Source organism: Microvirga brassicacearum (assembly GCF_008757455.1).
Classification (GTDB): Bacteria; Pseudomonadota; Alphaproteobacteria; order Rhizobiales; family Beijerinckiaceae; genus Microvirga; species Microvirga brassicacearum.
Genome location: NZ_VCMV01000024.1, coordinates 1 through 40771, shown reverse-complemented (window position 1 = coordinate 40771; position 40771 = coordinate 1). Strand labels below are relative to the sequence as shown.

General features: G+C 63.8%; 38 protein-coding genes, 1 tRNA gene and 1 pseudogene. 10 read left to right on the top strand and 30 right to left on the bottom strand.

Annotation, left to right across the window (positions count from 1 at the left end; genetic code table 11):
* Positions 1 to 238: 238 nt before the first annotated feature.
* Genes FEZ63_RS15120 through FEZ63_RS15110 form a run of 3 tightly spaced genes read right to left on the bottom strand, consistent with a single transcriptional unit; the run spans position 239 to position 3948 of the window.
* Positions 239 to 1282, bottom strand: a complete 1044-nt coding sequence (locus tag FEZ63_RS15120) for a helix-turn-helix transcriptional regulator (protein WP_150945917.1) — start codon at positions 1280 to 1282, stop codon at positions 239 to 241.
* Between the two features lie 15 nt (positions 1283 to 1297).
* Entirely contained in the window at positions 1298 to 3439 is a 2142-nt protein-coding gene (locus FEZ63_RS15115; RefSeq protein WP_150945915.1) for a sensor histidine kinase, read from the bottom strand.
* A 2-nt stretch (positions 3440 to 3441) separates the two neighbouring features.
* The gene (locus FEZ63_RS15110) at positions 3442 to 3948 is read right to left on the bottom strand and encodes a putative pterin-binding protein (RefSeq protein ID WP_150945913.1); all 507 of its coding nucleotides are present in this window, start codon (positions 3946 to 3948) and stop codon (positions 3442 to 3444) included.
* Positions 3949 to 4268: 320 nt separating this feature from the next.
* On the opposite strand from FEZ63_RS15110, the gene FEZ63_RS15105 reads away from it, so the two are divergent.
* On the top strand, positions 4269 to 4697 hold the full coding sequence (locus FEZ63_RS15105) for a BA14K family protein (protein ID WP_150945911.1): 429 nt from the start codon (positions 4269 to 4271) through the stop codon (positions 4695 to 4697).
* 57 nt (positions 4698 to 4754) lie between these two features.
* Here FEZ63_RS15105 and FEZ63_RS15100 read toward each other — a convergent pair whose 3' ends face one another.
* Together FEZ63_RS15100 and pxpB are read right to left on the bottom strand one after the other, a co-directional pair.
* Positions 4755 to 5813: a 5-oxoprolinase subunit C family protein gene (locus tag FEZ63_RS15100; RefSeq protein WP_150945909.1), complete on the bottom strand. Its 1059-nt coding sequence runs from the start codon at positions 5811 to 5813 to the stop codon at positions 4755 to 4757.
* Positions 5806 to 6537 (bottom strand): 5-oxoprolinase subunit PxpB, encoded by a 732-nt coding sequence (gene pxpB, locus FEZ63_RS15095; protein ID WP_150945907.1) that lies wholly within the window; start codon positions 6535 to 6537, stop codon positions 5806 to 5808. The genes FEZ63_RS15100 and pxpB overlap by 8 nt, the downstream gene beginning before the upstream one ends.
* A gap of 232 nt (positions 6538 to 6769) precedes the next feature.
* Here pxpB and FEZ63_RS15090 point away from each other — a divergent pair, with 232 nt between their 5' ends.
* Complete coding sequence (locus FEZ63_RS15090) at positions 6770 to 7480, top strand: DUF4142 domain-containing protein (protein ID WP_150945905.1); 711 nt, start codon at positions 6770 to 6772, stop codon at positions 7478 to 7480.
* 44 nt (positions 7481 to 7524) lie between these two features.
* Here the strand turns inward: FEZ63_RS15090 and FEZ63_RS15085 are convergent, their stop codons facing one another.
* The 8 genes from FEZ63_RS15085 to FEZ63_RS15050 form a co-directional block, all read right to left on the bottom strand.
* Positions 7525 to 7917: a GFA family protein gene (locus FEZ63_RS15085; RefSeq protein ID WP_150945903.1), complete on the bottom strand. Its 393-nt coding sequence runs from the start codon at positions 7915 to 7917 to the stop codon at positions 7525 to 7527.
* Positions 7918 to 8228: 311 nt separating this feature from the next.
* A tRNA-Pro gene (locus FEZ63_RS15080) sits at positions 8229 to 8306 on the bottom strand.
* A 65-nt stretch (positions 8307 to 8371) separates the two neighbouring features.
* Entirely contained in the window at positions 8372 to 8851 is a 480-nt protein-coding gene (locus FEZ63_RS15075; protein WP_150945901.1) for a MerR family transcriptional regulator, read from the bottom strand.
* A gap of 21 nt (positions 8852 to 8872) precedes the next feature.
* The gene (locus tag FEZ63_RS15070) at positions 8873 to 9184 is read right to left on the bottom strand and encodes an integration host factor subunit alpha (RefSeq protein ID WP_150945899.1); all 312 of its coding nucleotides are present in this window, start codon (positions 9182 to 9184) and stop codon (positions 8873 to 8875) included.
* Positions 9185 to 9295: 111 nt separating this feature from the next.
* Positions 9296 to 10312 (bottom strand): beta-ketoacyl-ACP synthase III, encoded by a 1017-nt coding sequence (locus tag FEZ63_RS15065; protein ID WP_420846282.1) that lies wholly within the window; start codon positions 10310 to 10312, stop codon positions 9296 to 9298.
* Positions 10287 to 11321, bottom strand: a complete 1035-nt coding sequence (plsX, locus tag FEZ63_RS15060) for a phosphate acyltransferase PlsX (RefSeq protein WP_150945894.1) — start codon at positions 11319 to 11321, stop codon at positions 10287 to 10289. The genes FEZ63_RS15065 and plsX overlap by 26 nt, the downstream gene beginning before the upstream one ends.
* A gap of 138 nt (positions 11322 to 11459) precedes the next feature.
* Positions 11460 to 11975 carry a YceD family protein gene (locus tag FEZ63_RS15055; RefSeq protein WP_150945892.1) on the bottom strand — a complete coding sequence of 172 codons (516 nt, stop codon included), beginning with the start codon at positions 11973 to 11975 and terminating at the stop codon, positions 11460 to 11462.
* A gap of 27 nt (positions 11976 to 12002) precedes the next feature.
* A complete protein-coding gene (locus tag FEZ63_RS15050) occupies positions 12003 to 12536 on the bottom strand; it encodes a ubiquinol-cytochrome C chaperone family protein (protein ID WP_150945890.1) in 534 nt (177 codons plus the stop codon).
* Positions 12537 to 12638: 102 nt separating this feature from the next.
* Here FEZ63_RS15050 and FEZ63_RS15045 point away from each other — a divergent pair, with 102 nt between their 5' ends.
* The gene (locus tag FEZ63_RS15045; protein WP_150945888.1) at positions 12639 to 13094 is read left to right on the top strand and encodes an outer membrane protein assembly factor BamE; all 456 of its coding nucleotides are present in this window, start codon (positions 12639 to 12641) and stop codon (positions 13092 to 13094) included.
* 137 nt (positions 13095 to 13231) lie between these two features.
* Here the strand turns inward: FEZ63_RS15045 and FEZ63_RS15040 are convergent, their stop codons facing one another.
* The 11 genes from FEZ63_RS15040 to FEZ63_RS14990 all read right to left on the bottom strand — a co-directional run bounded on the left by FEZ63_RS15040 (position 13232) and on the right by FEZ63_RS14990 (position 24435).
* Positions 13232 to 15358, bottom strand: a complete 2127-nt coding sequence (locus FEZ63_RS15040; protein WP_150945886.1) for a sodium-translocating pyrophosphatase — start codon at positions 15356 to 15358, stop codon at positions 13232 to 13234.
* 143 nt (positions 15359 to 15501) lie between these two features.
* Entirely contained in the window at positions 15502 to 16731 is a 1230-nt protein-coding gene (locus FEZ63_RS15035) for an MFS transporter (protein ID WP_244622817.1), read from the bottom strand.
* Positions 16706 to 17686 carry a thiamine-phosphate kinase gene (gene thiL / locus FEZ63_RS15030; RefSeq protein ID WP_150945884.1) on the bottom strand — a complete coding sequence of 327 codons (981 nt, stop codon included), beginning with the start codon at positions 17684 to 17686 and terminating at the stop codon, positions 16706 to 16708. Before thiL ends, FEZ63_RS15035 begins: the two co-directional genes overlap by 26 nt.
* A 41-nt stretch (positions 17687 to 17727) precedes the next feature.
* Positions 17728 to 18210: a transcription antitermination factor NusB gene (nusB, locus tag FEZ63_RS15025; RefSeq protein ID WP_150945882.1), complete on the bottom strand. Its 483-nt coding sequence runs from the start codon at positions 18208 to 18210 to the stop codon at positions 17728 to 17730.
* 2 nt (positions 18211 to 18212) lie between these two features.
* On the bottom strand, positions 18213 to 18701 hold the full coding sequence (gene ribH / locus FEZ63_RS15020) for a 6,7-dimethyl-8-ribityllumazine synthase (RefSeq protein ID WP_150945879.1): 489 nt from the start codon (positions 18699 to 18701) through the stop codon (positions 18213 to 18215).
* Between the two features lie 143 nt (positions 18702 to 18844).
* The gene (locus tag FEZ63_RS15015; protein ID WP_150945877.1) at positions 18845 to 19477 is read right to left on the bottom strand and encodes a riboflavin synthase; all 633 of its coding nucleotides are present in this window, start codon (positions 19475 to 19477) and stop codon (positions 18845 to 18847) included.
* A complete protein-coding gene (gene ribD / locus FEZ63_RS15010; protein WP_150945875.1) occupies positions 19478 to 20608 on the bottom strand; it encodes a bifunctional diaminohydroxyphosphoribosylaminopyrimidine deaminase/5-amino-6-(5-phosphoribosylamino)uracil reductase RibD in 1131 nt (376 codons plus the stop codon).
* Positions 20605 to 21111, bottom strand: coding sequence for a transcriptional regulator NrdR (gene nrdR / locus FEZ63_RS15005; protein ID WP_150945873.1), 507 nt, complete (start codon positions 21109 to 21111; stop codon positions 20605 to 20607). The genes ribD and nrdR overlap by 4 nt, the downstream gene beginning before the upstream one ends.
* Before the next feature lie 15 nt (positions 21112 to 21126).
* A complete protein-coding gene (gene glyA, locus FEZ63_RS15000; RefSeq protein ID WP_150945871.1) occupies positions 21127 to 22428 on the bottom strand; it encodes a serine hydroxymethyltransferase in 1302 nt (433 codons plus the stop codon).
* 259 nt (positions 22429 to 22687) lie between these two features.
* The gene (locus tag FEZ63_RS14995) at positions 22688 to 22990 is read right to left on the bottom strand and encodes an ADYC domain-containing protein (protein ID WP_275552353.1); all 303 of its coding nucleotides are present in this window, start codon (positions 22988 to 22990) and stop codon (positions 22688 to 22690) included.
* Positions 22991 to 23184: 194 nt separating this feature from the next.
* The gene (locus FEZ63_RS14990; protein WP_150945867.1) at positions 23185 to 24435 is read right to left on the bottom strand and encodes a L,D-transpeptidase family protein; all 1251 of its coding nucleotides are present in this window, start codon (positions 24433 to 24435) and stop codon (positions 23185 to 23187) included.
* A 476-nt stretch (positions 24436 to 24911) separates the two neighbouring features.
* Here FEZ63_RS14990 and FEZ63_RS14985 point away from each other — a divergent pair, with 476 nt between their 5' ends.
* Positions 24912 to 25682 carry a class I SAM-dependent methyltransferase gene (locus tag FEZ63_RS14985; RefSeq protein ID WP_150945864.1) on the top strand — a complete coding sequence of 257 codons (771 nt, stop codon included), beginning with the start codon at positions 24912 to 24914 and terminating at the stop codon, positions 25680 to 25682.
* Between the two features lie 74 nt (positions 25683 to 25756).
* Here FEZ63_RS14985 and FEZ63_RS14980 read toward each other — a convergent pair whose 3' ends face one another.
* The 3 genes from FEZ63_RS14980 to FEZ63_RS14970 form a co-directional block, all read right to left on the bottom strand.
* On the bottom strand, positions 25757 to 26035 hold the full coding sequence (locus tag FEZ63_RS14980; protein ID WP_150945862.1) for a hypothetical protein: 279 nt from the start codon (positions 26033 to 26035) through the stop codon (positions 25757 to 25759).
* A 197-nt stretch (positions 26036 to 26232) separates the two neighbouring features.
* Positions 26233 to 26691 carry a DUF6163 family protein gene (locus FEZ63_RS14975; RefSeq protein WP_244622815.1) on the bottom strand — a complete coding sequence of 153 codons (459 nt, stop codon included), beginning with the start codon at positions 26689 to 26691 and terminating at the stop codon, positions 26233 to 26235.
* On the bottom strand, positions 26688 to 27731 hold the full coding sequence (locus FEZ63_RS14970) for an enoyl-CoA hydratase/isomerase family protein (protein WP_150945860.1): 1044 nt from the start codon (positions 27729 to 27731) through the stop codon (positions 26688 to 26690). The genes FEZ63_RS14975 and FEZ63_RS14970 overlap by 4 nt, the downstream gene beginning before the upstream one ends.
* 186 nt (positions 27732 to 27917) lie before the next feature.
* Here FEZ63_RS14970 and hemB point away from each other — a divergent pair, with 186 nt between their 5' ends.
* The 5 genes from hemB to FEZ63_RS14945 all read left to right on the top strand — a co-directional run bounded on the left by hemB (position 27918) and on the right by FEZ63_RS14945 (position 33033).
* Positions 27918 to 28961 carry a porphobilinogen synthase gene (gene hemB / locus FEZ63_RS14965; RefSeq protein WP_150945858.1) on the top strand — a complete coding sequence of 348 codons (1044 nt, stop codon included), beginning with the start codon at positions 27918 to 27920 and terminating at the stop codon, positions 28959 to 28961.
* A 17-nt stretch (positions 28962 to 28978) separates the two neighbouring features.
* On the top strand, positions 28979 to 30334 hold the full coding sequence (locus FEZ63_RS14960) for a branched-chain amino acid ABC transporter permease (protein ID WP_150945856.1): 1356 nt from the start codon (positions 28979 to 28981) through the stop codon (positions 30332 to 30334).
* Positions 30335 to 31612, top strand: coding sequence for a threonine ammonia-lyase (locus FEZ63_RS14955; protein WP_150945854.1), 1278 nt, complete (start codon positions 30335 to 30337; stop codon positions 31610 to 31612).
* A 17-nt stretch (positions 31613 to 31629) separates the two neighbouring features.
* Positions 31630 to 32103, top strand: coding sequence for an RDD family protein (locus FEZ63_RS14950; protein WP_162419754.1), 474 nt, complete (start codon positions 31630 to 31632; stop codon positions 32101 to 32103).
* A gap of 183 nt (positions 32104 to 32286) precedes the next feature.
* Entirely contained in the window at positions 32287 to 33033 is a 747-nt protein-coding gene (locus tag FEZ63_RS14945; RefSeq protein ID WP_150945850.1) for an arginyltransferase, read from the top strand.
* A 164-nt stretch (positions 33034 to 33197) separates the two neighbouring features.
* Here FEZ63_RS14945 and parC read toward each other — a convergent pair whose 3' ends face one another.
* Positions 33198 to 35441, bottom strand: a complete 2244-nt coding sequence (gene parC / locus FEZ63_RS14940; RefSeq protein WP_150945847.1) for a DNA topoisomerase IV subunit A — start codon at positions 35439 to 35441, stop codon at positions 33198 to 33200.
* Between the two features lie 257 nt (positions 35442 to 35698).
* Between parC and FEZ63_RS14935 the strand changes: the two genes are divergently transcribed.
* Positions 35699 to 39229: a hypothetical protein gene (locus tag FEZ63_RS14935; RefSeq protein ID WP_150945845.1), complete on the top strand. Its 3531-nt coding sequence runs from the start codon at positions 35699 to 35701 to the stop codon at positions 39227 to 39229.
* Positions 39230 to 39235: 6 nt separating this feature from the next.
* Here the strand turns inward: FEZ63_RS14935 and recO are convergent, their stop codons facing one another.
* Together recO and FEZ63_RS25365 are read right to left on the bottom strand one after the other, a co-directional pair.
* Positions 39236 to 39979, bottom strand: a complete 744-nt coding sequence (gene recO / locus FEZ63_RS14930; protein ID WP_150945842.1) for a DNA repair protein RecO — start codon at positions 39977 to 39979, stop codon at positions 39236 to 39238.
* Positions 39980 to 40573: 594 nt separating this feature from the next.
* Positions 40574 to 40771, bottom strand: a pseudogene (locus tag FEZ63_RS25365) (hypothetical protein); the annotation flags it as partial.

Here is a 40771-nt window from a genome sequence, read left to right as displayed (position 1 = left end):
CTCTGGAGACGCCTCGTGCTTCGAGACAGGCCTTCGGCCTTCCTCAGCATGAGGCTTAGGCTTCGGGTGCGGAACCGCGTTTGAACACAAGGCTGAGTTCCACTCCACCTCATCCTGAGGAGCCGCAAAGCGGCGTCTCGAAGGATCACCCAGTGACCACTGGAGACGCCTCGTCCTTCGAGCAGCGCTCCGCGCTTCCTCAGGACAAGGCTTCGCGACAGGCCTTGCGATCAGCCTCTCACGCTGCCGCCGATCGCAAGGGCACCGAGAGCAGCACTCGAATCAGGTCCGCCTGGCGGTTGGTGTCCGTCTTGCGAAACAGGTTCTTGAGGTGGAACACCACCGTAGTCTGGGCGATGTCGCTTTCCTCGGCGATCTGGTCGAGCCGCTTTCCGTCGATCAGCATCAACGCGACGCGGGTCTCGGACGGGGTGAGGTTGTAGAGGCGCACCAGCGTGTCGCCCGAAACCTTGGCGCGCTGCTCCGTATCGATGAGCAGGAGCACGACCGCTTCGGGCTTTTCATCGGCCGAAAAGCGTTGGCCGGGAATGAGGACGAGATAGGGCCGTCCGCCCGACTGGCGCGGAAACGACACGATCTCGTCGAGCAATTCTTCCTCGAAGGCTTTTTTCAACCCCTCATGCAGCTTGGCGTTCTGCTTCGGCGCCGTCCCCTTCAGGATGCCGGAGACCACGCTGATCCCGTCATCCTGTCCGAGGATCCGCTCGGCTTCCTTGTTCATGAGGCGGACGGTCCCGGCCTCGTCGACGACCGCGACGCCCACGAGAAATCGATCGAACGCGAAGGTCGCCTTGTAGAGCGCTTCCACGGTGCGTCCGCGCGCGGAACTCAGGACCTCTTGCCAGGCCTCTTCGGCGCGCTCCACGGCTCCCGTCTGCACGCGCGCGACCTGATTGAGGCGCGCCGCGATCGTCGCAAGCAGGATCTCGTAGTCGATCGGCTTCACGAGGTAGTCGTCGGCGCCGGCCTGCTTGCCGACCAGCACATCGTTCCGGTCGGCAAGCGCCGTCAGAAAGATGAACGGCACATCCCCGAGGTCGCTCTTTTCACGCATCGCCTTGAGGACATCATAGCCGCCGAGGCCCGGCATGGTGATGTCGCACAGCACGAGATCGGGCCGGTGCTCGGAGAGCATGGCGAGTGCTTCCTTGCCGTCTGCCGCCTGAAGCACGTTGTAATCGGCGGCAGCCAGCTCTTCGGCAATGTCGTTTCGAAGATCGTCCTCATCCTCGATGCACAAAATCGTCGGTTGGTCATTCATCTCTGGCAAGCCCCTTTATGCCGCCTGCTGCGCTTGATCGGCGTTGGAAACCGGAAGGTCGAAGGTGAAGATGGATCCGCCCGCCTCATAGCTTTCGACGTTAATCTCGCCGCCATGGAGGTGCATGATCTTCTGCGCGAAATTCAAACCGATGCCGGTGCCGGCGATGCCGGTCGCCGTGCGGGCCCGATAGAAGCGATCGAAAATTTTGCCGACCTCGTCCGAGGGGATGCCGAGGCCCCAATCGCGGATCGAACAATAGGCCCTCGAACCATCGATCCACACCTTCACCTCCACAAGCGGCGTTTCGCCCGAATATTTCACCGCGTTGGACAGCAGGTTCACGACCACCTGCTCGATCAGGATGCTGTCGCAATGCACATTGATCGGCAGGTCGGGCGCGTCGATGCGGATGTCCGCGTGGGAGCTGACTTCACGCTGTCTCTCGCAGATGTCCCGCACGAGTTCATTGAGATCGCAAGAGGCGGGATTGAGTTCGATCCGGCCGGCATCGAGTTTTGCCGCGTTCAGCACGCTGTCCACGAGACGGGTGAGCCTGCTGGTGGCGCTTCGGATCTTCTGGACGCGCACCACGAGTTCATCATGACTGGCGTCCTGACCGCGTCGCAGGATGCGCTGGGCGCTGGAATCGAGAATGGCCAGCGGCGTGCGGAACTGGTGCGACACCATGGAGACGAAGCTGCGATAGGCGCCCGTCGTCTCGCGTTCCCGATCGAGCGCCGATTGCAATGCTCGCGCCGCGTGTTTGTAGGCCGAGATATCGACTAGGCGCACAAAGATAATGCCGCCTTTGGCCTGCGTGACGGAGAGGCGCGCCCACACATCCCTCTTGACCAGCAGATCGAGTTCGATCTCGTCGTTCGGAACCTCATCCGATACGAGCCGTTCGTCGGCGCCTTCGCAGATGGCAAAGCACCGCAGGAACGCGCACAGGTTCATGTCCTCGGCACACCACACCGTGACGGGCTCGGCGGCGCGGATCCGCTCGTTGGCGAAGAGAAGCTCGCCCTGAGCGTCGAATGCCGCGAAACCATCCGGCGCCGCCTCGACGGCGGCGATCAATCGCTGCTCCGCCTGCTGCAAGGCTGCGGTCCGCTGCAGGACCTTCATTTCCAGATCGACGGTCTGGCGCTCAGCTTGTTTGCGCGCCTGCCATTGTTCGGTCACATCGCGCACGAAGGCGATGCCGAGCTGTCGTTCGGCCAGCGTCAGCGGAAAGCAGCTTACTTCGAGGCATTTCTCCTGACCGTCCGCGATCGCCTCGTATTCGCGGATCGAGCTCGTGCCCGCGACGGCCTGCGTCAGCGCCGACACGATCCCCGGATGGGCAAAAAGCGGATCAAGGGTCTGGAGGTTTTGGCCGACGGTGTTGTCCGGCCGCACACCGAGGAGCTCTTCCATGCCGGGGTTCCAGAGCAGGCAATTCAGGCGGTCATCAAAAATGACGATCCCCTGGTTGCTGATGTTGTTGATGACCAGGTCCGATAGTTCCTGCTCCTGTCGAAGCAGCCGCCTCGCCTGGTTGGCCTCCTGCATGCCCTTGAACAAACGCAGGAGAAGAAAGGAGGCGGTGATGACGATTCCGACGATGAATGCGAGGCTTTCGAACACTGCGCGCAAATACATCGAGCGCGTCCTGGCGCCGTGTTCCCGCGACATGAGCAGGACCTTGTTGGCGATGTCCCGGAGTTCGTAGGCGAGTTCGCGGGTTTGGGCGCGCAATTGCAGGGCAGCTTGCGGATCGAGCGGCAGTTCCAGCAGCGGTTCCGCCAACGTGATCTGGAGGTAATGCTGCTTGAGACTGCCCATCATGCCGATGCGCTCGATCAACTCGGCATGCGGTCCCTCGAGGAGGACTGCCAGCCGGCTGATCAGGATCGCAAAACGGAAATTCGGCTCCTGCTCCGGAGTCGTGAAGGTGTCGTTCGCGGCCGTCCGTGCCAAGCTCTCCGAGACCAGAGTCGCCTCGAACTGGGCCTGCGTGATCTGCCACAGATTGGTCTGGTTATCCTCGCTCTTGAGATCCGCCTCCACATAGAGCAGGCGCGCTACCGTGAACACGAGGCAAGCCACCAGCCCGGCGATCGCGACGAGCATGATGAAAACAGCCTTGTAGTTCTGCGGTTTGAATCTCATGGCTATTCGATGTGTAGCCGATTGAGCTGCCAGACCCAGCGGGAATCGTAGCGCATGTCGGTCAGTTCTTGATGGTCGTCCCGGGGATAGACGATCCAGAGCGGGCCCTTGTCCCGGAGCTTGAGCAACTGGCCGTCCGCCTTGAGCGCCACCAGCGGGCCGAAGCGGAGATCGTCGCGCGGGATAACGACCTCATAATCATTGAGCGCGCTCGCCCGGATCGCGGTTCCACCGGCGCCGACACGATCGAGTATGGCTTTAAGGGGGACGCCCTCGAAAAGCTGGGGCTTGTCTGCGACCGCGGAACCGGTCGTGAAACTCTGCTGGCCCAGGCTCAGCAGCATCTCGCGGTCGAATTGCGCCTGACCGGCCGCGTTCGTCACCGCCACCTTGCCGGAGATCGTCAGAAGGACCGGACCGGCAGGCGCAGGCAACGTTTCGGCGGCGCCGGCGAGCGTAGCCCATGCGACCATCAGGGAAGCCAAAATGAACTGCGCCATACGTTGCATGACCATGCTCCGAAAGTGAGATTATAATAGAACAATAATTCCGAAGAAATTTCCACCCACAATCTTCCCCTGCCGTAGCGATAAAGAACTCCGATCACGTTCCACGCAGGAAGTTAAGAGTTATATCGTTTCATTGTTCCATTCCCTGCGCCGTTGCGCGGTCCGCGGTCCCGCCGATTTGCTTCCCCGTCCGCGTGCGCCGTGGCACCCGTGCAGTTCAGGAGCAAACGAGACCGATTGTGGTTCTCGCCCGCCCCGCTATATTTGGAAGCTAGGCTACACGGTTGTGTGTCAGCCGTATCGCCATCATGGAGTGAAAAATGCGCAAGTTCATTGCGGCTGTGCTGGGCGTGGCCACGCTCGTGCCAGCGATGCCGGCCGCTGCTGAGGTTCTGCCCAGGCGGGCGCTGCCTGACGTGCAGCAGGCCTATCCGTCGGAGAGCTACTCCCAGTATTATCGCCGCGGCTATTATGGCCGCCCCTATTACGGCCGGCCCTATTATTATGGCAGGCCTTATTACCGCGACAACGGCGCGGCCGTGGCAGCTGGCGTCGCTGGCGTTGCCGCCGGCGCGCTGATCGCCGGCGCGATTGCCAATCAGGCAGCCCAGCCCGCCGCTCCGCCGCCTCCCGGCACCGTGAGCCCGTCGGTCGCGGCGTACTGTGCCAAGAAATACCGGTCTTACGATCCGGTGTCCGGCACGTTCCTGTCCAATAACGGCATGCGTTACGTCTGCACCTATCCGTAGGATCGCCTGAAATCGACCTGCCGTTCCTAAACCCCGCGATTCGCGTCGCGGGGTTTTTCAGGTCGGCGCCTCGGTGGAGGAGCCCTCGTCGCTTGAGGGCGCTTGCGCCGACACCACGCCGCCGATCAGGTTCAGGCTCATCAGCGTCTCTGTCGAAAGCTCGGCCAGGCCCACTGGCTCGATCATGGCGATTGTTCTCTCCAGCACCTCGTTCCACGCGACGGCCGAACGCGCCGCCTCCTCCTCGGATACCGCCTCGAACCGGATAGGTTCGCCGATGCGCGCCTGGCCGATTCTGGCAAGATCGGCGCTGACCACGGTGGCGATCTTGGGATATCCACCCGTACTCTGCCGGTCGGCCAGAAGCACGATAGGCGTGCCGCTGCCGGGCACCTGAATGCTACCGTTCACGATGCCGTCCGAGATGATGTTGAAGCCGTTGCGATGCTCGATCGGCGGCCCGTCGAGTTGGCAGCCCATGCGGTCCGTCTTGGACGTGACGGTGTAGACCGACGAGAGAAACGTTTCGATTCCAGCAGGCGTGAATGCCTCATCCTGCGGACCCAGGAGCACGCGGACCGGACCGGTGAACACCGGCCGGTTCTGCTCCCGCAATGTGAGCGGCCGCCCGGCAATCCCCGGCCGTCTGAGAGGCAGCGCATCGCCGGCTTTCAGCGCGCGGCCGTCCAACCCGCCAAGGTGCGAGCGCAGATGCGTCGAACGGCTGCCCAGCACCGGCTCGATGGTAAAGCCGCCGGCGACGGCGAGATAAGCCCGCATGCTTTTGCGCGCGAAGCCGATCGACACGACGCTTCCCCGCGGCAAATCATGCGCCCGATACGATTCCGCCCTGGCGCCGTCGATGGTGAGCGGCATGTCGGCACCCGCCACTGCCAACCGGCAATGCTCGGCCTCGACACGGTAGCTGCCGCCCGACAGGGTGAGTTCCACCACAGCTTCGTCGAGCGCATTGCCCACAAGCGCATTGGCGATCCGCATCGACAGGGGATCGATAGGACCGGCGGCCGAAATGCCGTAGCGCTGCAATCCGAAGCGCCCGAGATCCTGCACTGTCGATTGCATTCCCGGTTCGACGACCGTCAGATGATCAAGCATCCACCATCTCCGCCGTCGCGACAGGATCGCCCCCGTCCGCCGCCGCGCTCAGCGTGGTGAATTCCTGCGCCGAAATCGGCGCGAAGACGACCCGGTCGCCGGCGGCGAGAAGGAAGGGTTCGCGCCGCAGCGGATCGTAGGTCTTCACCGGCGTGCGTCCGAGCAAATGCCAGCCGCTCGGAATCTCGATGGGTGGCCAGACAGCCGCCTGCTCGCCACCGATGGAAATGCTGCTCGCGGGCGTGCGCATGCGCGGCTCGAGACGGCGGCTGGTGTGGATCCGTTCCGGCAGCCCGCCGAGATAGGCAAATCCCGGCGCAAAGCCGATCATGTAGACGCGATACTCCGCCCCCGCGTGAAGGCGCACCACCTCGTCCGCTGAGAGGCCGTGGACGCTCGCCACATATTCGAGATCCTCTCCTGCCTCGCCGCCATAGAGCACCGGGATCGTCCAGCGTCGGTAGCGGCTCGCAGCCGCAGCATCGGGCGGCCAGCAGGACAGCACGCGCTGTCGCAGCGCCTCTTTCGAAATCAACAAGGGGTCGAACATGATCAGGAGCGAACGATAGGTCGGCACCATCTCGACCACGCCGGGAATGGCCTGTGCCGACAGGGCATTGTCGAGAGCCACCACCTTTGCGTTAGTCGCCTCGTTCACCGAATCGCCCAGCTCGACCGTGAGCCCCCGATCGCCGGCGGAGAGGAATTTCGGTTCGTACGACATGCGGTCCAAATCAGAGCAGGCCTAGGGTGCAGGCGAGCACTAGCACAGGCGGCGGCGAGAAAGACAGGGCCCGGTGGTACTGAGGCGCGATGAGATCAGGGGCTGCCGATTCCGGTGTATCGCGGAAATGTAATGACAGGAGAGCGACGAGGCCCTGGAACCGCCGGATGTGCCGGGTGGTTCTCAGGGCGAAGGCGCGGCGTTGCACGCATTCCAGCGCAGGAGAAATGTCATGTCACGCTGTCTCCTCATGGTCGGCTTCATCGCGGGCATTGTCGCCATTCCGGCTTTCGCCCAGCAGCAACAGGCGCCGATCCCCATTCCCGCCGGACCGCAATCGACGCAATCCGGCCAGCCGCTCGGTTCGAATACGCAGGAGCGCGAACAGAGGGTTCGGCAAGGGGGCGCGCCACAGGATTCGCGAACGCCGATGCGGCAGGGACAGAGCGCCCCAGCCCAGACAGGTCAGCAGCAATCCCAGGCCGATGCGCAATACGTCCAGCAGACCCTGGCGGCCGGCACGGTTTCCCTGCAGCAATCGAACTTTGCCTTGAGCAAGGCACAAAATCCCCGCGTGAAGGCATTCGCCGGGTTCGAGGTAGCCGAGCAAGATACTCTTGCGGACGTCATGCATTCATTCGCGGATCCGGCGAGCACGGCATCGACCGGCGCCGTGCAGGCGGCATCGACCGCGCCCGAGCTAGCGGCGGCCGACGCGGCCGCGATGGAGAAAATGTCGAAGGCTGAGGCCGGCCCAGCGTTCGACCGCGACTATGTGGCGGCTCAGCTCAAAGTGCATGAGGACTTGCTGAACATCCAGGAGCGCTATCTTCAGAACGCGGATGGAAACCGCGAGATCGCCAACCTGGCGAAGCTCGCGCGCGGCCAGATCAAGGAACACCTGGCGGTTTTGCGGGAAATGCAGAAAGACCTCGGCCAATAGCCGGCGACGGCCGTCCAACGGTGCCGTTGCGCCGCTCGCGCGACCTACTCCTCAAAGCGACTCGTGGCGTCACGATCGCGCTCGTATCGTCTCGTGAGCGGAAACGGCGGCAACCACGACTCGCGACGGATGATCCAGCTTTCGTAGGTTGGCATCAGCTGGTCAGGGGCATCGAGGGATCCCACGTTCACTTCGATTTCATCTCCCGTGCGTGCGAAAACAGACGAACCGCAGCGGGGACAGAAAAACCGCCCGGCATAGTCGCGTGTCTCGCCATCGATCGTCACCGCATCCTGAGGGAACACCGCGGAAGCATGAAAAAGCGCCCCATGATGCTTGCGGCAGTCGAGACAGTGACAAAGGCCGACCCGATATGGAGGTCCCGACGCCACAATTCGGACGTCGCCGCACAGGCAACCGCCCGTGAATCGGTCCATGCTGCGTCTCCTCTAAAATCAAGCCGAGGAATTATAACGAACAGCACTGTCCATCTTCGTCAAATCCGTCCACGCCGCTAGAGCGAAGGCGGATGGAAGACCCGGCCACGATCTGATGCCCAGCCAGAGGCTGTCCCCCATCTCACGCCCGAAACGTCTTGGCCGGCACCTTTCAGCTTCATCTTAGCTCAGATGTGAACGAGGCCAACTACAGTCGGGCACATGGTGTAGCGCACCCTGCAATGGGGGTAGGAATGAGAACGGCGCCCGAGGGCGCCGCATCTGAAATTTGCTTTACTCAATGGCTTTAATGGTCGGAGCGAGAGGATTTGAACCTCCGACCCCTAGTCCCCCAGACTAGTGCGCTAACCGGGCTGCGCTACGCTCCGACTGAGCCGCCATATAAGCTGACACGGCCGGGGAAGCAATCTCTCGATCGCGGAAAATGGCGATCTTACGCGTTGGCGTCGGGCTCGGCGTCACTGCGAAGCATACTGAGCACCCGGTCGCATTCGAGGAGTTCACCCAACGCTGCATGCAAAGCCTGAAGATCGGCCCGCGGAAGCTCGGCGGGTTCGCGGGCGGCATCAGCCGAATCGCTCTCGAGTTCGTAATCGCCGGCGGCCTCCAGGAGCTCGGTGCGCAGGGCGCCCGTCGCTTGTTCGCCGCGCCCGACCGATTGCACGAAACGAACGCCCTCCTCCTTGAGGATGCGCTGGACACCCTTGATGGTGTAGCCCTCGCCATAGAGGAAATGGCGAATGCCCTTGAGCAGGTCCACATCGTCAGGGCGATAATAACGCCGTCCCCCTCCGCGCTTGAGAGGCTTGATATGGGCGAAGCGGGTTTCCCAGAAGCGCAGGACGTGCTGGGGCAGGTCGAGGTCTTCGGCGACCTCGCTGATGGTGCGGAATGCGTCGGGGCTTTTATCCATGGCACCATTCGCCATTGCGGTTTAGTCCTCGCCGCTGGCGACTTCGCCGTTGATGTGCGCCTTGAGAACATTGGACGGCTTGAACACCATCACGTGGCGCGGATTGATCGGCACCTCGATGCCGGTCTTCGGGTTGCGGCCGACGCGCTCGCCCTTGCTGCGAACGATGAAGGAGCCGAACGACGACAACTTCACGGTTTCGCCGCTGGCGAGCGAATCGCAAATTTCCCCCAATACACGCTCGACCAATTCGGCCGATTCGGTGCGCGAGAGGCCGACCTTTTGGTAGACCGCCTCACTCAGATCAGCTCGTGTTACAGTTTTGCCTGCCATCACGCTCCCCCAGCGTTCGGTTTCAAAATCAGTCCTCGAGACTTGCCCGAAGACGCTATGCAGATGAAAGGACCGGGTCAACCGCTCAGGTAGCGGGCCGCCCGGGAGGTATTACCAGCGGATCAGGGCGCTGCCCCAGGTGAAGCCGCCGCCGATGGCCTCGATCATCACCAGATCGCCGTCCTTGATGCGCCCATCCTTGCGGGCGACATCGAGTGCCAGCGGAATCGACGCCGCCGAGGTGTTGCCGTGCCGATCGACGGTGATCACGACCTTCTCGGGGGCGATGCCGAGCTTGTCGGCGCTCGCCGTGATGATCCGGCGGTTGGCCTGATGCGGCACGAACCAGGCGAGATCTTCGGCGGTCGTGCCGGTGGCGGTGAACGCATCGCGGATCACGTCGGTCACCATGCCGACGGCAAAGCGGAAGACTTCCTTGCCTTCCATTTTCAGCACGCCGGTGGTCTTGGTGGAGCCCGGACCGCCATCGACATAAAGCTTGTCGCGGTAGCGGCCATCGGAGCGCAGATGAGAGGTCAGCACGCCGCGATCGGCCGAGGTGCCCTCGCCTTCCACCGCTTCGAGCACGATGGCGCCGGCGCCGTCGCCGAACAGCACACAAGTCGTGCGATCGTTCCAGTCGAGCAACTTTGAGAATGTTTCCGCGCCGATGACCAGGGCCCGCTTGTGCGAGCCCGAGGCGAGAAACTTGTCGGCGGTCGCGACCCCGTAGACGAATCCCGTGCAAACAGCCTGCAGGTCGAACGCCGCCCCGTGCGTGATGCCCAGACCGGTCTGGATCTGCGTCGCGGTCGAAGGAAACGTGTAGTCGGGTGTCGACGTCGCGCAGATGATGAGGTCGATGTCCTCAGGCTTCAGGCCCGCATCGTCGAGGGCCGCCTGCGCGGCCTTGATGCCGAGCATGGACGTGGTCTCGCCGTCCTCGACGATGTGGCGCTCCTCGATGCCGGTGCGCTGTACAATCCATTCGTGGGAGGTATCGACGAACTTCGCCAGATCGTGGTTCGTCAACACGCGCTTCGGCAGGTAGGAGCCGATGCCGCGGACGATGGAACGGGTGCGTTTCAAGTTGGAGCCTTCCTCAGGCCTGTTGTGCGACCGGATCATGATCGAGCATGACGCGGATCGTCTTCATTAATTCGAAATGTGCCATATCATACGCAACATCGATGGCGCTCGCGAAACCGAGCGCGTCGGTGCCGCCGTGACTTTTCACCACAACACCTTCGAGACCGAGAAAGACGCCGCCATTGACCTTGCGCGGGTCCATCTTGTCTCGCAGCGCATCGAACGCCTGCTTGGCGAACAGATAGCCGATCTTGGCCATGATCGTGCGGCTCATGGCGGCGCGGAGATATTCGCCGATCTGCTTGGCGGTGCCCTCGGCGGTCTTCAACGCGATATTGCCGGAAAAGCCCTCGGTGACGACCACGTCGACCGTGCCCTTGCCGAGATCGTCGCCTTCGACGAAGCCGTGATAGGCCAGATTGGGAAGATTAGCCTCGCGCAGGATGCGCCCTGCTTCCTTGACGGCCTCGATCCCCTTGATCTCTTCGGTGCCCACATTGAGCAGGCCGACCGTCGGGCGCTCGAGATCGAACACGATCCGCGCCATCGCCGCACCCATGATCGCCATATCGACGAGGTGACCCGCATCGGCGCCGATGGTGGCGCCCACATCGAGCACGATGCTCTCGCCGCGCAAGGTCGGCCACATGGCGGCGATGGCCGGACGTTCGATATGCGCCATGGTCTTGAGGCAGACCTTGGCAGTCGCCATGAGCGCGCCGGTATTGCCGGCGGAGACGGCGGCATCTGCCTGCCCGTCCTTGACCGCCTGCACCGCGCGCCACATGGAGGACTTGCCGCGGCCCATGCGGATCGCCTGGCTCGGTTTCTCGTCCATGCTGATCGCAAGGTCGGTGTGGAGAACCTCCGTCACCTCCTTCAGCTTGGGATGCTGCGCCAGAAGCGGATTGATGAGCGCCTCGTTGCCGACCATCAGGAAGCGGATGCCAGGATGGCGCTCGAGAGCCAAAACCGCGCCCGGAACCACGACGGACGGACCGTGGTCCCCTCCCATCGCGTCGAGGGAAATGCGAACTGGTTTTGGCATGAAAGGACGTTTCTTTCTCGTTTTCGGGGGATAGCGCGCGGAAAATAGCGGTTTGCGGGGGCACCGCAACTGAATTCTCCATCAGGCCGAAATCGACGCGCCGACAGCGGTTTAGGCGGGGTGAAGGCAGGCCGTCCGCTACTTCTTGCCCTTGATGGCATTCAGGGCTGCGAAGGGCGACAGCTCTTCGTCGGCCGGGTCCTTGAACTCGAAATCCACACCCGGCTTGCGGGGATAGGGGTCGAGCCCGAGGGCCAGGAATTCGGCCGCGACGGCGCCGAGATCGACCTTGCCGTTGATGATCTCATCAGGCGGCTCGTATTCGTGCATCTCGGTCGGCGGCTCCGGCGGCATACCGTCCGGCTCCGCGAAATCAACCTCCACGTCCTCGGTAACGGTCGAATCGAACGGCTCCAGGGTGGCGACGCAGATCTGCGTGATGCTGGCCTTCACCTGACCGACCACGTGAACGCCCTTCGCGGTGCTGGTGAGCGTGAAATCCGCCGAGAGCGCCTCGATCCCGGCCAATCCGAAATCCTTTGCCAGAGCCGTGCATTCCTCAGGAGTGGCATGGACATGTACGTGCTTGCCGGCCGGCGGCACATTGCCGACATCCACGAGCCGCGACAGGGGGCCAACGGTTTCAGGGGTCATTGCTGTGGTGCTCCCATGGGCTCGGCGTCAGGCGCCGAAAGTGTCGGGTTCAGGAAAAACGTGGCCCTCGCCCAGCAAAGCCGCAAGGCCTGCCGCCTTCAGACTGCGGTCGGCCGCGAGCGCGTAGCGCGCCAGAGGATGGGCCGGTGCATCGGAGCCGACCGCATTGCGGCCGAGCGCGGTCGCCAGTGCCGGCTCGTCCACGGCGTCGAGCGGACCGTCATAGGCATGGGCGCGACCATAAAAGGCGGCGGCGAGCTTTTTCATCCGCTTCGGCACCACTGTGTCGCCGATCCCCATCTCGCGGAGGGATGCATCGATATCCTGGAAGAACGCGTCCGTCAGATCCTTCGCCACATCATCGGCCGGCGGCGGAAGGTCCCGCAGCGCCCGCAGGACCAGGATCGTGTGGAGGGACACGGATTCGAAGCGGCCCTCGACCGTGTCGGGAATCCCCAGCGTGCCGTAGAGGCCCGGGTTGCGGGACGCATCGGCGATGCGCCGGTACAGCGCCGCGATGGTGGCGCGCCGCGGATCCTTTCGGAACAAACTGAAGATCACGTGGCTGGCCTTCCTGCCTTGTCAAAATCACAACCTCGGGGTACGCCATCCCGATCCGAAGGCGCAAGCTTATCCGCGCCGCAGACTTGGAAGAACCATACGATGCGTCGATATAAATCACTTTTCGTACGCTTGGCCGCAGCCACGTTTCTTGCCTCGAGTGTGGCGGGCTGCATGGGCGGCGAGACATTCCAGCGCGGCTATATCGTGGACGAGCGCGCCATCGGCGAGGTCAAGAAGGGCATGAGCGGCGAACAGGTGCTCACCACGCTCGGCACGCCCTCCACCGTGTCGACGGTCGGCAACAAGAGCTGGTATTATATCAGCCAGAAGTCGAGCAGGCGCTTCCAATTCATGCCGGAATCCGTTATCGATCAGAGGGTTACGGCGGTTTACTTCGACAACAATCTGAGAGTCGAGCGCGTCGCGCTCTATGGAATCCAGGACGGCAAGGTGTTCGACTTCATCAGCCGCACCACCCCCTCGGGCGGGCAGGAATCGAGCTTCATCGGCCAACTCTTCAGGGGCGCCAGCAGCTTCAATCCGTTCGGGGCGTAGTCCCTCCACGACGCCGTTCCTGGCCGGGCAGGTTCCCGGCCATTTTTTTGCCGCCAGCCAGACGCGGCGACTGCCCAAAACGACAAAAACCCCGCGGCGCGAACCGCGGGGTTTTGTTTTCGAGTTTTCGCTTGCCTCTATGAGTGGGCGAGGATCGCCAGGAGCAGCAGGGCGATGATGTTGGTGATCTTGATCGCCGGGTTCACAGCGGGGCCCGCCGTGTCCTTGTAGGGATCGCCGACGGTGTCGCCGGTTACGGAGGCCTTGTGAGCCTCTGATCCCTTCTGGTGGACGACGCCGGCCGAATCCGTGAAGCCGTCCTCGAAGGACTTCTTCGCGTTGTCCCAGGCGCCACCGCCCGAGGTCATCGAGATGGCGACGAAGAGGCCGGTGACGATCACGCCGAGAAGCATGGCGCCGAGAGCCGAGAAGGCCTGCGATTTGCCGGCGATCGACAGGACTACGAAGTAGGTGACGATCGGCGCCAGCACCGGCAGGAGCGACGGGATGATCATCTCCTTGATGGCGGCCTTGGTGAGCATATCGACCGCCCGGCCGTAATCAGGGCGCTCGGTGCCGGCCATGATGCCCGGCTTTTCGCGGAACTGCCGACGCACTTCCTCGACCACCGCGCCGGCTGCCCGTCCCACCGCCGTCATGGCGATACCGCCGAAGAGGAACGGGATCAGACCGCCGAAGAGCAGGCCGACCACCACGTAAGGATTGGTGAGCGAGAAGTCCGGCTGAACACCCTGGAAGTAAGGGAACTGAGCCGCGTTCTGGGTGAAGTGGGCGAGGTCGGAGGTGTAGGCGGCAAACAGCACCAGGGCGCCGAGGCCGGCCGAGCCGATCGCATAGCCCTTGGTGACGGCCTTGGTGGTGTTGCCGACCGCATCGAGAGCATCCGTCGATTTGCGGACTTCCTTCGGCAGGCCTGCCATCTCGGCGATGCCGCCGGCATTGTCGGTGACCGGACCGAAGGCATCGAGCGCCACGATCAGGCCGGCAATCGCCAGCATGGCCGTGACCGCGATGGCGATGCCGAAGAGGCCCGCCAGCGTGTAGGATGCGATGATGCCCGCGATGATGACGATGGCCGGGAGCGCCGTCGATTCAAGCGAGACCGCAAGGCCCTGGATCACGTTGGTGCCGTGGCCGGTCACCGACGCCTGGGCGATGGAGCGGACGGGGCGGAAGCCCACACCCGTATAGTACTCGGTGATCACGACGATGAAGGCCGTGACGGCAAGACCGATGACCGCGCACCAGAACAGGTTCATGCCCGTGAAGGCAGCCCCCGCGACAGGTCCGAGGCCGATCATCGCCCAGGTGACAAGCGCGATGGCGCCGACCGACAGCATGCCGGTGGCGATCAGGCCCTTGTAGAGCGCACCCATGATCGACCCGTTCTGGCCGAGCTTGACGAAGAAAGTGCCGATGATCGAGGTGACGATGCAGGCGGCGCCGATCCCGAGGGGATAGAGTAGCATGGTGTCGAGGATCGGCTGGCCGGCGAAGAAGATCGCTGCCAGGACCATCGTGGCCACCACGGTGACCGCATAGGTCTCGAACAGGTCGGCCGCCATGCCGGCGCAGTCGCCGACATTGTCGCCCACGTTATCGGCGATGGTTGCCGGGTTGCGCGGGTCGTCCTCCGGAATTCCGGCCTCGACCTTGCCGACCAGATCGCCGCCCACGTCAGCGCCCTTGGTGAAGATGCCGCCGCCGAGACGGGCGAAGATGGAGATCAGCGAAGCGCCGAAACCAAGAGCCACCAGGCTGTCGATGACCACGCGGCTCGAACCGGGCAGACCCTCGATCCGGGTCAGATAGCCGAAATAGAGCGCGACGCCGAGGAGTGCGAGACCGGCCACGAGCATGCCCGTCACCGCACCGGATTTGAACGCAACGTCGAGACCGCCGCTCAAGGATTGGGTGGCGGCCTGTGCGGTGCGCACATTGGCGCGCACCGAAACGTTCATCCCGATGAAGCCGGCGGCTCCGGACAGGATGGCGCCGATGGCGAAGCCGATGGCGACGCGAATGCCGAGCAGCCACGCGATGATGACGAACAGAACAACGCCGACGATCGCGATCGTCGTGTATTGCCGCCGGAGATAGGCCTTCGCACCTTCGGCGATCGCGGCTGCGATTTCCTGCATGCGCTGAGAGCCTGCGTCGCGCTTCATCACATCGTTGATGGCCCAGAGGCCATAGACGATGGACAAGAGCCCGCCCAGGATAATGAGGGTAAGTGCCATAATGCCGTCCTTGTTATGGGAAGGCAGAATCCAGACTTCGCAGCCCGATCAGGCCGCGAGTCGCCCTACCCCCAGCGAAGTGTAGGAACGCTGCCAAAAATTAAGGCAGGCCGCAACGCGACTTCCGCATGAATCACAGGAAGACTTTACGCTGGGACGACGATTTTCCCGCGATTCTGCCAGAACAGCAGCGCCAGGGCGATCATGATGGGCGGGAAGACCAGCCAGTTCACCAGATCCCAGCCGCTCGCATTGAGGAGAGTGCCGGAACCGAAGGACGCCGTTGCGGTCGCGCCGAAGACCAGAAAATCATTGGCAGCCTGCACTTTCGCGCGCTCCTCCGGCCTGTAGCAATCGGTGACGAGGGCGGTTGCGCCGATGAAGCCGAGATTCCAGCCAAGGCCCAGCAGCACCAGGACGGTCCAGAAATGCCAGACTGTGAGGCCGGACAACCCCACGACGGCCGCCAGCGCGATCAGGATCAGGCCAGTCGCCGTCACGCGCTCCTTTCCGAACCGGACGATCAGCCGGCCGGTGAAGAAGCTCGGGACGAACATCGCCAGGATATGCCACTGGATGCCGAGAGCGGCGGCGCCGACCGGCAGCCCGCAGCCGATCATCGCAAGCGGCGCGGCGGTCATCATGAAGCTCATGAGAGCGTAGGAAACGAGGCCCGCCACCACCGCAACGATGAAGCGTGGTTGCGAGACGATCTCGCGCAGAGGCCTCCCTCCGCCAACCGTCGATTTCGCCACGACCGGAGGGGCGCGCAGGAAAGCCACCACGACGATCGCCACCAGCGCCAGCGCCGCCTGCCCCAGAAAGGCGCCGGCAAACGGCACGTTGTCGATCAGGTCCTGTGTCCAGATGACGGTCTGGGGTCCGACAATGCCCGCGGCGATCCCGCCGCTCATCACCCAGGCGATGGCGCGCGGGCGAAAACCGTCCGAAGCGGTATCGGTTGCGGCAAAGCGGTAGCTCTGGACGAAGGACGAGTAAAAGCCAGCGATGAAGGTCCCGAGGCAGAAGATGAGAAAGCTCGTGGAGGCGATGCCGAACGCCGCCATGCACCCGGCCAGGACACCAATGCTCCCGCCCATCACATACCCGGTCCGCCGCCCTGCCCGCTTCATGAGCATGGCGGCCGGTATCGTGCCGAGCGCCAGCCCCAGATGGCTCAGGCTGACCGGTACGGTGGCGAATTGCTTGTTCTCGGCCAGCATCTGGCCGACCATCCCGCCGAGGGAGACCACAATGGCCGGGTTCGCGCCTCCGAGCGCCTGCGCGACGGCCAGCACCAGTGCATTGCGCTTGGCGAGCGTGTCGCCGGCATGCATTTGCGTCGATCCGTCAGAAATGCGCGTATGAACCGTCATGGAAGCGTCTCTCGGATTCACCCAGCCTGAAGGCCGGCAGATCGTCGCCTGAGACGACCTGTCCGATGACGGCGATGGGAATGCCGATGCTATCGGCCTCTTTTCGCAAGCTGTCGAGACGGCTTGGCGAAACCGTGCAAAGAATCTCGTAGTCGTCGCCGCCTGTCACGACCGTGTCGAGCAAGGCCGGCCGCAGGTCCACGGCCTTTCGCGCCGCGGCAGAGAGCGGAAGCTGCGCCAGTTCCACGACGGCAGAGGCGCCGCTCGCGCGCATCAGTTTGGCGAGATCGCCCGCGAGCCCATCCGAGACGTCCATCGCGGCCGTCGCATGGCTTCGCAACGCCTCAGCCAGACGATGGCGCGGCTGCGGGTGCAGGTAACGATCCGCAAGGTGGCGGCGCTCGACTGGCGTCAAATCATCGGCCCAATCGGGAGAAAGCCGCAGCGCCAGCCCGAGGGCCGAGTCGCCGATCGTCCCCGTGACGCAGATCGCATCGCCGATGCGGGCCGTGGTGCGGCGCACCATGCGCCCCGCCGGCACCTCGCCGAGGGCGGTCACCGAAAGCGTCAGCGGACCGTGCGTCTTCACCGTGTCGCCGCCGAGGAGCGGGCAGGAAAAATCGGCGGCTGCCTCAGCAAGTCCGCGCACGAAATCGGCGAGCCAATCCTCGGTCCAATCGTCAGGCAGCGCGAGGCTCAGGACAAATCCGGTCGGATCGGCGCCCTTGGCGGCAAGGTCCGAGACATTCACGCCGAGGGCCTTGCGCGCAATCGACGCCGGCCGGTCTCCGGGCAGGAAGTGAACCGATTCCACCAGCGCGTCGGTGGTCACCACCACATCATGAGCGGGTTTTGGAGACAGACACGCGGCGTCGTCCCGCAGGCCGAGACCGGCTTCGCCGGCGAGCGGCGCGAAGTAACGTGCGATCAGGTCATCCTCGGACGGACGCGTCATCCGCGGATCCTAGATGACGATGAAAAGAAACCGAAACGGTCTCACCGCTTCGCCTGCCCGGCCGACTTCTTCTCGAGCTCTCCGGCACGGACGTCCCGGGCGAGCGTGTCGAGAACCGCGTTCACAAGGCCGGGCTCATCCTGATCGTAGAAGCCATGCGTGACGTCCACATATTCGGAAATGACCACGCGGGCCGGCACATCCTTGCGGAACATCAGCTCGAAGCCGCCCGCGCGCAGGATCGCCCGCAACACCGCTTCGATCCGCGCCAGCGGCCAGCCCTCGGCAAGGGCCGCGTCGATCTTCACGTCGATCGCGCGCTGATCCTTCACCACGCCTTCGAGGATGTTGCGGAAGAAGGCGGTGTCGGATGGTTGGAACTTGATGCCTTCGACTTCGCGGCCGAGCCAATGCGCCTCGAATTCGGCAAGGGCGTCGGTGACGCCGGTTCCCGACACATCCATCTGATAGAGCGCCTGCACGGCGGCTAGGCGTGCCGCGGAACGTTCTGCCGGTTTCGCCATGATCAGAGCTCCCGGACGTTTCGTTGGATGCGGAGGACCGCAAGAGCCGCCTCAACGGCCCCGCCTCCCTTGTTCATATCGCTGACCCGCGCACGGGCCCAAGCCTGCTCGTCATTCTCGACCGTCAGGATGCCGTTGGCGAGCGGAATGCGCTTTGCCACCGAAAGATCCATGAGCGCGCGCGAACTTTCGCCCGCGACGATGTCGTAATGCCCTGTCTCGCCGCGAATGACGCAACCGAGAGCCACGACCGCGTCATAGGGTTTGCCAAGCCGTTCGGCGGCTTCGAGCACGATGGCGATGGTGGATGGAATTTCGAGGGCGCCGTCCACCGTCAGCACATCGACTTTTGCCTGGGCGGCATCGGCAGCCGCCCGCGCTCCGCGCAACAATTCATCGGCGATGTCATCGTAGAAACGCGCCTCGACGATCAGGATGCGCGCCCCCGGGACGGGCGGGCGCGCTGCGACTTTGGCGTGGGTGGCGACCATCAAGACTACCGGTTTGTTGCCAGGGCGGCATCCTGGGGAGAGCCGCAGGATCGCCCATGCACTTTGAAGACGCCCTTCGTTCGGGATGGACCAGAGGTCCTCCTCAGGAGAGGCCGTGCGGTGATAAGGATTATTCCGCCTCCCTACCCCGCGCCGCGTGCATCCGCAAGCCGCGCGGCATAGCGCGCCATCATATCGACCTCGAGATTCAGTTTGTCGCCGGCCTGTCGTTCGCCCCAGGTCGTTACCGCGAGGGTGTGGGGAATGATCAGGACGGAAAAGACATCGTCATCGACGGTGTTGACCGTCAGCGACGTTCCGTCGAGGCAGACCGAGCCCTTTTCGGCAATGAACTTCGCCAGTTGCGGCGGCACCTTGATGTCGAATCGCGCCGTTGCGCCCCACGGATCATCGCCGGCCGTGATTGCCTCGCGGGCGATGATCGTCGCAACGCCGTCGACGTGGCCCGTGACGATATGGCCGCCGAGTTCATCGCCGATCTTGAGCGAACGCTCCAGGTTGATGCGCGTCCCGACCTGCCAGTCGCGAACCGTGGTGCGATCGAGAGTTTCAGCCGCCGCATCGACCTCGAACCAGCAGCCATTTCCGTGCGGTTCGACCGCCACGACGGTCAGGCACGGCCCGCCACAGGCGATCGAGGCGCCCAGCGCGATCGTTGCCGGATCGAAGATCGACTCGATCCGCATGCGGCGGAGGGATTCTCCATCCGACACCGCGCTGACGCGGCCGACATCGGTCACGATGCCTGTGAACATCTAGGCTTTCTCCCAAAACATGAAGAGGTCCGAAGCAAGCTGCTCTTCGCCCATCGGACGCATTTCGTCCATTCTTTCCTGAAGCGTGGGGCCAAGCGCCGGAATATCGCCTTCGCCTCTCGCGGAGCGGCCGGTGACGAGAACGAGTTCGTCCACGAGATCCGCGCATGCCAGACTTTCAGCCAAGGCCGGCCCGCCTTCGCAGAAGACCCGGGTGAGGCCGCGTGCGCCGAGCAATTGCAGGGCGTCCGGCAGGATGACGCGGCCCGCCTCATCGGCATCGACGCGCAAAACCTCCACGCCGGCGCCAACCAGCGCCCGCTCCCTCTCGACAGGCGCCGCAACCGTCGCAATCAGCCAGGTGGGGATTTGGCGGGCGGTCGCAATGATCCGGGCGTTTGGCGGGGTCCGAAGCTGGCTGTCGATCACCACGCGAACGGGCGAACGATCCTCAAGACCGGGCAATCGCACGGTCAACGACGGATCGTCGGCGAGAACCGTGCCCACACCGACCACGACGGCGTCCGCATGCGCCCGCATCAGATGAACACGCGCGTTGGCGATCTCGCCGGTAATCATCAGGCGTGCCCCGTGCCGCCGGCCCGCAAAGCCTTCCGTGGTCCGCGCGAGCTTGACCGTCACCTCCGGCCGCCCTGCCTTCACGCGCATGATGTGGCCGCGATGAAGCCGCCGCGCCTCGGCCTCGAGCATGCCCGAACTGATGGTAACGCCGGCTGCCTCAAGACGCGCGAAGCCCTTCCCGTGCGCGAAAGGGCTCGGATCCTCGGCCCCGATGACGAGCCGTTTGACGCCCGCCGCAATGATCCGATCGGTGCAGGACGCGCCGTCATTGGTGCGGCTGCGCGCCGAACAGGGCTCCAGGGTCACATAGAGGGTCGCACCGCGCGCCCGTTCGCCCGCCGAATCGAGCGCCATCCGCTCCGCATGGGGCCTGCCTCCGGCCTGGGTAAACCCTTGCGCGAGGATCAGCGGGCTATCACCGCGCTCCTCCACCATCACGGCACCAACCGACGGGTTCGGCCAGGTGAGGCCGAGATGACGGGCCCCGAGGGTCAGGGCGAGACGCATGAAGCGCTCATCCCGCGCCGCCGTTGTCCGATCAGGGTTCATTCGGGGGAGCGGGCATTGCGCGGCCCGTCGTCGGACTCGTCATCGTCTGGATCCTCGCTGGCGAGGCGCACCAGAATCTCCTCGAAATCCTTGGCTTCCCGGAAGTTCTTGTAGACCGAGGCGAACCGCACATAGGCCACGTCGTCGAGACCTTTCAGGCCCTCCATGACGAGTTCGCCCACCGTGTCGCTGCGGACTTCTCCATCGCCCATGCTTTCGAGCTGGCGCACAATGCCGTTGATCATCCGCTCCACACGCTCGGGATCGACCGTGCGCTTCCTCAACGCAACGGCAACCGACTGCTCGAGCTTGTCGCGATCGAAGGGTACCCGTCGACCGGACCGCTTGAGCACGAACAATTCACGAAGCTGCACGCGCTCGAAGGTGGTGAACCGGCCGCCGCAATCGGGACAGATGCGGCGGCGGCGGATGGCGGAGGAATCATCCGTCGGCCGGGAATCCTTCACCTGGGTGTCGAGGCTCCCGCAATAGGGACAACGCATGAGCGGCTATCGACCTCAGGCGTAAATGGGAAAGCGACGGGTCAATTCGTGCGCCCTCTTCTTGACGGATTCTTCAACAGCACCATTGTCTTCCGCGCCGTTCTTGGCAAGTCCGTCGAGCGTCTCGACGATGAGATCGCCCACCGTCTTGAACTCCGCGACGCCGAAGCCGCGCGATGTGGCGGCAGGCGTTCCGAGGCGGATGCCCGAGGTCACCATCGGCTTCTCGGGGTCGAACGGCACGCCGTTCTTGTTGCAGGTGATGTGGGCGCGCCCGAGCGCGGCTTCCGCCGCCTTGCCGGTCAGCTTCTTCGGGCGCAGATCCACCAGCATCAGGTGGTTGTCGGTGCCGCCGGCGACGATCGCGTAGCCGTTCGACAGCATAGTGTCGGCCAAGGCCTTGGCGTTTTCGACCACGGCGCGGGCATAGACCTTGAAGTCGGGCCGCAAAGCCTCGTTGAAAGCCACCGCCTTGGCGGCGATGACATGCATCAGCGGTCCGCCCTGCAGGCCCGGGAAGATCGCCGAATTGACCTTCTTGGCGATGTCCTCGTCATTGGTCATGATCATACCGCCGCGAGGGCCGCGCAGAGTCTTGTGCGTGGTCGTGGTCACCACATGCGCATGCGGGAACGGCGACGGATGCGCGCCACCGGCCACAAGACCGGCGAAATGCGCGATATCGACCATGAAGAACGCGCCGATATCATCGGCGATCTCGCGGAAGCGGGCGAAATCCCAGAACCGCGAATATGCCGAGCCGCCGGCCACGATCACCTTCGGCTTGTGCTCGCGGGCTAGGCGGGCGACTTCGTCCATGTCGATCGTCTGGTCGTCCTCGCGCACCTTGTAGCTCACCACATTGAACCACTTGCCCGACATGTTGACGGGCGAGCCGTGGGTGAGATGGCCGCCGCAGGCGAGATCGAGACCCATGAAGGTATCGCCGGGCTTCATCAGCGCCATGAACACCGCCTGGTTGGCCTGGCTGCCGGAATTCGGCTGCACGTTGGCGTAACGGCAGTCGAACAGGCGGCAGGCGCGCTCGATGGCGAGCTCCTCGGCGATGTCGACGAACTGGCAGCCGCCGTAATAGCGCCGGCGCGGATAGCCCTCCGCGTATTTGTTCGTCATCACCGAGCCCTGCGCCTCCAGCACCGCCTTCGAGACGATGTTCTCGGACGCAATCAGCTCGATCTCGTCGCGCTGGCGGCCGAGCTCCAGCTCGATGGCGCGGGCGATTTCCGGATCGCTGTCGGCAAGGCTCGCCGAGAAAAAGCTGTTGGACATGTGGCTGGTGGCTTCGCTCGCACTCATGGGTAACCCTCGCCTGATGCGGGTCTCCCGCCTGGGAGAGATCCCCGTCGACCGCCCCTCTGGACGAGCCGACCCGATATGATGGGCAGGGCTTTAACATGGCCGGACGAGGCGCGCCAAGCGGCGTGTGGGATGGCTGGGTTTGGGTCGGAGCGCTGAGGATCGCATCCCCAGTCGGCGACCGATGCTTACCTGGAGCGATTCAGCAGCAACGCTCGCGTATCGGCCGCCATGACTCCCTCGTCGCAGACCTTGGTTCCTATGGCGTCGGCAAGATTCGGATAGGGCTCGCCAGTTCGCCGAGGGTGAGAAGTTCTGAAATACGCGCGCGGGCGACGCAGACAGCACCGTCGGGGCTCCAGGCGGCCTCGAAGGGCATTTCGTTTCCGGCAGGAAAATCACGGATGCCCAGCTTGTCGCGAAACGCTATCTGCGTCCCGTCCCGGGTGTGCGATTGGTCGTCACCGCCATAATCGGCGCGTATCATGCGGACGCAGGCTGCATGGATTTCGCGAAGAGAGGTTTCTCTCACCGCTTCCCACGGCCGATATTCCAAGAGAATGCACTTGCCCTTCAGTAAACATATAAACCTTAGTTTTGCTTATCTGAAGTGCGGAACCGCACGTTTGCAATCAATGGTTACTTTGCACAACTTAAGATAATGGCTACTTCGAAAAGCTGGAATCTTTTGGTCGTGCCAAAGAAAATGGTCCGCCTTGTGAGCGGGCCGTTCCGAGAGCCATCAGAGCGCGAAGCTCAGTTCTGCAAGAACATCTCTTCGTCCGGCGCCGTCGGCACGCGGCTTGCCACCGGGATTGCGTTGCCGAGGCCGTCCTTGTTGTAGATATCATCGCGGAACTGCACGAGGCCATCGGGCGTCGCCCAGGCCGTCACATAGGTCCAGTAGATGTTGACCGGCACGGCAAGGCGCGCGTCGGTGCGCGATCCGGCCTTGAACACGGTATCGATCTGCTCGCGGCTCCAGCCGGGGGTCTCTTTCAGGAGCCATTCGATGTAGTCGCGCACGTTCTGGACGCGAACGCAGCCGGAGGACACGAAGCGGAAATCATCGCCGAAGATGCCCTTGGACGGCGTGTCGTGCATATAAACGCCGTGCTGGTTCGGGATGTTGATGCGCACGAAGCCCATGGAGTTCAACTCGCCGCCCGGATCCTGCCGGAAGCGGTAGCGGGTCGCCTCATCGGAGAACCAGTTGACCTGGCTCGGGCTCAATTCGGTGGCGCCGTTGAAGATACGGATCTTGTTGTCGGTGAGATAGTTCGGCTCCTTCTGCATCTTGGGGATCAGGTCCTTGCGGATGATCGATGCAGGCACCGTCCAGTAGGGATTGAAGTTGATCTCGACGACCTTGGAGCTGAGCAGCGGCGATTGCCGGTCGCTCTTGCCGACGCCGGCGGCGTGGCGCGTATGAACCATTCCGGCCTCGACCGTTTCCACGAGGGCCGCTGGAATGTTCACCACCACATAGCGGTTGCCGAGATTGCCCGCATGGCTGCGCAGGCGGCCCATATTGATCTCGAGCTGGCGGATGCGCACGTCGACCGGCACATTCATCGCCGTCACAGTCGAACTGGTCATAGTGCCGGTGGAGCTCAGACCGTGGCGCGCCTGAAAGCGGCGCACGCCGGCCTCCACGTACGAATCATAGATCGGCGAATCGCCCGCCGAAGGATCGAGATCGCCGGTGGTGATGAGACGCTGGCGCAGGGCTACGACCGCCGGGCTCTTGACGCCGACCCGCAACCCGTCCGCACCGCGCAGGGCCTGCCAGCCGCCACGGGCGGAGATGCCGCGATATTGCTCGATCATCTGCTCGGTGGCGGCAAGCGTCTCGGCCGACAGCATCGGCGTCGTCGTGCGCTTGACGCGGGTCCGCGAGACCGCCTCGTAATTCTGCGACCATTCGGCCTGGTTCTGGGCCCAGACGGCGGTCGGGGTTGCGACGAGGGCGAGCGATCCTGTCAGGAGCGTACGGCGAGACAACATGAGCGCAGGCTCTTTCATGAGAAGGTGGAGGGAGCGACGGAGCGAACACAGTAACGCAAGTCTGACCCGTTCTGTTTGGAATGGACAGTGCCGGGAGACGATTAAGGAACGGTATCGAAAACGGCGAAGAACGGGGCCAATTTAAGGCAGTGGCGGCCCGCTCGGGCGCACAAGATGCCACCTGTCGCAACAATGCAACAGTGAATCCCGCCCCCTCCTGCCTTAGAGTCGGTGAGGTGCGAAGCTCTGCCCTGAGGCCGGACCTCTTCAGCGTCTCCAAGAGCAACGGATGATCCTTTGACGCCACTGCGCGGCCTTCAGGATGGGCCCCCGGGGCAGCGCGGGTAAGTCGTGGAACCCGCTTAACATTATAAGGTGGCAAGCGCGCATTTTGGCGGGTAAGGCTGATCACCGAACCACAACACGGCCCACCTTGAAGCCCAACCTTGGCGACGAGGCTATGGACGAAGAAAAACATGTCGCTGAACTACCCACTCGTGGTCGACCTTGCCACGCGTTATGCGCCCCCTCCGGGTCGGCTGCTCGATTTCGGCTGCGGCACGGCCGACGTCGCCGCTCTCGCCGGTGATCGCGGATACGATGCCTATGGCGTCGACACCTTCCTGGGGGTCGGTGCCAGCTCCGAAAACCTGGCGATCGCGACCGCGCGGATCGGCAGCCGGGCTGTGGCCATCACGCCGAACGAACCCATGCCGTTCGACAGCGGCTTCTTCGATGTGGTCGTCTCCAACCAGGTCTTCGAGCATGTGGCCGATCTTGGGAATGTCTGCCACGAGATCGCCCGTGTGACCCGGCCGGGCGGGATCCTGTTGGCATTGATGCCAACGTCGGAAGTCCTGTGGGAGGACCATCTGAAGATGCCGTGGGTGCATCGGGCTCCCGCCGGATCGGACCGGCAGCGTCGGTTGATGAAAGCGTTTCGACGGCTCGGCTTCGGCACCGCCCCAAACGTTGATGCCGATGAGTGGGTGAGCAATGCAGTATGCGACCTCCAGGAGCACGTCTTCCATCGCCCGGTGAGCGAATACGTCTCCGCCTTCAGCAAAAATTTCCGGCTGATCGCAGAAGACGAGCCGGCGTGGGCTCGCTACCGCATCAGGCGCCATCGGCTGCTGAAGCATGGCTCCTTCTTGTTCGAATCGTCCTTTCTTGACGGCCTCATTCGCCCAGCCGTCCGGCGAGCAGCGGGCGCAGTCCTGGTACTCGAGCGGACGGATGGCGTCTGAGACAGGTGGGCGGGCTAACGTACTGGCTCCCGCTGACGACCAGGTTCAACACATCCGAGCGGGGCTAGGCGGACCTAGTCGTTATCTTCTGAAGGTGCGGAATTCTCGCGCGGGTAGGAGCGTGCGCCGGCGTTGCGCGTGCTCTGAGGGGGAATGATGTGGGTCGGGCGTCCCCGTTTTTGCGGCACTGTAGCGGGCGCCCTCCCTTGAGCGGGTCGCGCTTCCGGCGGCGGCGCGGCGGCATTGCCGAGGCTGTTGAGCACGTTTCCCAAGGGGAAATACTGCGCCGAGGCGGGAGCGCTGGCGGAAATGGCCAACACGGCGGCGGCTGCGAGCAAAAAGGGTTTGGTCATGTCAATCTCCGACAGCGGAGCAATTCCGCCCGAACGACGAGTTACGTTATAATAATGTGTAAAAAATATGGCATCGTGCTGCAACGGGCCTCCGGATCGTCTCCCCGGGAAGCCCATCGCATTGTCGTTGGACGCCCGATGCCTAGAAGGGTTTTCACCCACTCGATCCGGTTCGAATGCAGATGCGTGAGCGTGTCTCACCCTCCCCGCGCTGCCAACCACGAGACCGCGAGATACACCGCAACCAGCGTCAGGAAGAACGCCATCGTCATGATGCCGCCCGACACGATCCCCGGGAAGAACGCCGCGAGGATCAGGTGGCTCAGCACGGCGAGGAGCCACATGATGCCGCCCCAGGTCGAGGCCATCCACAGGCCGACGGCGGCAATCAGGTCGATCAGCGCGAAGTAGATGATGGTGGATTGATAGCCCATCGATCGGCTCTCGAAATGGCCGATCGGGGTCCAGATTCCGAGAATGATGGCCCAGGCGCTCAAGCCCTTCATGATCCAGAGGATCGACAGGATGCGCATGAACCACGTCATCACGAAGGTCCAGCGCTTCGCGGCGACGGCCGGATTATCTTCCGCGCGGTCGGAGGGCGCGCGCATGGCCGCTTCCTGCGTCGCGCGATGATTGCCGGCTCGCGTCATCATTCGATCTCCAGTTCGGCGGGGCCGAGATCGGCGAAGTAGCCGGCAATCTCCGCGTTGTCGATGGCGGACAATGTGGCCGGCTGCCATTGCGGCTTACCGTCCTTGTCGATGAGGACGGCGCGGACGCCCTCGAAGAAGTCCCGGCCCTCGAAGACCCGCGACACGATGCGGAACTCGGTTCTCATGGCGTCGGCGAAGGTCAGGTCGCCGCCGCGGCGCATCTGCTCGAAAGCGAGGTTGAGGCTCGTGGGCGACTTGGTGCGGATCGCCTCATGCATCCGGCATGCCGGTTCGGATCCGTCGCGCTCCAGGCAATCGAGGATCGCACTCACGCTTGCAGCTGAGAAGCACCTGTCGATCAGCGCCCGCTCCCGCGAGAGCGGCGCAGCGCCCGGATCGACGGCGCGCGCGGCGAGCGTCTGTTCGACCGAATCCCCGGCGGCCAGCTGATCGAGCAGAAAGTCGAAATCGGCACCGTTCACCGCGTGGGTCGCAAGCCCCAGCGCCATCGCATCTGCGCGTTTGATGCGCTCGCCCGTGAGTGCGATGTAGAGGCCCGTGCACCCCGGCAATCGGGGCAGCGCGAAGGTCGCGCCCACATCCGGAAAGAACCCGATCCCGACCTCGGGCATCGCAAAGAGGTAACGCTCGCCCGCGACCCGGTAGCGGCCGTGGAGGGAGATCCCGACGCCGCCACCCATGACGATGCCGTCGATGAGCGAGATGTATGGTTTCGGATAATTCTTGATGAGGGCGTTGAGCTGGTATTCCTCGCGCCAGAAGGCGAGAGCCTCCTGCGGCTGCCCTGCGAGGCCGAGTTCCGTTAGGCGGCGGATGTCGCCCCCGGCGCAGAAGGCCTTCTCGCCCGCGCCCCGGACGACAATCCGCGTTACCGCCGGATCTGTCCGCCACGCATCGAGGGCCCGCCGCATCTCGCGCACCATCCCCAGCGTCAACGCATTGAGCGCGCGCGGACGGTTCAGCGTGATGACGCCCGCCTGTCCGCGCGTCTCGCAGAGGATCTCGAATTCGGCGTCCATCTGGCTCCCCCTTCGCATCTCCCTATCGGCTTAAGACGGGCGGGGAGCGCAGGTCAATGAACCTCCGAGAGGCTCCCTTGGAATAAAACCCGCGCCTGCGACCCCGGGGCCTTTTTTAGAGCAATTTAAATGTGCTAAGCGATGTGGCAGGCCGGTCGATCAAGCTGGCGTCGGATTTGAAGGCTCATGTCGAAACTGTCGCCGTTTCCCCGCCCGGCCGTTCAGGAAGCAACCTCCTCGGCCCTGTCGTTGACGCAGCGTCCGCGCCGCAACCGCAAGGCCGATTGGTCGCGACGACTGGTGCGCGAAAACATCCTGACGGTGGACGACCTGATCTGGCCCATCTTCCTTGCCGAGGGCGCCAGCGGCCGGCAGGCCGTGAGTTCCATGCCGGGCGTCGAGCGCCTGACCGTTGGTGAGGCCGTTCGCGAGGCCGAGCGCGCCGCAGCCCTGCGCATTCCCGCGATCGCGCTCTTTCCCAACACCGACCCGTCCTTGCGCGATGAGCGCGGGAGCGAGGCGCTGAACAGCCGCAATCTGGTTTGCCGCGCCGTGCGCGAGATCAAGCGCGCTGTGCCTCAGATCGGCATCATCACCGACGTGGCGCTCGATCCCTATACCAGCCATGGCCATGACGGCGTGATGGACGGCGAGCGCATCCTCAACGACGAATCCGTCAGCGTTCTCGTCGGCCAGGCTTTGCTCCAGGCCGAGGCGGGCGCCGATATCATCGCACCCTCCGACATGATGGACGGGCGCGTCGGCGCCATCCGGGTGGCGTTGGATGCGGCCGGCTTCCAGGACGTCCAGATCATGGCGTATGCGGCCAAGTACGCGTCGGCGTTCTATGGCCCGTTCCGCGATGCGGTCGGCACCAACGCGACGCTGGTCGGAGACAAGCGCACCTATCAGATGGACCCGGGCAATTCCGATGAGGCCTTGCGCGAAGTGGCGCTCGATCTCGATGAGGGCGCCGACATGGTGATGGTCAAACCCGGCCTGCCCTATCTCGACATCGTCCAGCGGGTGAAGGAGACCTTCGCGGTCCCGACCTTCGCCTATCAGGTCTCCGGCGAATACGCGATGATCGAAGCCGCCGCCGCCAATGGCTGGATCGACGGCGACAAGGTGATGATGGAAAGCCTGCTTGCTTTCAAGCGCGCTGGCGCGGACGGCATCCTGACCTATTTCGCCCCCCGTGTGGCCGAAAAGCTGAAGGCCCTCGGCTAAGACCGTCCAGAATTTCCGTGGCCCCGCCCACATCAGGAAATCTCTGGCGCCCAACGGCATTCCTGTTTGTCATGATGCTGCTGGCCGGGTGCGCTTCCTCGCTCGACGCGCAGCAGGCCCGTATCTGCCGATCCGTCCTCCCGGCCCTCAATCCAGAGGCGCGTATCGTTGTTCTGCGGATCGTCGCTGGCCCGGCGCCGCGCAGTCTGCGGGTCGACTACGAGGCAAGCTACCGCAACCGTCCGATCGTGGAGCGCTTCGCGATCTGCCGCTTCGCCGCCGAGGGCCTGTCGCCGAACAAGGCCGAACTGGTCGAGATCGGCACCGAGCAAGGCCCGCTTTCGGGCGCCAGCCTTTACCTCCTGAAGCGCTACTATCTCGAGAGTCCCGAGGGCGCCGCGGGCGATCCGGGTGGCCCACCGGTGGTGGATTCCATCGAGATTCCCGCCGACCTCGCCTATTTCCTGCAGCAATTTTTTGCCGGGCTGCCGCGAACCGCCATCTACGGGCTGCTGGCGGTGGCCTATTCGCTGGTCTTCGGGCTGACCGGCCGCATCAACCTCGCCTTCGGGGAGATCGCGGCTGTCGGCTCGGCGGCGACGATCGCGGCCGCATCGGTCCTGATTGCGCTTGGGTCAAGCGCGCCGCTGCCGGGACTGGCAGCCGGGCTCGTGGCCGCGATGTTCGCCGGCGCCGTCTACAACGCGGTCGGCGGCTATTTCGTCATCGGCAAAATCAGAACACCGAGCAACCAGCCAAGCCTCATCGCAACGGTGGGATTGTCGCTCCTTCTGATGGAGTATCTGCGCCTGGTGCAGAGTCCGGTAACCGTCTGGCTGCCGCCCGTCTGGTCCGCGCAATGGCACATCGCCAGATCCGGCAGCTTCCTCGTGAACCTGACGCTCATATCGCTCGCGACCTCCACCATCGGCCTCGTGGCGGCGGCGTTTCTGATCTGGCTGATGAAGGCGAGCGGATTTGGCCGGGCCTGGCGCGCCTTTGCGGATGACGCACGCGCCGCCGCGCTCTTCGGGGTCGATGGCCGCAAGCTGCTGATCCAGACCCTCGCGCTGGCGGGCGCCATGGCGGGGCTCTCGGGCATGCTCATCGTCGCCCAGTACGGCGGCCTCGGCTTTGCGGGCGGGTTCCAGTTCGGGCTGAAGGCGCTGATCGCGGCGATCATCGGCGGGATCGGCTCGGTGCCGGGAGCGCTGCTGGGCGGATTCGCCGTCGGCTTGTTCGAGACGGCATGGTCGGCCTATCTCCCTATCGAGGCGCGCGACATGGCGCTTTATGCGACACTGGTCGTGTTTCTGATCCTTCGTCCGGGCGGATTGCTCGGGTTGCGGGGTCCAACACCACGGGCCGTCTAGATGATTTTGGACGGATCGATAAAAGCGGAGGCCGCCTTGGCAGATTATGCCATCACCATCGACGACGTCAGACGCGCCGCGGAGATCATCAAGGGACAGGTGCTGCGCACGCCCCTCGTGCCTTCCCCGCGCCTTTCCCAGCTCACCGGGGCCAGCGTCTTCGTCAAGCATGAGAACATGCAGCCGACCGGTTCCTTCAAGGAGCGCGGCGCGGTCTCGAAACTCGAGAGCCTGACGGCCGAGGAGCGCAAGCGCGGCGTCATCGCCATGTCGGCGGGAAACCATGCGCAGGCCGTCGCCTACCATGCGCGGCGGCTCGGCATCCCTTCGACCATCGTCATGCCCGAAAACGTGCCGCTGGTGAAGGCCGAGAATACCCGGTCCTATGGGGCGCGGGTCATCCTGTTTGGGGAAACCCTCTACGAATCGGCCGACCGCGCCCGCCAGATCGCCGCCGACGAGCAGCTTGTCTTCGTCCATCCCTATGATGACCCGAAAGTCATGGCCGGCCAGGGCACCATCGCCATTGAAATGCTGGAGGACCAGCCGGACCTCGACCAGATCGTGGTTCCGATCGGCGGCGGCGGCCTGATTTCAGGGATCGCGGTCGCGGCAAAAGCGATCCGGCCCGGCATCGAGATCGTCGGCGTCGAGGCCGCGCTCTACCCCTCGTTCCAGAACGCCATCGCGCACGAGGACCGCCCCATCGGCGGCGCCACCCTTGCGGAGGGCATCGCGGTCAAAGCCGTCGGGCAGTTGCCGCTGCCGATCGTCCGGGACCTCGTGTCGGAGATCATCCTGGTCGAGGAACCGCTGATCGAACGGGCCGTGAACGCCTATGCGACCTTTCAGCGGACGATGGCGGAAGGTGCCGGTGCGGCCGGGCTTGCCGCGATGCTGGCGCAGCCGGAGCATTTCAAGGGCAAGCGGGTCGGGCTGGTGCTCTGCGGCGGCAATATCGACGCCCGCATTCTCGCCTCCGTCATGGTGCGCGAGCTCGAGCGTGACGACCGCATCGCCTCCTTCCGCATCACCACGAACGACCGGCCGGGCCTGTTGGGCCGCGTCGCGAGCCGCCTTGGTGGGCTGGGAGCGAATATTCTCGAGGTTTCCCACGGGCGATTGTTCCTCGACGTGCCGGCCAAGGGCGTTTCCATCGACATCACTATCGAAACTCGCGACAGAGAACATACATTGGAGGTGTTCCGGGCCCTTGCGGCCGACGGATTGGCCCCCCAACGGATCGACTCGCGCTGCTTGTCGGAAACCGCCTATTGAGAGTGATGGAGAAAACCATGGCCAACGGGCCTATCGTGCAAACTGTAAATGGAAACTATCAGGTCGATGCGCGTCTGACGCGCGGCGTCGTCAGCCGCCGGTTCTGGGCGTATCTCGTCGATCTGATCGTCATCATGATCTGGTCCGGCATCGCGTGCATCGGCATCTTCATGCTCGGCCTGCTGACCTTCGGCCTCGGCTGGTTGCTGTTCGCCCTCGTTCCGCTCACCGCCATCATCTACAACGCAGTGACCATCGGTGGATCGGCGCAGGCGACCGTCGGGATGCGGTTTGTCGGCTTGAAAGTCGTCGACGTGACCGCCGGCGGACGCGCGACCGGGCTGGCGGCGGCTGTTCACGCGCTGCTGTTTTACGTCGCCGTTTCCACCTTCATCCTGTGGGCATGCGACATCCTCCTCGGCATCTTCCGCGACGATGGACGTTTCGGCCACGATCTGCTCACCGGCTTGATGGTCATCCGCGCGGAATAGTATTCCCTCCTTCGGCTTCGTGCCGCACGATCACGATCATCTGGAGCATGATGTCGGCCCGAAAACCGTTTCACACTTTTCGGCATCATGCTCCGGGCCAGCTTTTGCTGGACCTGCCCGGCACCAATGGTATCCTTGGGCGTTGAGCTTGCGCTCAAGGGTTCTCTCCACGAAGGCAAAAGCGTGACGAGTCAGCCGCGCGACGCACCGCAATTCTATCTCACCTCGCCGTCCCCCTGCCCCTATCTGCCGGGCAAGGAGGAGCGAAAGGTGTTCACGCATATCATCGGGCGCCGCGGTCGAGAGTTGAACGAGATCCTCACGCAAGGCGGCTTCCGGCGGTCGCAGACCATCGCCTATCGACCCGCCTGCGATCTGTGCAATGCCTGCGTGTCCGTGCGGGTTCTGGTCGATGAATTCAGGCCCTCGGCCAACATGCGGCGCATCATCAAGGCCAACCGCGACCTCATCGGCGAAATTCTGCCGAACCGGCCCTCCTCCGAGCAATATTCGCTTTTCCGCCGCTATCTCGACACCCGCCATTCCGATGGCGGCATGGCGGATATGAGCGTGCTCGACTACGCCATGATGATCGAGGACAGCCACGTGGACACGCGGCTCATCGAATATCGCCGTCGCGGCATCGACAGCGGCATCACCGGCCGGGGCGAAGGCGACCTCATCGCCGTGTGCCTGACCGACGAGATGAGCGACGGCCTCTCGATGGTCTATTCGTTCTACGATCCGGCCCTGCAGGATCGCAGCCTCGGCACCTTCATCATCCTCGACCATATCCGCCGCGCGAAGGCGATGGGCCTGCCCTACCTCTATCTCGGCTATTGGGTCGATGGCTCGAAGAAGATGGCCTACAAGGCGCGCTTCACCCCGCAGGAACGCCTGCTGGCATCAGGCTGGGCGCGGGTGGATTAGCGCTCATCGACGGTTCGCCCTCCGCCGTCATGCCCGGGCTTGTCCCGGGTACCCACGCCTTGGTTGGGCCGTCGCAAAAGACGTGGGTGGCCGGGTCAAACCCCGGCCATGACGAGCAGCATGGAAGCCGATATTCACCTGGCGATCCCCTTGCCGCACGCGCCTCACTCAAACCTGTTGCTCTTCGGGAAGCCCTTCGGCGGCAGGCGTCCAGCTTCCGCCCGGTTGCCGATCCAGTCGCGCAGGTCGTCCTTACCGACCGTCCAGGTGCGGCCGGCCGTGTCCTTCCAGGTCAGGCCCTCGGCGAGCCGGAAGACCTTGGCGTCGGAGATGCCGCCCTCCTTGTAGCGCTGCAGCCGCACGCCCTTGCCGCGGGTCATTTCCGGCACCTGGATCAGCGGGAAGACGATGAGCTTGCGGTTCTGGCCCACCACCGCCACATGGTCGCCCTCGGCCTCGGCGCAGATGACGGCCTTCGCGCCAGGATCGACATTGAGGATCTGCTTGCCCTTGCGGGTATTGGCCGTCACGTCGTCGGTCGGGACGATGAAGCCACGGCCATCGGTGCCGGCCACCAGCAGTTTGGCGCCGGCCTTGTAGGGGAAGACCGCGATGAAATCGGCGCCTTCCTCCAGATCGACCATGAGCCGGATCGGGTCGCCGAAGCCGCGCCCGCCGGGGAGCTTCGACGCCTCCACGGTGTAGAATCGGCCGTTATTCGCCACCACCACGATCTTGGCGGTGGTTTCGGTGAAGAAGGAGGTCTTCAGGCTGTCGTCGCCCTTGAACTGCACGGTCGAGAGATCCGCCAGATGACCTTTGAGGGCGCGGATCCAGCCTTTTTCGGACACGATGACGGTGACCGGTTCGCGCTCCACCATGGCCTCGGCAAAATCGATGTCCGAGGTGTCGGGCATCTCCGCAAAGGTGGTGCGGCGTTTGCCGATGGCGGTGTCGGGACCGAAGGCCTTGCGGACCTCCTTGATTTCCCACGCGACCGTCTTCCATTGCAGCTTGTCGGAACCGAGCAGATCCTCGACCGACGCCTTCTCATCCTGCAGGCTCTTCTGCTCGCTTTTGAGCTCCATTTCCTCGAGCTTGCGCAAGGACCGCAGGCGCGTGTCGAGGATGGCATTGGCCTGCATGTCGGTGAGCTTGAAGAAGCGCATCAGCTCGGCCTTCGGCTCGTCCTCCTCGCGGATGATTTTGATCACCCGGTCGAGATCGAGGTAGACGATCAGCAAGCCGCCCAAAATCTCCAGCCGCTTGTCGATGGCGGCCAACCGAAATGTCGAGCGGCGCACCAGCACTTCGCGGCGATGGTCGAGCCATTCGCGCAGGCATTCGGCGAGGCTCAGCACCTTCGGCACCTTGCCGCCCGCGAGCACGTTCACGTTCATCGGGATCCGGCTCTCCAGCTCGGTGAGCCGGAACAGGGATTCCATCAGGATGATTGGGTCGACGGTGCGCGAGCGCGGCTCCAGAACCACGCGGATATCCTCCGCGGATTCATCCCGCACATCGGCAAGAAGCGGCAGCTTCTTGTCCTGCAGCAGTTCTGCGATCTTCTCGATCAGCCGCGATTTCGGCACCGAATAGGGGATTTCGGTGATGACGATGTTCCACGTCCCCCGCCCCGTATCCTCCTTTTCCCAGCGCGCCCGCACCCGAAACGAGCCGCGCCCGGTGCGGTAGGTCTCGGCAATGGAGGACGGCGTCTCGACGATGATGCCGCCGGTCGGCAGGTCCGGTCCGGGCACGAATTGGGCAAGATCGTCCGAGGTCGCGCCGGGCTCCTTGATCAGATGCAATGCCGCGTCGCAAAGCTCATAGGCGTTGTGCGGCGGGATCGACGTCGCCATGCCGACCGCGATGCCCTGCGAGCCATTGGCGAGCAGGTTCGGGAAGGCCGCCGGCAGGACCACCGGCTCCTCGTTGGTCTGGTCGTAGGTCTCGCGGAAATCGACCGCGTCCTCGTCGATGCCTTCAAGCAGCAGCCGCGCGACCTCGGTCAGCCGCGCCTCGGTGTAGCGCATGGCCGCCGCGTTATCGCCGTCGATATTGCCGAAATTGCCCTGCCCCTCGACCAGCGGATAGCGCTGGGCGAAATCCTGCGCCATGCGCACCAGCGCGTCATAGATCGATTGGTCGCCGTGCGGGTGATACTGGCCCATCACGTCGCCGACCACGCGGGCGCATTTCTTCGGCGCCGATTTCGGATCGAGCCGCAGCAGCCGCATGGCATGCAGGATGCGGCGATGGACCGGCTTCAGCCCGTCCCGCGCATCCGGCAACGCCCGGTGCATGATCGTCGACAGCGCATAGGCGAGATAACGCTCCTCGAGCGCATCCTTGAGATTGACGCTCTCGATCTCTCCGCCTGAAGGCGGGCTGACCACCTTACCCATGTGCCAAACCTTCTCATTTCACTGCGAGCGCCGAATCAGGCGGCGGGTGGAACATATCAGAAACATGCCCGCCGGTACGCCGGCCTCTACGCCCCGTCCCGGCAACCATCGGACCCCTAACAGGACAATTCGCCCGAATCCACTCCAGGGCGTCCATGTCGCGCTCTCAAGGAGTTGTCCTGCCAGCAACATTGCGTTAGGTAAAACGCAATAACGTTGCTCGTACTTTGACATCTTTTCCGGAGAGGTTTCGGTTCATGTCGCTCACGCTCACTCTCGAATCGGTCACCCGCCCTACCAGCGCCGATGTGATCAAGCGCATATCACTCACGACGGCGGGAGGTGAGGCTGACGGCCAATCCAATGATGCCTGCCTTAGCCTCGATGGTCGATTTGTAGTTTTCACCAGCACAGCCCCCAACCTCGGGAGCGGCGGCTTACGCCAAATTTTCCGCAAGGATCTGATCTCCGGTGAAGTCACGCTGGTGTCCGGCGATACGGCGCATGCGCCGGCGAATGCCCAGAGTTTTACCGCGGCCGTCAGCCAGGACGGTCGCTATGTCGTTTTCACGAGCGCGGCGACAAATCTTGTCGCAGGTGTAAGCGACGGCACCCAGCATGTCTTCCGCAAGGACATGATGACCGGAACGATCGAGCTGGTTTCCGCAACCGGCGACGCCGCGCCTGCGGCCGCCAACAAGGCGAGCAACGACCCGCAGATCAGCGCGGATGGGAACTACGTGCTGTTCTCCAGCGCGGCCACCAATCTCGTCCCGGGAGACGTGACGGGCTTCGCCGACATCTTCCGCAAGAACCTTGCGACGGGTGAGATCGTTCTCGTCTCCGCAGACCAAGCTCATACGCAGGCCAACGGGTCGAGCGCGGTCGCGCGAATGAGCGCGGATGGCCGCTTCGTCGTTTTCGAAAGCGCCGCCGACAATCTCGTGGCGGGCGACGTCAACGCTACAACCGACATCTTCCGCAAGGACGTACAGACGGGCGAAATCGTTCTCGTCTCTGCTGCCGCGGATGGAACCCACACACAACTCAATCAATCCAGCTCGAACGCGCAGATCAGCCTCGATGGTCGCTACGTCGTGTTCACGAGCCGGGACAGCAATCTGGTCGCCGGCGATACCAATGGCGTCGCGGACGTGTTCCGCAAGGATCTCGCAACGGGTGAGATCGTCCTCGTCTCCACGGCCGGGGACGCCGCGCACACGCAAGGCACTGGTGCCAGCGACTTCGCGCAGATCAGCGCGGACGGACGCTATGTGACATTTTCCAGCGCGGCCACCGATCTGGTCGAAGGCGACACCAACGGCGTCACCGACGTGTTCCACAAGGATTTGCTGACCGGTGATCTCATGCGCCTCACCAGCACCGCGCCCGCCCAGGGGCACGTGGAGGCGAACAGAGAAAGTTTTGCCGGAAGTCTCAGCGCCGATGGCCGGTTTGCCATATTCCACAGCGCTGCCTCCAATCTCGTCAGCGGAACGGCTGCCGGCGAAGACATTTTCCTGAACGATCTGACGACCGGCGAGATCACGCTGGTGTCGCGGGGCTTGCAGCCGGGCGGCGGACAAAGCCTCAACGCCGACATCAATGCGGATGGACGTTACGCCGTTTTTGAAAGCTTCTCATTCAATCTGGCTTCACCCGACGTAAACAACACCAAGGACATTTTCCGCAAGGACCTCGTCACCGGAGAAGTCATCCTCGTATCCACCGCCGGTAACGCGGCGCATACCCAGGCTGACAGGATGAGCACGTCGGCAAAAATCAGCGCCAACGGCCAATACGTGCTGTTTCAGAGCGCCGCTACCAATCTCGTGGCGGGCGACGCCCTTGGATTCAGCGATATCTTCCGCAAGGACCTGTCGACGGGGGATCTCGTTCTCGTCTCGGCCGCCGCCAACGGAACCGCACCGGGCAATGGCGACAGCTCCGGCGGCGAGATGACCTTCGACGGGAAATACGCGGTGTTTTCCAGCCGCGCCACCGACATCGTCGCGGGCGACGCGAATGGGGTCGCGGACGTTTTCTGGCGCGACCTGACGACCGGTCAGGTGAGACTCGTCTCGCAAGCCAGCGACGCGACGCAAGGCAACCTGGCCAGTATCAAGCCGCATGTGAGTGCCTTCGGCACCTACGTGGTATTCGAAAGCAGTTCGAGCACGCTCGTCTTGAACGACACCAACGCAACGACCGATATCTTTCGGAAGAACGTCCTGACCGGCGACATCGTGCGCGTATCCACCGCCGGCGACGCCGCGCATACCCAAGGCAATGCCGACAGCCACAATGCCAGGATCAGCGCCGACGGCCGTTACGTGGTCTTCGAAAGCAAGGCGTCCAATCTGGTGACGGGAGACACCAACAATGTCCCCGATATTTTCGTCAAAGATCTCGACACTGGAGAGATTATCCGTGTCTCGACCGCGGCCGATGCCGCTCACACGCAAGGAAACTGGGCCAGTTCGAACGCCAAATTCAGCAACGACGGACGCTATGTGATCTTCGAGAGCTTTGCCTCCAACTTCGTTGCAGGCGACACCAATGGCGGGACCGATATTTTCCGCAAGGATCTGGTGACCGGGGAAATCATCCGGCTCTCGGAAACGAACATCCCGGCGGAAGGCCTCGAGCAGGCGACCGGTGAGGCGAACCTCAATGCCTTCAGTTCCGACGGCCGGTATCTCGTCATCGACACGTCAGCGTCCAATCTCGTCGCGGGCGACACAAACCGGGGCGGCGATATTTTTCTGGCTGACGCCGAGCTGATGCAGAACGCGCAAGCGGTCGCGGAGCAGCGGTTCCTCAAGCTTTCCCTTGCGGTCGACGCCGCGTCGTCGGCCGTCACCGTCGCCTGGGGCGATGGGAGCATCAGCGCGGTCCAGCCGGTGGCAGGTCGGGCGAGCTTCAGCCACGTCTATGATTCCACCGGCCTCAAGGCGGCGACGGTCTCGGTCCACGATGGCGCCCTGACCTGGACTGTACCCTACGAGATCAATCTCACATCCGGCCAGATGACGCGGAACACGGCCCTTCCGGACACGATCAGCGGCGGCGCGGGCAATGACTCGCTCGTGGGCGATGCGGGCGCCAACATCCTGATCGGTAATGGCGGGAACGACAGCTACGTGGTCAACGACCTGCGGGACGTCGTGCGCGAGACGGTCGGCGGCGGCTTCGATACGGTCACGACCAGCGTGAGCTTCGCGCTCGCATCCGACGCGGAGATCGAGATCGTGATGGCGGCAGGTGCAGCCCCACTCAGCCTCACCGGCAATGCCTCCGCGAACACGCTGAACGGCAATGCGGCGGCGAACCGCATCGCCGGCGGCGACGGCACTGATACGCTCAGGGGCCTGAGCGGCAACGATGCCCTGCTGGGCGATTTCGGCAATGACCGGCTCTACGGTTCGTCCGGAAAAGACATCCTGACTGGCGGCAACGGCCGGGATATTTTTGTGTTCGACACGAGAGCCAACAAGACATCAAACCTCGACAAGATCACGGATTTCTCGGTCAGGGACGACACGATCTGGCTTGAGAATACCTATTTCAAGGTCGGCAAAGGCTCCGCTTCGAAACCGACGAAAATGTCGAAAAAAATGTTCTGGTCGGGGACGAGCGCCCACGATGCCGATGACCGCATCATCTACAACAAAAAGAACGGCGTGCTCTCTTATGACGGCGACGGCACGGGCGGCAGGAAGGCGGTCGAGATCGCCGTTCTCAAGAAAAACCTCAAGATGACCGACGCGGATTTCTACGTGATCTGATCCCCGTCAGCGACGCGCTCCATCGTCGTCGGGCGTCGCCAACGCAATGAAACGCGCGCGCTCGGCCGGGGCCGATTGCCCGCGCGGTTCGAATACATGCTGGTGGAGAAAGAAATCCGTGAGCGCAAACGCGTCGCGGATCTCGTCCGCCCGCGGCCGGTTGGCGCGGCTCTGGCCGATGAGGAACGACGGCAGCCGAAACAGCCGATCCTTGTAGGGTTCACCCGCAAGCGCGCTCACGGCGCGTCCGCTTTTCGGCGACACATAGGCGAGATTCTCCTGCGTGCCGGTGGCGGCGCAGGACGAAAGGTCGAGGCCGAAGCCGAATTCGGCGAGGATCGACAGTTCGAACAGCACAAAGAGCGGCGGCGCGAGATCCGGATCGGTGAGATTGTCCACGAGAGTGGTCAGCGTCTCGTAAAGCGCGGCATGCGGATCGCGCTCGGGCAGATAGCGCAGCAGATGCGACAGGGTGGCAAGCCCATAGAGCGCGAGGGGCGAGGCCATGAATTCGGAGGCGCGAAGCTTCAAGCCTTCAATCTGGTAGGTGCCGAGATGCTCGTCGAGGCGGGCGCGCCACGTGGCCTGAACGAGGTTGCCCGGCTGCAGCACCGGCTGGCGCGCGCGGGAGCGCCCGCCCTGAACGAGCCCGAGGTGACGGCCGTGCTCACGCGTCATCAATTCTAGGATGACGCTCGATTCGCCGTACTTGCGGACGCCGAGCACGACGCCCTCATCGCTCCATTGCATCGCTTTTCAAAATTCCAAATTGCTCGGCGCGCCGCCGAACCACCGCGGGTGTTCCCGTGTTATCAGGATGTTGTGGCGATCGTCTCACGTTTCGGCAAAACACGGCCTTGGTCGCCGGAACCAAACCACGCAGTCCGGATTGTCGGTGTTCATATTCACCACGTCACATTGGACAGATGAAAACATCATATCTGCTTTTCGCATCCACCGCGCTTCCGTTAATTCTTTTCGCACCGTACGTGACGGCGCAACAATCCCCGCAGGTGCCCACGCCGTCGATTACGCTGGCTCAGGCGCCTCCCGGCATTGTCCCGCCCGGGGCTGACGACGAGCCCGGGGCCGATGGCCAGCGCCGTCGCCGCGACGGTCTAGGCCGCCAGGGCCCCGAGCGTCGCCCTGCGGCCGAGGGTCAGGAACGCCAGCGGCCGCCGGAAGGCCAGCGACCCGGGCGCGATGCGGTGCCGAGAGGGGCCCCAGAGCGCGGCCCCGCGACCGCTCCCATAGCCCCGAGAGCGCCGGAAGCGCCGGAGGCTCCTCCGAGATCCCGTGATCGGCAGCCGCAGCGCGAAAGGCCGGCCGCCCCCGCACAGGCGCCTACCACCGCACCGGCGGCACCGCGTGTTGCGCCAGGTGCCGAGCGGCCGGAGCGTCGTCCACCGCAACCGGAACGCCCTGCGACGCAGCAGCTACAGCCCGAACGGCCCAGCGCACGTCCGCCGGAACCTGAGCGGCCGGCCGCGCGTCCGCCACAGCCCGAGCAGCTGGAGCGGCCCGGGCGCCCGAGCGCACGTC

Bases quoted from the DNA above. Each gene is read 5' to 3' on its own strand.
- FEZ63_RS15105 (WP_150945911.1), top strand. From the start codon at position 4,269: ATGCGCAAGTTCATTGCGGCTGTGCTGGGCGTGGCCACGCTCGTGCCA.
- FEZ63_RS15055 (WP_150945892.1), bottom strand. From the start codon at position 11,975: ATGACCCCTGAAACCGTTGGCCCCCTGTCGCGGCTCGTGGATGTCGGC.
- parC (WP_150945847.1), bottom strand. From the start codon at position 35,441: ATGGGTAAGGTGGTCAGCCCGCCTTCAGGCGGAGAGATCGAGAGCGTC.
- FEZ63_RS14950 (WP_162419754.1), top strand. From the start codon at position 31,630: ATGGCCAACGGGCCTATCGTGCAAACTGTAAATGGAAACTATCAGGTC.
- FEZ63_RS15070 (WP_150945899.1), bottom strand. From the start codon at position 9,184: ATGGCAGGCAAAACTGTAACACGAGCTGATCTGAGTGAGGCGGTCTAC.
- FEZ63_RS14990 (WP_150945867.1), bottom strand. From the start codon at position 24,435: ATGTTGTCTCGCCGTACGCTCCTGACAGGATCGCTCGCCCTCGTCGCA.
- plsX (WP_150945894.1), bottom strand. From the start codon at position 11,321: ATGCCAAAACCAGTTCGCATTTCCCTCGACGCGATGGGAGGGGACCAC.
- FEZ63_RS15015 (WP_150945877.1), bottom strand. From the start codon at position 19,477: ATGTTCACAGGCATCGTGACCGATGTCGGCCGCGTCAGCGCGGTGTCG.
- FEZ63_RS14935 (WP_150945845.1), top strand. From the start codon at position 35,699: ATGTCGCTCACGCTCACTCTCGAATCGGTCACCCGCCCTACCAGCGCC.
- FEZ63_RS15110 (WP_150945913.1), bottom strand. From the start codon at position 3,948: ATGCAACGTATGGCGCAGTTCATTTTGGCTTCCCTGATGGTCGCATGG.
- FEZ63_RS14970 (WP_150945860.1), bottom strand. From the start codon at position 27,731: ATGGACGCCGAATTCGAGATCCTCTGCGAGACGCGCGGACAGGCGGGC.
- FEZ63_RS15065 (WP_420846282.1), bottom strand. From the start codon at position 10,312: ATGATCCGGTCGCACAACAGGCCTGAGGAAGGCTCCAACTTGAAACGC.
- FEZ63_RS15090 (WP_150945905.1), top strand. From the start codon at position 6,770: ATGTCACGCTGTCTCCTCATGGTCGGCTTCATCGCGGGCATTGTCGCC.
- FEZ63_RS15115 (WP_150945915.1), bottom strand. From the start codon at position 3,439: ATGAGATTCAAACCGCAGAACTACAAGGCTGTTTTCATCATGCTCGTC.
- FEZ63_RS15120 (WP_150945917.1), bottom strand. From the start codon at position 1,282: ATGAATGACCAACCGACGATTTTGTGCATCGAGGATGAGGACGATCTT.
- thiL (WP_150945884.1), bottom strand. From the start codon at position 17,686: ATGACGCGTCCGTCCGAGGATGACCTGATCGCACGTTACTTCGCGCCG.
- FEZ63_RS15085 (WP_150945903.1), bottom strand. From the start codon at position 7,917: ATGGACCGATTCACGGGCGGTTGCCTGTGCGGCGACGTCCGAATTGTG.
- FEZ63_RS15075 (WP_150945901.1), bottom strand. From the start codon at position 8,851: ATGGATAAAAGCCCCGACGCATTCCGCACCATCAGCGAGGTCGCCGAA.
- ribD (WP_150945875.1), bottom strand. From the start codon at position 20,608: ATGAACCCTGATCGGACAACGGCGGCGCGGGATGAGCGCTTCATGCGT.
- FEZ63_RS14975 (WP_244622815.1), bottom strand. From the start codon at position 26,691: ATGATGACGCGAGCCGGCAATCATCGCGCGACGCAGGAAGCGGCCATG.
- FEZ63_RS15100 (WP_150945909.1), bottom strand. From the start codon at position 5,813: ATGCTTGATCATCTGACGGTCGTCGAACCGGGAATGCAATCGACAGTG.
- ribH (WP_150945879.1), bottom strand. From the start codon at position 18,701: ATGGTCGCCACCCACGCCAAAGTCGCAGCGCGCCCGCCCGTCCCGGGG.
- pxpB (WP_150945907.1), bottom strand. From the start codon at position 6,537: ATGTCGTACGAACCGAAATTCCTCTCCGCCGGCGATCGGGGGCTCACG.
- FEZ63_RS15045 (WP_150945888.1), top strand. From the start codon at position 12,639: ATGCGTCGATATAAATCACTTTTCGTACGCTTGGCCGCAGCCACGTTT.
- FEZ63_RS14985 (WP_150945864.1), top strand. From the start codon at position 24,912: ATGTCGCTGAACTACCCACTCGTGGTCGACCTTGCCACGCGTTATGCG.
- FEZ63_RS14980 (WP_150945862.1), bottom strand. From the start codon at position 26,035: ATGACCAAACCCTTTTTGCTCGCAGCCGCCGCCGTGTTGGCCATTTCC.
- FEZ63_RS15035 (WP_244622817.1), bottom strand. From the start codon at position 16,731: ATGACGGTTCATACGCGCATTTCTGACGGATCGACGCAAATGCATGCC.
- nusB (WP_150945882.1), bottom strand. From the start codon at position 18,210: ATGGCGAAACCGGCAGAACGTTCCGCGGCACGCCTAGCCGCCGTGCAG.
- recO (WP_150945842.1), bottom strand. From the start codon at position 39,979: ATGCAATGGAGCGATGAGGGCGTCGTGCTCGGCGTCCGCAAGTACGGC.
- FEZ63_RS14955 (WP_150945854.1), top strand. From the start codon at position 30,335: ATGATTTTGGACGGATCGATAAAAGCGGAGGCCGCCTTGGCAGATTAT.
- glyA (WP_150945871.1), bottom strand. From the start codon at position 22,428: ATGAGTGCGAGCGAAGCCACCAGCCACATGTCCAACAGCTTTTTCTCG.
- hemB (WP_150945858.1), top strand. From the start codon at position 27,918: ATGTCGAAACTGTCGCCGTTTCCCCGCCCGGCCGTTCAGGAAGCAACC.
- nrdR (WP_150945873.1), bottom strand. From the start codon at position 21,111: ATGCGTTGTCCCTATTGCGGGAGCCTCGACACCCAGGTGAAGGATTCC.